General features: G+C 37.6%; 62 protein-coding genes and 1 other annotated feature (2 of these 63 cut by a window edge). Of the genes, 7 read left to right on the plus strand and 55 right to left on the minus strand.

Translation table 11 applies throughout. The features are described from left to right. The 32 genes from ileS to SLH51_RS09600 all read right to left on the minus strand — a co-directional run. Positions 1-1797, minus strand: partial view of an isoleucine--tRNA ligase gene (gene ileS, locus SLH51_RS09445; RefSeq protein ID WP_335960948.1) — the 5' portion only. Its footprint begins 960 nt before the window's first position; 1797 of the gene's 2757 nt are visible here — the first part of the coding sequence; the start codon lies at positions 1795-1797; the stop codon falls past the left edge of the window. A 65-nt stretch (positions 1798-1862) separates the two neighbouring features. Continuing rightward, positions 1863-2081 (minus strand) — a binding site (T-box leader). Positions 2082-2146: 65 nt separating this feature from the next. Next, positions 2147-2632, minus strand: a complete 486-nt coding sequence (locus tag SLH51_RS09450) for a DivIVA domain-containing protein (RefSeq protein WP_335960949.1) — start codon at positions 2630-2632, stop codon at positions 2147-2149. A 168-nt stretch (positions 2633-2800) separates the two neighbouring features. Further along, positions 2801-3577: a YlmH family RNA-binding protein gene (locus SLH51_RS09455; protein WP_335961048.1), complete on the minus strand. Its 777-nt coding sequence runs from the start codon at positions 3575-3577 to the stop codon at positions 2801-2803. Positions 3578-3596: 19 nt separating this feature from the next. Beyond that, positions 3597-3854: a YggT family protein gene (locus tag SLH51_RS09460; RefSeq protein ID WP_335960951.1), complete on the minus strand. Its 258-nt coding sequence runs from the start codon at positions 3852-3854 to the stop codon at positions 3597-3599. Positions 3855-3875: 21 nt separating this feature from the next. Continuing rightward, positions 3876-4331 carry a cell division protein SepF gene (locus tag SLH51_RS09465; protein WP_335960953.1) on the minus strand — a complete coding sequence of 152 codons (456 nt, stop codon included), beginning with the start codon at positions 4329-4331 and terminating at the stop codon, positions 3876-3878. A 23-nt stretch (positions 4332-4354) separates the two neighbouring features. After that, positions 4355-5035, minus strand: a complete 681-nt coding sequence (locus SLH51_RS09470) for a YggS family pyridoxal phosphate-dependent enzyme (protein ID WP_335961049.1) — start codon at positions 5033-5035, stop codon at positions 4355-4357. A gap of 2 nt (positions 5036-5037) precedes the next feature. Then, the gene (pgeF, locus tag SLH51_RS09475) at positions 5038-5868 is read right to left on the minus strand and encodes a peptidoglycan editing factor PgeF (RefSeq protein ID WP_335960954.1); all 831 of its coding nucleotides are present in this window, start codon (positions 5866-5868) and stop codon (positions 5038-5040) included. 105 nt (positions 5869-5973) lie between these two features. Then, the gene (locus SLH51_RS09480) at positions 5974-6267 is read right to left on the minus strand and encodes a YlmC/YmxH family sporulation protein (RefSeq protein ID WP_335960956.1); all 294 of its coding nucleotides are present in this window, start codon (positions 6265-6267) and stop codon (positions 5974-5976) included. Between the two features lie 201 nt (positions 6268-6468). Further along, positions 6469-7254 (minus strand): RNA polymerase sporulation sigma factor SigG, encoded by a 786-nt coding sequence (gene sigG / locus SLH51_RS09485; RefSeq protein ID WP_335960958.1) that lies wholly within the window; start codon positions 7252-7254, stop codon positions 6469-6471. A gap of 436 nt (positions 7255-7690) precedes the next feature. Continuing rightward, positions 7691-8410 (minus strand): RNA polymerase sporulation sigma factor SigE, encoded by a 720-nt coding sequence (sigE, locus tag SLH51_RS09490; protein ID WP_335960959.1) that lies wholly within the window; start codon positions 8408-8410, stop codon positions 7691-7693. Between the two features lie 24 nt (positions 8411-8434). Next, positions 8435-9361 carry a sigma-E processing peptidase SpoIIGA gene (spoIIGA, locus tag SLH51_RS09495; RefSeq protein ID WP_335960961.1) on the minus strand — a complete coding sequence of 309 codons (927 nt, stop codon included), beginning with the start codon at positions 9359-9361 and terminating at the stop codon, positions 8435-8437. Between the two features lie 284 nt (positions 9362-9645). Next, on the minus strand, positions 9646-10782 hold the full coding sequence (ftsZ, locus tag SLH51_RS09500; RefSeq protein WP_335960963.1) for a cell division protein FtsZ: 1137 nt from the start codon (positions 10780-10782) through the stop codon (positions 9646-9648). Between the two features lie 37 nt (positions 10783-10819). Then, positions 10820-12100 (minus strand): cell division protein FtsA, encoded by a 1281-nt coding sequence (ftsA, locus tag SLH51_RS09505; RefSeq protein ID WP_335960964.1) that lies wholly within the window; start codon positions 12098-12100, stop codon positions 10820-10822. A 191-nt stretch (positions 12101-12291) separates the two neighbouring features. Next, on the minus strand, positions 12292-12648 hold the full coding sequence (locus SLH51_RS09510; RefSeq protein ID WP_335960965.1) for a small basic family protein: 357 nt from the start codon (positions 12646-12648) through the stop codon (positions 12292-12294). 2 nt (positions 12649-12650) lie between these two features. Further along, the gene (locus SLH51_RS09515; RefSeq protein ID WP_335961052.1) at positions 12651-13352 is read right to left on the minus strand and encodes a DUF881 domain-containing protein; all 702 of its coding nucleotides are present in this window, start codon (positions 13350-13352) and stop codon (positions 12651-12653) included. Positions 13353-13365: 13 nt separating this feature from the next. After that, positions 13366-14082 (minus strand): DUF881 domain-containing protein, encoded by a 717-nt coding sequence (locus tag SLH51_RS09520; RefSeq protein ID WP_335960967.1) that lies wholly within the window; start codon positions 14080-14082, stop codon positions 13366-13368. Beyond that, on the minus strand, positions 14066-14845 hold the full coding sequence (locus tag SLH51_RS09525; RefSeq protein WP_335960969.1) for a cell division protein FtsQ/DivIB: 780 nt from the start codon (positions 14843-14845) through the stop codon (positions 14066-14068). Before SLH51_RS09525 ends, SLH51_RS09520 begins: the two co-directional genes overlap by 17 nt. A gap of 156 nt (positions 14846-15001) precedes the next feature. Then, the gene (gene murB, locus SLH51_RS09530; protein ID WP_335960970.1) at positions 15002-15919 is read right to left on the minus strand and encodes a UDP-N-acetylmuramate dehydrogenase; all 918 of its coding nucleotides are present in this window, start codon (positions 15917-15919) and stop codon (positions 15002-15004) included. A 69-nt stretch (positions 15920-15988) separates the two neighbouring features. After that, positions 15989-17080: an undecaprenyldiphospho-muramoylpentapeptide beta-N-acetylglucosaminyltransferase gene (murG, locus tag SLH51_RS09535; RefSeq protein WP_335960972.1), complete on the minus strand. Its 1092-nt coding sequence runs from the start codon at positions 17078-17080 to the stop codon at positions 15989-15991. A 61-nt stretch (positions 17081-17141) separates the two neighbouring features. Continuing rightward, a complete protein-coding gene (locus SLH51_RS09540; protein ID WP_335960973.1) occupies positions 17142-17348 on the minus strand; it encodes a hypothetical protein in 207 nt (68 codons plus the stop codon). 13 nt (positions 17349-17361) lie between these two features. Beyond that, positions 17362-18459, minus strand: a complete 1098-nt coding sequence (gene spoVE / locus SLH51_RS09545; RefSeq protein ID WP_335960974.1) for a stage V sporulation protein E — start codon at positions 18457-18459, stop codon at positions 17362-17364. A 286-nt stretch (positions 18460-18745) separates the two neighbouring features. Further along, positions 18746-20110 (minus strand): UDP-N-acetylmuramoyl-L-alanine--D-glutamate ligase, encoded by a 1365-nt coding sequence (gene murD / locus SLH51_RS09550; protein WP_335960975.1) that lies wholly within the window; start codon positions 20108-20110, stop codon positions 18746-18748. Continuing rightward, positions 20111-21085 carry a phospho-N-acetylmuramoyl-pentapeptide-transferase gene (gene mraY / locus SLH51_RS09555; protein WP_335961054.1) on the minus strand — a complete coding sequence of 325 codons (975 nt, stop codon included), beginning with the start codon at positions 21083-21085 and terminating at the stop codon, positions 20111-20113. Between the two features lie 175 nt (positions 21086-21260). Further along, positions 21261-22718: a UDP-N-acetylmuramoyl-L-alanyl-D-glutamate--2,6-diaminopimelate ligase gene (locus SLH51_RS09560; protein WP_390184047.1), complete on the minus strand. Its 1458-nt coding sequence runs from the start codon at positions 22716-22718 to the stop codon at positions 21261-21263. Between the two features lie 110 nt (positions 22719-22828). Further along, positions 22829-24748: a stage V sporulation protein D gene (locus SLH51_RS09565; protein ID WP_335960979.1), complete on the minus strand. Its 1920-nt coding sequence runs from the start codon at positions 24746-24748 to the stop codon at positions 22829-22831. Positions 24749-24833: 85 nt separating this feature from the next. Next, a complete protein-coding gene (locus tag SLH51_RS09570) occupies positions 24834-27044 on the minus strand; it encodes a penicillin-binding transpeptidase domain-containing protein (protein ID WP_390184045.1) in 2211 nt (736 codons plus the stop codon). Between the two features lie 140 nt (positions 27045-27184). Further along, positions 27185-27532 (minus strand): cell division protein FtsL, encoded by a 348-nt coding sequence (gene ftsL, locus SLH51_RS09575; protein WP_335961056.1) that lies wholly within the window; start codon positions 27530-27532, stop codon positions 27185-27187. 19 nt (positions 27533-27551) lie between these two features. Further along, complete coding sequence (gene rsmH, locus SLH51_RS09580; protein WP_335960981.1) at positions 27552-28484, minus strand: 16S rRNA (cytosine(1402)-N(4))-methyltransferase RsmH; 933 nt, start codon at positions 28482-28484, stop codon at positions 27552-27554. A 25-nt stretch (positions 28485-28509) separates the two neighbouring features. Then, positions 28510-28941, minus strand: a complete 432-nt coding sequence (gene mraZ / locus SLH51_RS09585) for a division/cell wall cluster transcriptional repressor MraZ (RefSeq protein ID WP_335960983.1) — start codon at positions 28939-28941, stop codon at positions 28510-28512. Positions 28942-29094: 153 nt separating this feature from the next. Continuing rightward, complete coding sequence (gene bshC, locus SLH51_RS09590; protein WP_335960984.1) at positions 29095-30714, minus strand: bacillithiol biosynthesis cysteine-adding enzyme BshC; 1620 nt, start codon at positions 30712-30714, stop codon at positions 29095-29097. 84 nt (positions 30715-30798) lie between these two features. Then, a complete protein-coding gene (locus SLH51_RS09595) occupies positions 30799-31179 on the minus strand; it encodes a DUF3397 domain-containing protein (protein ID WP_335960986.1) in 381 nt (126 codons plus the stop codon). Further along, entirely contained in the window at positions 31172-32086 is a 915-nt protein-coding gene (locus tag SLH51_RS09600) for a 2-dehydropantoate 2-reductase (RefSeq protein WP_335960988.1), read from the minus strand. The genes SLH51_RS09595 and SLH51_RS09600 overlap by 8 nt, the downstream gene beginning before the upstream one ends. Positions 32087-32266: 180 nt before the next feature. Here SLH51_RS09600 and SLH51_RS09605 point away from each other — a divergent pair, with 180 nt between their 5' ends. Further along, the gene (locus SLH51_RS09605; protein ID WP_335960990.1) at positions 32267-32785 is read left to right on the plus strand and encodes an N-acetyltransferase; all 519 of its coding nucleotides are present in this window, start codon (positions 32267-32269) and stop codon (positions 32783-32785) included. A gap of 53 nt (positions 32786-32838) precedes the next feature. Here SLH51_RS09605 and SLH51_RS09610 read toward each other — a convergent pair whose 3' ends face one another. From SLH51_RS09610 to SLH51_RS09625, 4 genes are all read right to left on the minus strand, one after another. Further along, entirely contained in the window at positions 32839-33408 is a 570-nt protein-coding gene (locus SLH51_RS09610; RefSeq protein WP_335960992.1) for an RsfA family transcriptional regulator, read from the minus strand. A gap of 328 nt (positions 33409-33736) precedes the next feature. Continuing rightward, positions 33737-34498, minus strand: a complete 762-nt coding sequence (locus tag SLH51_RS09615) for an enoyl-CoA hydratase/isomerase family protein (RefSeq protein WP_335960993.1) — start codon at positions 34496-34498, stop codon at positions 33737-33739. 171 nt (positions 34499-34669) lie between these two features. After that, positions 34670-34843 carry a 50S ribosomal protein L32 gene (rpmF, locus tag SLH51_RS09620; protein ID WP_144450654.1) on the minus strand — a complete coding sequence of 58 codons (174 nt, stop codon included), beginning with the start codon at positions 34841-34843 and terminating at the stop codon, positions 34670-34672. Positions 34844-34941: 98 nt separating this feature from the next. Next, positions 34942-35457, minus strand: a complete 516-nt coding sequence (locus tag SLH51_RS09625) for a YceD family protein (protein ID WP_335960995.1) — start codon at positions 35455-35457, stop codon at positions 34942-34944. Between the two features lie 264 nt (positions 35458-35721). Here SLH51_RS09625 and SLH51_RS09630 point away from each other — a divergent pair, with 264 nt between their 5' ends. Continuing rightward, positions 35722-36936: a nucleotidyltransferase gene (locus SLH51_RS09630; protein ID WP_335960996.1), complete on the plus strand. Its 1215-nt coding sequence runs from the start codon at positions 35722-35724 to the stop codon at positions 36934-36936. A gap of 145 nt (positions 36937-37081) precedes the next feature. On the opposite strand, the gene SLH51_RS09635 is transcribed toward SLH51_RS09630, so the two are convergent. Both SLH51_RS09635 and SLH51_RS09640 read right to left on the minus strand, forming a co-directional pair. Next, positions 37082-38119: a SepM family pheromone-processing serine protease gene (locus tag SLH51_RS09635; protein WP_335960998.1), complete on the minus strand. Its 1038-nt coding sequence runs from the start codon at positions 38117-38119 to the stop codon at positions 37082-37084. Further along, positions 38100-38909, minus strand: coding sequence for a patatin-like phospholipase family protein (locus SLH51_RS09640; protein WP_335960999.1), 810 nt, complete (start codon positions 38907-38909; stop codon positions 38100-38102). The genes SLH51_RS09635 and SLH51_RS09640 overlap by 20 nt, the downstream gene beginning before the upstream one ends. 198 nt (positions 38910-39107) lie before the next feature. Between SLH51_RS09640 and ylbJ the strand changes: the two genes are divergently transcribed. After that, complete coding sequence (gene ylbJ, locus SLH51_RS09645; RefSeq protein WP_335961058.1) at positions 39108-40334, plus strand: sporulation integral membrane protein YlbJ; 1227 nt, start codon at positions 39108-39110, stop codon at positions 40332-40334. 66 nt (positions 40335-40400) lie between these two features. Here the strand turns inward: ylbJ and coaD are convergent, their stop codons facing one another. Together coaD and rsmD are read right to left on the minus strand one after the other, a co-directional pair. Continuing rightward, a complete protein-coding gene (gene coaD / locus SLH51_RS09650; protein ID WP_335961001.1) occupies positions 40401-40886 on the minus strand; it encodes a pantetheine-phosphate adenylyltransferase in 486 nt (161 codons plus the stop codon). A gap of 15 nt (positions 40887-40901) precedes the next feature. Beyond that, positions 40902-41453, minus strand: coding sequence for a 16S rRNA (guanine(966)-N(2))-methyltransferase RsmD (rsmD, locus tag SLH51_RS09655; protein ID WP_335961002.1), 552 nt, complete (start codon positions 41451-41453; stop codon positions 40902-40904). A 651-nt stretch (positions 41454-42104) separates the two neighbouring features. On the opposite strand from rsmD, the gene SLH51_RS09660 reads away from it, so the two are divergent. After that, positions 42105-42494 (plus strand): DUF7147 family protein, encoded by a 390-nt coding sequence (locus SLH51_RS09660; RefSeq protein ID WP_335961003.1) that lies wholly within the window; start codon positions 42105-42107, stop codon positions 42492-42494. Positions 42495-42663: 169 nt separating this feature from the next. Here SLH51_RS09660 and SLH51_RS09665 read toward each other — a convergent pair whose 3' ends face one another. From SLH51_RS09665 to uvsE, 4 genes are all read right to left on the minus strand, one after another. Further along, positions 42664-43896, minus strand: a complete 1233-nt coding sequence (locus SLH51_RS09665; RefSeq protein WP_335961005.1) for an MFS transporter — start codon at positions 43894-43896, stop codon at positions 42664-42666. Positions 43897-44111: 215 nt separating this feature from the next. Next, positions 44112-44390 (minus strand): YlbG family protein, encoded by a 279-nt coding sequence (locus tag SLH51_RS09670; protein ID WP_335961006.1) that lies wholly within the window; start codon positions 44388-44390, stop codon positions 44112-44114. A gap of 304 nt (positions 44391-44694) precedes the next feature. After that, entirely contained in the window at positions 44695-45135 is a 441-nt protein-coding gene (locus SLH51_RS09675; RefSeq protein ID WP_335961007.1) for a YlbF/YmcA family competence regulator, read from the minus strand. Between the two features lie 59 nt (positions 45136-45194). Then, entirely contained in the window at positions 45195-46172 is a 978-nt protein-coding gene (gene uvsE, locus SLH51_RS09680) for a UV DNA damage repair endonuclease UvsE (protein WP_335961009.1), read from the minus strand. Between the two features lie 72 nt (positions 46173-46244). On the opposite strand from uvsE, the gene SLH51_RS09685 reads away from it, so the two are divergent. Beyond that, on the plus strand, positions 46245-47018 hold the full coding sequence (locus SLH51_RS09685) for an ATP-grasp domain-containing protein (protein ID WP_335961010.1): 774 nt from the start codon (positions 46245-46247) through the stop codon (positions 47016-47018). Here SLH51_RS09685 and SLH51_RS09690 read toward each other — a convergent pair. The 4 genes from SLH51_RS09690 to SLH51_RS09705 all read right to left on the minus strand — a co-directional run bounded on the left by SLH51_RS09690 (position 47008) and on the right by SLH51_RS09705 (position 49545). Beyond that, positions 47008-47436: a hypothetical protein gene (locus tag SLH51_RS09690; protein WP_335961012.1), complete on the minus strand. Its 429-nt coding sequence runs from the start codon at positions 47434-47436 to the stop codon at positions 47008-47010. The genes SLH51_RS09685 and SLH51_RS09690 overlap by 11 nt on opposite strands. Before the next feature lie 151 nt (positions 47437-47587). Beyond that, the gene (locus SLH51_RS09695) at positions 47588-47851 is read right to left on the minus strand and encodes a YlbE-like family protein (protein ID WP_335961014.1); all 264 of its coding nucleotides are present in this window, start codon (positions 47849-47851) and stop codon (positions 47588-47590) included. A 20-nt stretch (positions 47852-47871) separates the two neighbouring features. Next, positions 47872-48306 (minus strand): YlbD family protein, encoded by a 435-nt coding sequence (locus SLH51_RS09700; protein WP_335961016.1) that lies wholly within the window; start codon positions 48304-48306, stop codon positions 47872-47874. Between the two features lie 162 nt (positions 48307-48468). After that, entirely contained in the window at positions 48469-49545 is a 1077-nt protein-coding gene (locus SLH51_RS09705) for a CAP domain-containing protein (RefSeq protein WP_335961018.1), read from the minus strand. Positions 49546-50010: 465 nt separating this feature from the next. Here SLH51_RS09705 and SLH51_RS09710 point away from each other — a divergent pair, with 465 nt between their 5' ends. Next, positions 50011-50361 (plus strand): YugN family protein, encoded by a 351-nt coding sequence (locus SLH51_RS09710; RefSeq protein ID WP_335961019.1) that lies wholly within the window; start codon positions 50011-50013, stop codon positions 50359-50361. Between the two features lie 42 nt (positions 50362-50403). On the opposite strand, the gene SLH51_RS09715 is transcribed toward SLH51_RS09710, so the two are convergent. After that, positions 50404-50850 carry a TcaA NTF2-like domain-containing protein gene (locus tag SLH51_RS09715; protein ID WP_335961020.1) on the minus strand — a complete coding sequence of 149 codons (447 nt, stop codon included), beginning with the start codon at positions 50848-50850 and terminating at the stop codon, positions 50404-50406. A 188-nt stretch (positions 50851-51038) separates the two neighbouring features. Between SLH51_RS09715 and ytvI the strand changes: the two genes are divergently transcribed. Beyond that, the gene (gene ytvI, locus SLH51_RS09720; RefSeq protein ID WP_335961022.1) at positions 51039-52097 is read left to right on the plus strand and encodes a sporulation integral membrane protein YtvI; all 1059 of its coding nucleotides are present in this window, start codon (positions 51039-51041) and stop codon (positions 52095-52097) included. A 38-nt stretch (positions 52098-52135) separates the two neighbouring features. Here the strand turns inward: ytvI and SLH51_RS09725 are convergent, their stop codons facing one another. From SLH51_RS09725 to cyoE, 6 genes are all read right to left on the minus strand, one after another. Beyond that, positions 52136-52696 (minus strand): DUF420 domain-containing protein, encoded by a 561-nt coding sequence (locus tag SLH51_RS09725; RefSeq protein WP_335961023.1) that lies wholly within the window; start codon positions 52694-52696, stop codon positions 52136-52138. A 151-nt stretch (positions 52697-52847) separates the two neighbouring features. Beyond that, positions 52848-53192 carry a cytochrome C oxidase subunit IV family protein gene (locus tag SLH51_RS09730; protein ID WP_335961024.1) on the minus strand — a complete coding sequence of 115 codons (345 nt, stop codon included), beginning with the start codon at positions 53190-53192 and terminating at the stop codon, positions 52848-52850. 11 nt (positions 53193-53203) lie between these two features. Beyond that, positions 53204-53818 carry a cytochrome (ubi)quinol oxidase subunit III gene (locus SLH51_RS09735; protein ID WP_335961026.1) on the minus strand — a complete coding sequence of 205 codons (615 nt, stop codon included), beginning with the start codon at positions 53816-53818 and terminating at the stop codon, positions 53204-53206. 3 nt (positions 53819-53821) lie between these two features. Next, positions 53822-55690: a cytochrome c oxidase subunit I gene (ctaD, locus tag SLH51_RS09740; RefSeq protein WP_335961028.1), complete on the minus strand. Its 1869-nt coding sequence runs from the start codon at positions 55688-55690 to the stop codon at positions 53822-53824. A 26-nt stretch (positions 55691-55716) separates the two neighbouring features. Continuing rightward, positions 55717-56754 (minus strand): cytochrome c oxidase subunit II, encoded by a 1038-nt coding sequence (coxB, locus tag SLH51_RS09745; protein ID WP_335961030.1) that lies wholly within the window; start codon positions 56752-56754, stop codon positions 55717-55719. A 114-nt stretch (positions 56755-56868) separates the two neighbouring features. After that, positions 56869-57671, minus strand: the 3' portion of a protein-coding gene (cyoE, locus tag SLH51_RS09750) for a heme o synthase (protein ID WP_335961060.1). 133 nt of this gene lie beyond the right edge of the window; only the last 803 of its 936 coding nucleotides appear in the window; the start codon falls outside the window, past its right edge — the gene reads right to left on this strand; its stop codon occupies positions 56869-56871.

Genomic DNA, 57671 nt, shown 5'->3' on the forward strand with positions numbered 1-57671 from the left:
GATTGATTTGCTCATTTTACGTCCTTGACCATCAAGTGCAAATCCGTGACTTAGTACTCCTTTATAAGGAGCTTTCCCCGTTACAGCAACACTCGTTGAAAGAGAAGAGTTAAACCAGCCACGATACTGGTCAGAGCCTTCAAGATATAAATCAGCAGGACGCTGGAGTTCCTCGCGCTCTTCTAATACTGCTTGGTGAGAGGAACCTGAATCAAACCAAACATCCATAATGTCCATTTCACGTGTGAAAGTCCCGTTTGGGCTATGCTCTGACGTAAATCCTTCTGGCAATAATTGATCTGTCTCCCATTCGAACCAAACATTGGATCCATGTTCTCGGAACAAATTAGACACATGTTCGATCGTCTCATCTGTAATAATCGGTTCACCATTTTCACCATAAAACACAGGAATAGGAACACCCCAAGCACGTTGACGAGAAATACACCAATCTCCACGGTCACGTACCATATTAAATAATCTTGTTTCCCCCCATTTAGGAAGCCATTCTACTTCTTCAATCGCTTTAAGTAATTCACTACGGAAGTTTTCAATTGATGCAAACCATTGCGCAGTTGCACGATAAATAACTGGTTTTTTCGTGCGCCAATCATGTGCATAGGAATGTGTAATGAAAGTGAGCTTCATTAACGCTCCTACTTCCTCAAGTTTTTCCGTAATTGGTTTATTAGCAGCATCATAAAACAATCCTTCAAAACCAGGCGCTTCTTCTGTCATATGTCCTTTATCATCAACAGGGCATAAAACATTAAGACCATATTTTTGACCAACGATAAAGTCTTCTTCCCCGTGACCTGGAGCAGTATGAACACAGCCAGTTCCTGCATCTAAGGTAACATGATCCCCACACATCACTAACGACTCACGGCCATAAATCGGATGCTTGGCTTTCACATATTCAAGTTCAGCACCTTTTATCGTTTTTAACACTTCTGGGCTTTCCCATTCAAATTCTTTTGTCAAATTGTCGAGAAGGCCAGCCGCGACCACATATTTCTTACTGTTAACAGAAACAACATTATAATCGAGGTCTGGATGAACAGCAATTCCTAGGTTAGCAGGAATTGTCCAAGGAGTTGTCGTCCAGATAATAATATTCTCATCTCCATTGAGTACTCCATTTCCATCGTTCACAGGGAACGCTACATAAATTGAAGGAGAACGCTTATCTTGATATTCAATTTCAGCTTCAGCTAAAGCAGATTCTGATGACGGAGACCAATATACCGGCTTCTTCCCCTTATAGATATATCCTTTTTTCGCCATATCACCAAACACTTTTATTTGCTGTGCTTCATATGCTTTATCGAGCGTAACGTATGGATTCCACCAGTCACCTCGAATACCAAGTCTCATAAACTGTTCACGTTGTCTATCAATTTGCTTTAACGCATATTCTTCACAAAGCTTTCGAAATTCTGCAACACTCATGGACTTACGATTCACTTTTCCGCTCTTTGTAAGTGCTGTTTCAATCGGCAAACCATGAGTATCCCAACCTGGAACGTAAGGAGCCTGAAAACCACTCATTGATTTATATCGTACGATAATATCTTTCAAAATTTTATTTAATGCATGCCCCATATGAATATCACCATTCGCATACGGCGGACCATCATGCAAGACGAACAATGGACGCCCTTTGGTACGGTCTTGGACCTTTTGATAAATATCCATTTCCTTCCACTTCTCTTGTCTCTCTGGTTCACGATTTGGCAAATTCCCACGCATCGGAAATTCGGTTTTTGGCATTAGTAACGTATCCTTGTATTCCATTTCTGCTTTCCTCCTAGGTCATATTATAAGATTGTAAAGAAACACAAAAAAACTCCTCCTCCCAAAAAAGGGACGAGAAGTTAACCCGTGGTACCACCCTGCTAGAAAGTTTAATACTTTCCACTCATTTATTCGTAACGGGAATAACACGTTGCATCCTACTCTAATCATTTCAGTGCAAAACTGAAGGGTGATTTTCCTATGTGAACGTGTTCAGGCTTCCACCACCCCTGAATCGCTAAGCACGTTTGATACAAAGTACTCGTCCCTGTCATCGTCTTTATCAACATTCATTTAATGAATACCATTATATGATAGCAATTTGAGAAGTGCAAGCTCATCAAAAAAATTACCGTTCTTCATACACTTCTTCTTTTTCAGTCACGTCATTCCAATCATCTGTTTGAAGCATTTCAAGTTGTGCTTCAATAAGCATCTTAAACCGCATTTTATAAACAGATGCTTGTTTCTTCAACTCTTCCATATCCATCATAACTTTTCGTGACTTAGAAAGTGCATCATTAATAATTCGATCTGCATTTTTTTCCGCTTCTTTTACAATGAGCTGTGCTTCTTTTTGGGCATTGCTTCTTACTTCTTCTGCAGCCTCTTGAGCGACTAAAATTGATTTATTAAGTGTTTCTTCAATATTTTTAAAATGCTCAAGCTTTTCATCTAAATTTGTTACTCGTTCAAACAAATCTTTTTTTTCACGAAGAACTGCTTCGTAATCTTTTATGACTTGATCTAGAAATTCATTAACCTCATCTTCATCATAACCACGAAAACCTCTTGTAAATTCTTTATTGTGGATGTCTAAAGGGGTTAAAGGCATATTTGCCACCTCCAAGTTGTTTACGTTATTTTGTTTCATTTTAGACTATTACAAAATAACATTGTTGTTAAAGAGCATAATGACAAGTTTTATTACTTACGATGTACCCTCTATAATAAACATATTTCGACATAAACATTAAAAACCCTTCACCTTTTTCAATCTTTCCTAACGCTTTCTTCCAAATCGCAAACGAAATTTTTCTTTTTTTGTAAGTCCTTCAATGGCGAATACTCTTGATCGTCCAAACCCTTTGACAGATATGTAATCGCCTTCCTGCAAAAGAAAATCCACACGGTCAACTGTTTTCCAATTAACTTTTGCTAATCCTTTTTCAATAAAAGGAGTTACTTTTGATCTCGAGAGCTTATACATCTGAGCAATAACAACATCTAGCCTCATTGAAGATACTGTTATAACTGATTCTTCCCATTCGTCTTTAGGTATAATGTGCTCAGATAATGGAATTCGATTCAATCGAACACTCGCTCTTCCAATCGTATGTATGTTCATTTCAACATAGTCAGCTATTTCACTCGCTACAACTACTTGTGCAACACCATCATCACTAATAAAGATATCTCCAAACTTCTCACGTTTCACACCAACATTCATTAATGAACCCAAGATGTCACGATGCTCTAACGTTACAAATTTCATTGGATACTCAATTGAAAATAGAGTCAGCTTAAAATCATCGTCGGATGTTTCTAGATACGGCGGTGTCATATAAAGGCGACATCGTTCTGCATAGCGAGAGCCTCCCGCAAAAGAGAGGCTCACATCGTCATCTTGTCCAATTATACTCCGAACAATTTCTTGTTGCCTTGGATCGAGAAAGTCACTTAAACGATCTAAGTGTCTGAGTGTAACATCACCTTGCCACTCGATCACCTGATCAACAAAAGGCCGCTCTTCCTCACGAAAGTGCTGATAAATACTTATTGTCGGTCACTCCAATCTCTTATATACCAAATAACGCTGCGACACCGCCACTCGCTAAACGTAACACAATAATAGCCACGATAGGAGATAAATCAATCATTCCAAGTGGCGGGACAAATTTTCGGAATGGTTCTAAATATGGTTCGACAATCCGACCTACAAATTGACCTATTGAAGATTCTCTTGCATTCGGAAACCAAGACATTAGAATATAACCAATGATAAAAAAAGAATAAATGTATAATGCTTGATAAAGCAATAACCCAATTGTTTGCAAAACACTCACCACCTTCTATTACTATTCAAAATGTTCCTGCATCATTTCTGTAATTGTTCCTGATACATCCACATTATCAGGTGTACAAAGAAAGATGTTTGAACCGATTTTTTGGATGTCCCCCCCAATAGCATACACTGTTCCACTTAAAAAATCGACAATACGTTTCGCTTGATCATGCGAGATACGCTGTAAGTTAATAATTACAGCTTTTCGGTTTTTTAGGTGGTCCGAAATCTCTTGTGCTTCATCATATGTTCTCGGTTCAAGAAGCATCACTTTGGTTCCTTTTTGAACACTTTGCAAACTAACAACATTTTGTGTTGAATTAGGTTGCTGTTGCTTAGATGACTGCTGTCTCAACCGACGCTTTGGTTCCGTTTCCTCTTGCTCATATCGCTCATCGATATATTCTTCTACCTCTTCATATTCATCCTCTAGTTCAAAAAAACGTTTAAACTTTGACTTCATCCCCATTTCTATTTCTCCTCTCGACTAATTTATTCTCGTCCTACAAGAGCTGATCCGAGTCTAATAAATGTCGCTCCTTCTTCAATTGCTACAGTATAATCATTAGACATTCCCATAGATAGTTCAGTACACGGAGCATGCGAAAGTTTCATTACCATGATTGAATCTCTTAACTTTCTTAACTTCCGAAAAACAGGTCTCGTCATTTCAGCGTTGTCAAAGAAAGGAGCCATTGTCATCAATCCAATCACTTGAATTCCTTTGAAAATTGAAAGCTCTTTAATAAATGGAATAACTTCTTCTGGAGAAAGGCCCGATTTTGATTCTTCACCTGAGACATTAACTTGCAAGAAACATTTCATTACTTGCCCCTCTTCTAACCGCTTGTCCACTTCTTTTGCAAGTGATATTCGATCAAGCGAATGCAAGTATTCATATTTCCCTATAATCTTTTTCACTTTTCTAGTTTGCATAGATCCAATAAAATGCCAAATTCCTCTCTCATGCAATGCTTCCCATTTTTGCAAGGCTCCTTCTGCACGATTCTCACCAATATGTATTAATCCAGCATCTAGTGCTCTTTCGGTCGTTTCCATACTTACATATTTAGTAACTGCAATAATTTGGACTAAAGCAGGATCACGGTTCACACGGTTGCATGCATCGTTAATTTCTTTCTGAATAGAGATCAAATTATCTTTCACATTCATAATCATTCATCACCATCCAATCGTATTCCAATAAAACTCATTAATCTTCCTGTCCTTCCAGCTTCGGCCCGGTGTGAAAACATTCTTTCATCAGTAGCTGTACAAATTGAAGACATGAGAATTTGATTATTATTAATCCCTGCTTTTCTTATAAGAGCTTTATTCACTTCTCGTAAATCAAGTAGATATTTCTCATTCGATCGTTTCCTATAGGGAAGGTAATTTAAATCATTAGGCCAGCATTTCTGTACTTCCGTTATAACTTTATGATCGACCTCATATGCAGGTTGAGAAATACATGGTCCGATTGCCACTTGAATATCCTCAAGTGGTATTCCTTCTTCCATCGTCCACTTTCTTATCATAGCTGAACCAATATTTTGAACCGTTCCTCGCCAACCTGCATGGGCAAGACCAATAGCACCCTGACTAGGTGCAAAGAAATATAAAGGAACACAATCTGCATACAAACTTGTTAATAACAAGTTTCTCTCTAACGTATATATTCCATCGGTATTAGCAATTGCTGTATCTAGCCTTTCGCTTCCGCACCCTGCTTCAAGCAGGGTAATTTTTTTTATTGACGATTCATGGACTTGTTCTGTACCAACCCATCTAGATAATGGAAATTGAATATCAGTTGCTAATAGTCGTCGATTTGATTTTACACTCTCTGGGTCATCTCCAACATGAAAGCCTAAATTTAAACTATTATATGAGTTATTGCTTTTGCCACCTCTTCTAGTAGAAAAACCAACAATGAGGTGAGGATGAGCTCTTTGCCATTCTTGAATTGTTAAATACCTTTCTCCAGTTTGAACAAAAGGTTCCATTTACTCCCTCCTCCCCCTCGCAAAATATCAATAAAAAAGGAAAAACTTATCATATTTCTATCTTATCATAGGAACGTCTATACAAGAAACGACTTTCTTCTTGCTTTATCGCTTTCTTGTAATTGGTGATTGTTCAAAATTCATCGGTTTTCTACTGTACGCACTTGGCACTTCTACGAGAATAACATCAGAGCCAATTCGAATGATATTCTTCCATGGAACTACAATCTCTTCTGAATCCTTCCCAAATAGCCCCATCATTTTTCCCGAACCATTAATAACCAAAGCTTCAATTGCACCAGTTGTTAAATTTATTTCTAAATCAGTTAAATGTCCTAAGCGTTTCCCATTATCCATATTGACTATATCCTTAACTTGTAATTCTGAAATCTTGATCATAGTCTTCACCTCTTCCATAGTATCTCGTCTTTTACTATATGCTAGGTTGCATAGAGATTATGATCAAATACTCTGACGAAACTAACGCAAAAAGAGGATAACTCAAAAGGCCTGTCCTATTTTAGTAAGCAGTGTGTCTTATGTCACAAAAATTCTGCCTTCTAATTAAGGTTCCTAACGAGTCATCCTCAGTGTCATCTTTTAAATTTGAGCATGTTTATTCATTTGTTGAATAGCTGCTTTTTCTAAACGAGATACTTGCGCTTGAGATATTCCAATTTCATCTGCGACTTCCATCTGAGTCTTCCCTTGGAAAAATCGCATGTTCAAAATCATCTTTTCGCGGTCATTCAATCTAATCATTGCTTCTTTTAAGGCAATTTCTTCAACCCAATTGACATCTTTATTCCGCTCGTCACTTATTTGATCCATGACGAAAATCGGATCTCCACCATCATTATAAATTGGTTCAAAAAGAGATACTGGATCTTGAATCGCATCTAACGCAAACACAACATCTTCTTTTGGTACATCTAATACCTTCGCAATTTCTTGGACAGTTGGTTCTTTTTCACGTTTTTTTTCTGACATGATCTGATCACGAACCTGTAACGCTTTATAGGCGATATCTCGTAAAGAACGAGAGACACGGATCGGATTGTTATCTCGTAAATAGCGACGAATTTCACCTATGATCATAGGAACCGCGTATGTAGAGAATTTTACATTCTGGCCTAAATCAAAATTGTCTATCGACTTCATCAACCCAATACAACCAACTTGAAAGAGGTCATCCACGTATTCTCCGCGATTGTTAAAACGTTGGATAACACTTAGCACTAAACGCAAATTTCCATTAACTAACGTTTCACGAGCACTTGTTTCACCACTTTGTAATCGTTGAAATAAATCTCGCATTTCAGTGTTCTTTAAAACAGGTAACTTCGAGGTATCTACACCGCAAATCTCAACTTTATTTCGTGTCAATTCTTTCCCTCCTATCGCGGGAGATGATGTCTAAGAAAAGTATCTCCTCAGAAGGAAAAAATATGCACCAGTACTGTCGAATAAAAAATAGACCGACATCGCTCGTGCACGTCATGACAATAAAAACAGAGTAAAAAATATTTTTTAGCTCTGTTTTTTTAAAGTGATTAAATTGAAAAGCCTTTTATAGAAACGACAAATAGGCGCGAGATACTACTCACGCCTATTCTAAATGCTTTGAGGTTGTTCCAAAAGGTAAAAACCAACCTTTTGGAACTTTTTATTTATACGCTTATTCTCTGATGGCAATTGGCTCCCCTCGTTGCGCGTTCCCTCTTAGAAAACCACTCAGAGGGAACTTAAAACCTTGCAACGGGTCCGCTCAATGCTTTAAGGTTGTTCCAAAAGGTAAAAACCAACCTTTTGGAACAACCTCTTATACCATTTTATTGAATTCCTTTTGTAGTCGTTTAATAATTCGTTTTTCTAAGCGTGATATATAGGATTGTGAAATACCTAGCATATCTGCAACGTCTTTTTGTGTTTTTTCTTCATCTCCAGCTAGTCCGAAGCGAAGCTCCATAATTTGTTTTTCACGATCATTTAATGTATGGAGTGCTTTTACCAATAGCCTTCTATCGACTTTTTCCTCAATTCCTCTTGTAATGATGTCTTCTTCTGTTCCTAAGACATCCGAGAGGAGCAATTCGTTTCCATCCCAATCTATATTTAATGGTTCATCAAACGATACTTCCGATCTTGTTTTATTGTTACGGCGAAGGTACATAAGGATTTCATTTTCGATACATCTGGATGCGTATGTTGCTAGCTTGATTTTTTTTTCTGGATTAAACGTATTAACAGCTTTAATTAATCCAATAGTTCCAATACTAATTAAATCTTCGATATTGATACCTGTATTTTCAAATTTACGTGCTATATAGACAACTAGACGTAAGTTTCGTTCAATCAACATTGACCGAACAGCTTTGTCACCAGACGGCAATTTCTTTAACAAAACAGCTTCTTCCTCTTTTGAAAGTGGAGGTGGCAGTGCTTCACTTCCTCCTATGTAATAGATCTCATCAGATTTCATTCCGAGTCGATACATTAATTTGTACCACCATAAGGTTACCTTTAGCTTTAGCTTTAACATGTTCTGTGCCTCCTAATTACTGGATTATGCTAGCTTATCAGTGGAAACACCGAGTACTAACTTTGGATGAACGATACATTTAAAAGCTCCGTCAGCAGATAATTCCTTATCCTGTAATCCTAGCAGAACATTTTTAGTTTCAAACTGTTCTTCTTTATGATAGATTTTCACTTTATCTGGCTTTAGACCCGTTAAAAATGGAGAAGATTGCCCAATGACTTTGTATGGAATAATACAAGCTCGTTCAAATAAACGATTATCTTCCACTTTTTTTGTACCCGCATGCTCGTGAAATGTCATCACATGGTTGATGGATTCTTCTGTAAAAAAAGGATAAAGCAATGTTGCCTCAATGATCATCACTGGTTTTTTTGATATTGGGTCCGATAATTGGTTTCCACTATCAATTAATCCTTTTGTTCGAAATGTGTAACCTGATATGGAAATATCAACTTCTACTAGTTGATCGTATTGTACTTGCTTTATCTCAATTGTTTCAAAACGGTGCTTTGAAAAAAACCAAATTAGTGGAAAACCGATCATCACAAACACCCAACTTATCCCACTACCAAAATAACCAGCGTTTACTTGTAGTATTCCTTCAAATATATCAACCTCCGTTTGCCAAAAGAAATGTAATGCAAATAATCCACCACCTGTCATAAAAGTTACAAAATAAAACATAAGCAAACCTTGTAAAAAGTATCGCAACCGTCTAAAACCAAATGCAATGTAGACAATTACCGTTGAATACAGAAGTTTCATCCAAGGTTCATAAAATAATGACGCAACAGGACTGAACATTAAAAACACAATTAATGATGCAAATAATGAAGCTAGGATCATTCGAATGTGATGGAAACGTCGCTTTAACACTAATGCCGTTAAAGCAATTAGCAAATAGTCAATACAAAGATTCAGTGCCCATATCACATCAATATATAAGGTCATATCCACCCTCACATCCATTGATTTGAAACAAGTATATATCAAATTCTAGTCAAAAGTCTGTCGCTTCATGACAAGCTTGAGGGGGTTATTTTGAGAGATTTTCAGAAAAAATGTCAACTTTTCACAAGCGGAAATAATTCTGATTATTTTGGGGAATAGTGCACAAAAAAATAGTGTTTTCGTTCCTAATTACAAACTTTATTTGATCAATATGATTTACAGTTTATTCTTTCTCAATAGAAAAAGCTGACTCAAAAGTCTAAGACCTTGAATCAGCTTAATAATTAGCGATTTCGATTTCTACGATTGCGTAGGAAGGTTGGAATATCTAATGTCTCTGTCGCTTCTGTTGGTGCAGGATTTTTCTGCGTATAACGAGACTCTTTTTGTTCCTCTTGATGAACAGACGCTTGATTTACTTGACTTTTTGAAATCTTAGGAGATACAGGTCGTTGCCCAGTGTTTTCAACATCATCAAAGCCTGTAGCTATAACCGTAACAACAATTTCGTCTTTTAAATTCTCATTAATAACAGATCCAAAGATCATATTAACCTCTTGGTCAGAAGCAGCAGAGACAATTTCTGCAGCTTCATGAACTTCATATAATGAGAGATTTGAACCACCAGTAATGTTCATCAACACACCTTGTGCACCATCAACTGATGTTTCAAGCAATGGACTTGAGATAGCTTTTTTAGCAGCCTCACTTGCGCGATTTTCACCAGTTGCTATACCAATACCCATTAAAGCAGAGCCTTTTTCACTCATAATTGTCTTTACATCTGCAAAGTCTAAGTTAATTAAACCAGGCACAGCAATTAGATCCGAAATACCTTGAACACCTTGACGTAACACGTTATCCGCTTCACGAAATGCCTCTAACATCGGTGTGTTTTTATCAACAATTTCTAATAGACGGTCATTTGGAATAACAATAAGAGTATCTACTTTTTCTTTTAAGGCTTGAATACCTGCTGCTGCATGAGTCGAACGTTTGCGTCCTTCAAATGTGAACGGACGTGTCACTACTCCTACCGTCAGTGCTCCTAATTCTTTAGCAACTTCAGCTATAACTGGTGCAGCACCTGTACCGGTTCCACCACCCATTCCAGCGGTAATAAATACCATATCTGCACCTTGTAATACTTCTTCAAGCTGTTCACGGCTTTCTTCGGCAGCTTTTTTCCCGATATCAGGATTTGCTCCTGCCCCTAACCCGCGCGTTAATTTGCCTCCTAGCTGTAATTTTGCTTCAGCTTTTGATAAATTAAGAGCTTGAGCATCAGTATTTACTGCAATAAATTCTACACCTTGCAATCCATTCTCTATCATTCGGTTAACGGCATTACTACCCCCACCGCCTACTCCAATTACTTTAATTTGTGCTAATTGTTCCATATCCATTTCAAACTCTAACATGTAAGGTCCCCCTAATCAGACTATATCCCGTATCATTCTATTCAAAAAAGACTTTAAACCAGTTCTTCATTTTTCCCTTTGTTTTAGGTTTTTCATTTTTACTTCCTAATTGTGAATCGTTGCGATTTTGCTTCGGCTCTGGATGAGATTCAGTAGAAGTGACTGAAGCAGCAACTTCCTTTCCTTGAACCTTTACATTTTTATAGGCGAATTGGATAAGCCCAACCCCAGTAGTATACTGAGACTCACGCACACCTAAATAATCAGGAACAGCAATTCTAACGTTTCCTTGCAACAATTCATTAGCTAATTCTAAAACACCCGGAGTCATAACAGTACCACCTGTTAGTACATACCCACTTGGAAAATCGCGATAACCTAATCGAGTTATTTCTCGATAAATAAGTTCGAACATTTCCTCCACTCGTGGCTCTATTATGTGAGCAAGCTCAAACTGCGAACATTCTTCAGTCTCTGCTCTGCCAATAGTTGTTACTTCAAAACGCTCATCCTTTGAAGCATCATCGATATAGGCATGTCCATGCTTAGTCTTAATACGTTCTGCTTCTTCAGTAGAAATTCGTAATCCAATTGCAATATCATTTGTAATATGCTCTCCACCAATTGGAAGAACGGTTGTATTTTGTAGTGTTCCTTGTTCAAAAACAGAAATCGTGATTGAACCACCACCAATGTCAACTAAGCAAACTCCTAAACTTTTTTCATCTTTTGATATTGCAACAGAACTAGTAGCTAGTGGTTGCAAACAAATATCAGCAATTTGTAGTCCAGCACGCTCCACGCAACGAAGCAGATTATGTAAAATCGTTTTCGACCCTGTAATAATCATACCTTCCATTTCTAGTCTAACACCTATCATACCACGAGGATCATTGATTTCATCAAGACCATCGACAATAAATTGCTTTGGAATGACATCAATAATCTCACGCTCAGGTGGAATAGAAACGACCTGAGAAGCATCGATAACACGAGAAATATCCTCGTCTCCAATTTCTCTATCAGAACTTGAAACTGCAACTACTCCGTGACAAGGCTGGAGTTGAACGTGATTCCCATTCACTCCGACAATTACTTGCTTTATTGAAAGCCCCACCATCCGTTCTGCTTGTTCAACAGCTCTGCGGATGGATTGAACTGTTTCATCAATATCAACAATTGAACCTTTTTTTATTCCCTCAGAGTTTGATTTCCCAACCCCAATAATATTCATCGTTCCATTTGACATTTCACCAATGATCACTCTGACATTGGATGTACCGATGTCTAAACTTACGTAAATCTCGTTGCTGTTCAATCTATGGCACCTCCCCGTGTAATCCATCGCGTCAATATAATTCACAACTATAATCTCTCTTTTGAATTAGCGATTCTTAGAATTTCATAGACTATAGACTAATTCAACATTAGATATAGTTATCCCTTTTATAAATGGCGATTTTCTGAAATTTTTAGTGTTTTTTCATAAGATTTCATAGTTCACGTTTATCATCTACTATTTTGGTGGTTCGCTTGCCATTTAGACAGCAACATTCTGCGGATAACAGCAATGTTATTAAATAAGCGAACGCCGAAAGCAAAAATGGCTGCCAAGTATAAGTCTACACCAAGATGGACACCTAGAAAAGCCAAACCTGCCGCTAAAAGTATATTAAAGAAAAAACCAGACAAAAAGACGCTTGAATCGAATGTTTCTTGCAAATATGCACGTATACCACCAAACAACGTATCTAAAGCAGCTAGTACAGCAATTGATAAATAGTTTGAGTATTCTGCCGGAACTCGAAATTCTGTCATTAACCCTAACAAAACCCCTATAATCAACCCAACTATTGGTAACCACACGATTACCCCTCCTTCACTTCTTCCATGTAACGCACTCGACGTGTTTGATCGTATGCCGGTATCTCCACTTCGTCAACCATTTCTACGGATAGTGAGAATCCTCTTATTTCCAAATACTCTAAAGAAGCTGATACGACCATATGGTTGTGCAAGCTCTCATACTTATCAGAAAGTACTTTAACTTGAAGTGGAAGAGGCGGTAAGCGACGGTTATTTAAATACGTTATCTCATTAACATCACGAAAAGCAGATGTTGAAATAATACGTTCATTCCCTACTGCAATTTCCTCTGCGCCATAAATATTTAATTCATTAACTAAATAGCGCATTACTTCAGAAGGTGGAGACCGTTTTGATTGACCGAAAAATTGGTCATGATAGAGGGAGTCAATTGTTATAATCAACCCTTCCCCACTTAATTGTTCAAGCCCTGCATCAATACGTAACTCTTCAACTTGCTGTGTAAGTACGTCGATTAGGTCCTCTTCCCTATTTTCAACAGACCTTTCATATTGCAGTAATAATGCTTGCGCTTTATTAATTTCACTATTTAATTGTTGGCGTCGCTCCTGCTCTGCTTGTAACTCTCTTCGCAACTCACGTATATCCCTCGTATCTCGGATAACCGGCTCTTGGGTTGATTGAAATTGGATAGCTAGCATAAGTCCAATGATGAATGTCACAATTGTAAAGATGAATTTCATATTCAAGATTTCATCACCCTCTCTCTGACAAATAAGGGTCTAATGTAATCAAATTCTTCTTTTGAATCCTTACAGTTATCTCATCATTGACTAGTTGATAGTGCACACCACCAGGTAATGTAAGAGCCGATTCAAGATGATCTGGGTCTCCAATTCCAGTTATAACAAACGGGGCCGATGACGTATTACCATCAACTCTAATAACTGGTCCTGTACACTGGATATATGATTGATGCGATAATCGATAACCGTTGATGGCAACAGCCTCCGCACCTGCCACAAACAACTCATGGACAACTCGCTGGATGTGAAATTCATGTACAATATAGTCATTAGGATTGGCACCATCTGGCATGTAATCTGCATCTTCTAGTGCTATTTCGATACCTGGACCTTCTACTTCGACCTGTCCTACGATTTTCCTTAAGCGTTCAATGTCTTCTAGTAAATTTTGCGCTTTTACTTCTTGTTCTTCGTCCATTGAAGCTAGGTTATTTTCAAGATCTCTTACTTGTGCTTGGAATAACCTTAAATCCTCTTGTAATTTTCGATTTGTCGTTTGCTCCATAATAACTTGGTTTCTAAGCTCATCTTCAAGTTCCCATTGCCGCTCTATCCCTGGCAGAAGTGGTGAACTTCCTTCACTCGTTATTTCATAACTCAGTGCCAAGATAAAGCCAGTAACAAGCAAGACGAAGGATAGAATTATATGTTTACCCTTCACCTTCAAGATCTGTGTCCTCCTCCACTTCTAATTCTTCAAAATAGGGGCTCATTCTCATATGGAGAATTCCTTTTTTGTTTTGATCTAACTCCTTAACAATAGAAGGGTAGGGAGCCAGATTTTCTGAAAGGTTTCTAATTGATGTATGAACTTCAATTCCATCTGTCATATAAAGAACAATGGAAAGGGGCTCGCTTTCTGTTGGCTTATAATAAATCTCGGAAATCCGCTCAATTAACCGACTGGAAATTTCCTGCAATTCAGCTGATAGTTCTGCCAATGCCTCACCATCAGAAAAATCAATCAAGAAGGGTGCATCTGATGGGAACGCATTTTTAGGTAATTCATCTAAGTATTGGCCTGTTTCAAGTATCGGAAAATATTTATCGTCACGAGAAAGGTAACCAATTCTAGAATACTCTTCGACTATAATTCTCACGGTACTCGGAAATTGTCTGTCAATACTAACGTTACCTATTTCTTTGTGAGAAAGAATGCGGTCTATTACAGCATCTTTTTCTAAGTTCCACATGCTTGTCCCCTCATTGATATTACTTAGTTTTATAATACCAGCCTCGCTAACAAAATAATTGCCTTGAACACTTACATTCCGAACATGGCTTAATGGCGATTGAAAATAGACCATCAGTAAAAGGAGTAAGAAAAAGAAAGATAAAAAAAACAGCAAACGCCGATTAGCACGCTGCTTCCGTTGCTCTTTTAGCGATGGAATTCGTTCATTAATTGTAACAACCTTTTCCTTACTCATATTTACTCCCCCGACTACTATACCATCCTAATAAAAGGTAACCCTTCTATCAACAAAGAAAGTCTCCTTCCTCCCTAAGTAATAAGGAAGGAGGTTCCTGACGCGTTCTTAATATTTTCTTAATTGTAACATATTTACTAATGAAAATAATCTATTTTAATCGTTTTCTTTCGGACGACCGATCATTTCTACTTCCGTCTCTATATCGACGCCATATTTTGTTTTTAACGTCTTTTTTACATGACTAATCAAATCAAGTATATCTTGTGCTTTTGCATTTTCGATGTTAACAATAAAATTAGCATGCATTGTTGAAATCTGTGCACCGCCGATTTGAAAGCCTTTTAAACCAGCTTTTTCAATTAGTTGCCCCGCATAATTAGGCAGTGGATTTCGAAATACACTTCCACATGTAGGATACTTCCACGGCTGAGAATCTCGTCGGTAATCTTTATTGGCTTGCATATGCGTAATGATTTCATCCTTTTCTCCTTTTTCTAATACAAAGACCGCCTCGACACAAATACCCTTTTCATGTTGAAGGCGGGAAGTTCGATATGAAAACTCCATATCTTTTCCCTTTATCCATTCTAGGCGACCATCAGGAAATAGAACGAGGGCTTCTTTAAGAATGTTAGAAATATCTGATCCGTGAGCCCCCGCATTCATAAACACTGCCCCACCTACAGACCCTGGTATACCTCCAGCGAATTCAAGACCAGAGAGACCTTGGCGACTTATAACAGTTGCCAGTTTAATAAGAGGATATCCTCCTCCTACTCGAATGGTCTCATCTTTAACCTCAAGTTGATCCAATCCTTTTCCTAACTTGATAACAACTCCTTCAATCCCACCATCAGCAACCAATAAATTCGAGCCCCTACCTATCACCCGCCAAGGAATGTCGTATAATCTCACGAGATCCATTAATTTCTTCAGACTTTCTAATCGGTCCGGTTCAACTAACACATCTGCTGGACCGCCAATTTTCCATGTTGTATGATTAGCTAAAGGTTCATTCTCTTTTACAATACCTATCTTTTCTTGTATTACTTTTTCTATAAATGGTTTCATATTTTGTTCCCTCTTTTCATGCTACAAGAAGTTAAAACTTTCTTACTTTTACAGTATGCACACGCCTATTCATCGTGAAACGTCAACAAGAACTTGAAAGACATTTCTAGCTGCATGCGGAACACCTAATTCTAGTGCTGCACGATTCATCTCATTCCATTTTCCTTGTACGGAAAAAATTTGGTCAATATCATTAAGCAATACCTCTCCACTCATCTCTTGCTCTTTTCTCACAATGGCTGCTCCGTTTACTTTCAGTGCATTTGCATTTTTCTCTTGATGGTTATTCGTTACATATGGACTTGGAATTAATATACTCGGCAACCCGAGCGCCGTAATTTCAGCTAATGTCGTCGCTCCTGCACGCGCAACAATTAAATCAATTGCACCTAATACGTCTGGCATATTATGAATAAACGGTCTTATTATCACATTTTTTGATTGTTCAACTTCATTTACTTTTCCCATGACTGTGTCGTAGTGAACAGAACCAGTTACATAGACCACCTGGTAATTCTTTTTTGACCATTCTCCAATAACGGAAAGAAATGCATCATTTATTGGTCTAGCACCTCTGCTTCCTCCTACAATCAGAACGGTTTTCTTCGTTGCATCAAGATTAAGTGAATTTCTCCCTGCTTCTTTATCAATGTCTAATACATCTGAAGCCCTTGGATTACCTGTAAATATCACCTTTTCTTTTGGGAAAAATTCTTTCGCTTCCTCAAAACATACAGCAACACGGTCCACATACCTACTAAGAAACTTATTTGTTAAGCCTGGAACACTGTTTTGTTCATGAATCACGGTTGGTATGCTTAACTTTGCTGCTGCATAAACGACGGGTCCGCAAACGTAACCACCCGTACCGATGACAACATCAGGTTTAAAGTTTTGAATTAATTTCTTTGCACGTTTAGTTCCAGTTAGGAAACGTGTTATCGTTTTTATATTTTCAATGGATAACTTTCGCTTAAATCCTGATATATGTATTGTCTCAAATGGAATATTCTCTCTTGGGACAATATCTGCTTCGAGACCTCGTTCTGTTCCTATGTACAATATTTCTGCATTTTCATGGTTCCTTTTAATTTCTTTAATGAGTGATAAGGCCGGATAAATATGGCCTCCTGTGCCTCCTCCACTAACAACTACTCTCATCGGCTTCCTCCCAAAAATTGATTACTATCGCATTTTCAATAAAGACTTTAAATGTTTAATGCTAACAGGTTGTAAAAAATGGGAAAAACCGCTCTTTCTTAACAACCTTTACAACCATTTTATCATGAACAGAACTTGTATTATACACGAATCCTGCTAGTTTTTTCACCGTTCCACGTTCTTTTAGACTTTCACATAAAATAGACCGCTTTATGAGCATCCCACTCATAAAGCGGTCATAATAACTATTCATATTATAGAATTTCACATTTATTATTCTCTCACCTTACATAACGACTAATATTTAATAAAACACCAATCGAAACTAGCATCAACGTTAAAGATGAGCCTCCATAACTCAGCAATGGAAGCGTTATTCCTGTAACAGGCATTAACCCTGTTACTACACCAATATTTATCATAACTTGGATGGCTACCATTGAGATAATACCTACCGCTAAGAAGCTCCCAAACAAATCTGGCGCACCTAATGCAATTCTAATTCCTCTCCATAGTAAAATACCAAATAAAAAGAGTACGATGAAACCACCAATAAATCCAAGTTCTTCAGACAAAATAGCAAATATAAAATCTGTCTGTGGCTCTGGTAAGTAAAAATATTTTTGTCTACTTTCTCCAAGGCCCATTCCCATTAAACCACCAGGACCGATAGCATAAAGTGACTGGATAATCTGAAAGCCGCTTCCCAATGGATCTGACCAAGGATCTAAGAATGAAGTAATTCGTTTTATTCGGTAAGGAGCTGATGCAATTAACGCAACAAATCCAACTAAGCCAGCAACTCCTAACCAGGCAAAATGACTGAGACGAGCCCCCGCAACAAAGATCATTATGACACACGTTCCAACCATAACAGCACCTGTACCTAAGTCTGGTTGTAACATAATCATCCCAAATGCAACCATAACAAGAGATAGGGAAGGCATAAGTCCCTTTTTAAAGGAAATAATCTTCTTTTGATTTTCAGATAAATACTTCGCTAAAAAGGCAATCATTGCCATTTTCATAAATTCAGAAGGCTGAATCGAAAAGGCTCCAACTCCTAACCAACTTCTTGCACCTCCCCGAACGAGCCCTACACCTGGTATTAAGACGATGACCAACAAAATAAAGCAAACAACCAAAATAACTTTTGACCACGTTCGCCATGTCCAATAATCAACTCGCATCATAAAGAACATGGCCATAACCCCTACTCCAGCAAAAAACAATTGTCGTTTCGCAAAGAAAAAAGAATCATCAAATCTGTAGTTTGCCCATGCAGCACTTGCACTATAAACCATTATTAAGCCAATCATCAAAAGCACAATCGTCGTAAACATAAGTACATAATCTGGTGCTGTTCTCACTTTTGGCATTTCATACACCTCGTCTAACAGGAATTAAGTTATCTGGTTGATCAAAAAGGTTCTACCTTTTCATACTTTGAAAAATCCATAGTTTCTAGATTCAACTGTACAACCCCTCAACTTAAACGTATGCATGAAGTATTCAAAACATGTCCACCACTAGACTTAAAATGATAACTTAACGCAAATAAGCCAACTCCAACTAGAGAAGGCTTCTAATCGTAATTATAATATTTAATTTGTAAATATAGACTAAGTAGAGCCTTTACCAAGTAAAAAGACTCTACTCAAACTTTTATATTCCTTTTTCTTCTAGCTTTTCAACCGCTTGTATGAAACGCTCTCCTCGTTCCTCAAATGTCTTAAATTGATCCCAACTTGCACAAGCCGGTGAAAGCAAAATGATATCTCCTTGCTGGGATTGTTCGTAAGCACTCTTTACAGCATCTTCGATTGATTCAGCAAAAAGAATAGTTTCTACATTGGCTTCTTTAGCTGTTTTTGCCAACTTTGCTTTCGTTTGTCCAAATGTAATAAGCGCTTTTACATTGCTCAATGAAGACGCTAAATCGTCGAATTCATTTCCTCGATCTAATCCGCCAGCAAGCAAAATAATAGGTTGATCAAATGCTTCTAAAGCCTTTTGAGAAGCTAGAATATTCGTGGCCTTCGAATCATTGTAAATACGTCTACCATTAAACTCTTTTACAAATTGTAAACGATGCGCCACACCACTAAACGTCGTTAGAACATGATTAATTTGTTTTATGGTTGCTCCCATTATTAGGGCTGCTCCAATTGCAGCTAAGATATTTTCAAGATTATGAGCGCCAGGTAAGACAATTGAATCTACCGAGACAATTCGTTGTTGATTATAATAAATTTCCCCTTTTTGAATATACAAACCACTATCTAGCTGTTTTGTAACAGAGAAGGGTATGAGTGTTGCAGAACTAGTCTCTGCAACTAAGACAACATCTTCATTATCTGCATTAAAGACTAAGAAATCCTCTTTTGATTGATTAGCTGTTATTTTTGATTTTGCATAACGATACTCATCCTTTGTTCCATGATAATCAAGGTGTGCATCAAATAAGTTTAAGAAGATACTTACTTTTGGTTTAAAAGTTCTCGTTCCAAGCAACTGAAAACTAGACATTTCTAGAACAATAATATTTTCAGATGTCGCATTCTCTGCTACCTCACATGCTACTGTCCCAATATTTCCAGCAATTAAAGGCTCTTTCTTACTTCCAATCAACATTTCATATATAAGAGTTGTTGTCGTTGTTTTCCCGTTTGAACCGGTAATAGCGACAATTTCAGCCTCACTTAAAATTGAAGCCAGTTCGACTTCTGTTATAACTACTAGCCCTTTTTTTAATGCTTCGCTTACGATCAGATTAGAATATGGTATCCCAGGATTTTTGACAACTAAGTCAAAAGCTTCATCCAACAATTCAACAGGATGATGACCGCAAATCACCCGTATGCCAAGTTTCTCTAATTCCTTCGCCTTTTCATTCTCTTCATAAGGCTTTGAATCGTTCACAGTTACAATCGCATCAAGTTTAGAAAGAAGCTTTGCTGCCGCTTCCCCACTTTTCGCCAAACCGAGTACTAAGATTTTTTTTCCTTTAAATTGTTCTTGTGACTTCATTTACAACCACACCTCTAAATAGATTCCTAAGCAAGCGAAAATCATACCTACAAACCAAAATGTCACGACAACACGCCATTCAGACCAACCTGAAAGTTCATAATGATGGTGAAGGGGACTCATTTTGAATACCCGTTTCCCTCTCGTTTTAAATGAAATAACTTGAATAATAACCGAAAGAGTCTCGATAACAAATACCCCACCAATTAGAACAAGCAATATTTCCATTTTCGTCATTATGGCAATCGCTGCAATCGCTCCACCTAATGCTAATGATCCTGTATCACCCATAAAAACCTTAGCTGGATGTGCATTAAAAACTAAAAACCCAAGTACTGAACCGACTATCGCTGCACTAAAAATCGAAACATCGATAAAGCCTGCATGCCATGCAAGAACTGCAAAAGCACCAAAAGCGATTGCTCCTGTTCCAGCTAGTAGTCCATCTAACCCATCCGTCAAATTCACAGCATTAGATGCGCCCACTAGCATGATAATAATTAGTGGTAAGTATAACCAACCTAGATCAATCGAATAACTTGTAGCCGGAATCGTAATTTCAGTGGAAAAATCCATTTGAATTAGGCCGATATAAAATAAAATTGAAATGAGTAATTGTCCAGCTAATTTTTGTTTCGAAGTTAGTCCTAGATTCCTCTTCAAAACAACTTTTATAAAATCGTCTAAAAAACCAACTAAACCAAATCCGACTGTTACGAGTAGCAGCAGTAGAATTTCTTGACTAAAAGCTAAAAAACGAATTGATATAAATAAAGTTGTCGCCAATACGGTAAGGACAATGACAATCCCTCCCATAGTCGGCGTACCACTTTTCTTTTGATGCGATTTTGGACCTTCCTCACGAATACTTTGCCCAAATTTAAGTCTTCTTAAAAAAGGGATAAAAAGTGGAGACAGGAGGACAGCAATTAGAAATGAAAGCAGTAAGGTAAGAAGTAAAACGCGCTCTAACATCACTGATCATTCCTCCTTTCTTTTCAACGAATGACCTATTAAATTGTTTGTAATTAAAAATTAATATGTCAGACTCTGCTATTTTTATTGTTATCATTCAAGATGTTCATATATGTCACTCATAACGTGAAAAAAATATCATTTTGCTCTATTTGCTTTTTTAATTATTAATCTATTACTCTGCTCGTTCTACAATTCCTTCACGAGCTACTTCTCGATCGTCAAAATGAATGGTCTCCCCTCCAATAATTTGGTAAGTTTCATGGCCTTTTCCTGCTATTACAATTATATCGCCTTTTTCGGCCTCTTTTATCGCTTGTTTAATCGCCTGCTTTCGATCAAGAATCACTTCAAAATCCCCTTCTTTCACACCAGCAACCATTTCCTTAATAATTTGTTTCGGGTCTTCTGAGCGAGGATTATCCGAAGTGAAGATAGCACGATCTGCATACGCACTTGCAATTTGTGCCATAACTGGTCGCTTCGTGCGATCTCTATCCCCACCGCACCCAACGATGGCAAAAATCCGATTTGTTGCAAAGTCTTTTACTGTTTTCAACACATTCTCTAAACTATCTGCTGTATGTGCATAATCAACAATAACAGTAAAATCTTGACCTGCATCTACCGCTTCAAATCGACCTGAAACCCCTTTTACTTGTTCTAAGCTTTTTTTAATTTGCGTAAGACTTACATTTGAAACTAAAGAAGCTGCTGTAGCTGCAAGAGCATTATAAACACTGAACATCCCGATCAGTTGAAGAGAGATCATCTCTTTCTTTCCAAATGCATCAATGTCAAACGTTGTTCCAGAAGGAGTTATCCTAATATTTCTCGCAATAACATCCGCTTTTTCTTTTACGCCATATGTAACTACATCTACTGTTGTTAAACGGGATAATTCTAATGATGCAGGATCATCAGCATTTAATACTGCTACCTTGTCTGTAAACGTATTTCCTAGTTGAGCAAATAACAGGCCTTTTGCGTAAAGGTAAGCCTCCATTGATTCATGATAATCTAAGTGGTCTGGTGTCAAGTTCGTGAATACAGCCACATCAAAATCACAGCCCCGGACTCTCCCTAAGTGAAGTGCATGGGAAGAAACTTCCATCATCACTGTATCAACTTGCTCATCTACCATCTCCTTAAATAATTGCTGTAATGGCAATGATTCAGGCGTAGTATTTTTTGTTTCATATTGTCTAGCTCCAACTTTTGTGTACATCGTACCAATTAAACCTGTTTTTCTTTTGACATCTTGCATTATTTTTTCAATGAGATGTGTGACAGTCGTTTTGCCATTCGTTCCAGTAACACCGATAAGATGCACGTTTTCCGTTGGGTTTTCATAATAGTGACAGGCAAGCCTTGCCATTGCACGTTTTGTGTCCGATACAACTATTACTGGTACACTCGCAACGAGAGGGCGTTCAGCGACAATCGCGACCGCCCCTTTATCTACTGCCTGCTGGACAAAATCATGTCCATCTACTGTATATCCTTTAATACAAATAAATACAGTTCCTTCCTTTACTCTTCTAGAATCCATTTCCAGCGATGTAACTTCTGGATTTACATCAACCGTATTTTTTTGAAACCGTAATGGTAATAGTAACTCTTGTAGCTTCATCATTTAAGACCTCTCAATCTATCCATATCACATTATGCATTTTAAATTAGCTCTTTCTTTACAACAGTGAATATTTTTAAAACACCTTAATTATTTTAGACGTTCTGTCCTTATTTGTCACCCATATAAAGTCGGATTGTTGAACCCTCTGTCACTTTAACTCCTGGTTCTGGTGACTGCGCGAGAACGTAACTTCCTTCCCCATCAGCTTCTACTTTTAATTCATAGTAAGATTCATGAATTTCCCGCTTTGTTCGCCCAATTAAGTCAGGCACTTCAATTAACGGAGTGTCAGTCCAAGTTAGCTCTTTCTCAATTTGCCCTTCACGCTTTTCAACCCCCATTGCAAGCAAGCTATCTCCAATAACATTCCCGACTATTGGCGCTGCTACAACTCCACCGAATTGCAACGTGTTTTTTGGATTATCAATTGCGACATACACAACAATTTGCGGGTCGTCAGCAGGTGCAAATCCAATAAAAGAGACAATGTGATTATTTTCTAAATAACGACCATCTTTTGCCTTCTGAGCTGTTCCTGTTTTCCCGCCAACTCGGTATCCATCAAGATATGCTCCTTTACCAGAACCTAGAGCCACAACATGTTCAAGGGCATATCGCACTTCTTTTGATGTCTCTTCTGAAATAACCCGCCGTTTCATAATAGGAGATTGTTTATCAACAACTTCACCAGTTAAAGGATCGACCCATTCTTTTGCTAAGAAGGGCTGGTACAAATATCCTCCGTTAATCGCAGCTGAAACAGCAGCCACTTGTTGAATTGGCGTAACCGCTACCCCTTGACCAAAAGCAGTAGTCGCTTGTTCAAGAGGACCGACACGATCTCGGTTAAATAGGATTCCAGTTCCTTCCCCTTGTAAGTCAATTCCTGTCTTTTTACCAAATCCAAAGTCTTCAATGTAATCAAAAAGTCGGTCTTTGCCTAACCTTTCTCCGAGTACAACAAATCCTGGGTTACATGAATTTTGTACTACTTCTAAAAACGTTTGGTGTCCATGCCCACCTTTTTTCCAACATCTCAAATTCCTTCCAGCCACTTCAATATAACCAGGGTCATTAAATGTGTCTTTTTTAAGATCTACTTCTCCCTCTTCTAGAGCAGCTGCAAGTGTAATAATTTTAAATGTCGAACCAGGCTCATATTGCATCCACACTGGTTTATTTTGATTATATATTTCCGGGGGAACATTTTGAAAATCTTCTGGGTTATAATGTGGCCTACTACTCATTCCCAATACTTCACCTGTATTAGGATTCATTGCAATCGCAATGGCACCATCAGGATTATAAGTAGCCTCCGCAATATCCAATTCTCGTTCCATGATTGTTTGTACGCGACTATCAATTGTTAACCGCATATCCAGGCCATTTAAAGGTGCCGTATACTCATCTGCAAGATTTGGCATACGATTCCCTTTAGCTGTAGAAAAGAAAGAAACATGACCACCAGTTCCTTTCAACTCTTCATCATAATATAACTCAAGCCCCGTTAATCCTTGGTTGTCAATCCCAGCAAATCCCAATACATGCGAAAGGTAACTTCCAAATGGATAATGTCTTTTGCTATCTTCGGCAATATAAACTCCTGCTAAACGTAACGCTCGAACTTCACTCGCTTTTTCTTTTGTCACTTTTCTTCCCTCAGGATTGATTCGTACAATGGATTCATTTTTTGTTACATATTCATAAGCTTTTTTATGATCCATATTCAAAACTGAAGCTAATTTTTCGGCTGTATCAGCTGGATCTCTTACTTGTCTTGGAACAACGAGAATCGATGGTGCACTTACATTTGTTGCTAGAACTACATCATTTCGATCACGAATTTCCCCTCTTTTTGCCTCAAAAGGTACATCCCTGCTCCATGAGTCTTCCGCTCGATCTGTTAACCAATCACCTAGTGCAAACTGAACGTAGCCAAGCCTTAAAGCAATAATTAAAAAAACAGCCAGTCCAAAAAAAAGTACAATAATTAGTCGTTTACGTACTGTTACGTTAGAAACTCGCACTGTAATACCTCCTGCATACATTTCATATCAGCTTGTTTAAACGTATGCTTGTACGCAGTTAGATAGAACAAGTGCTGTAGCTTCTCTATTCTCCTATTTGTTCAGTTTGTGTTTCTGTCAATGGTTCAGATAGCTCGTCCTCTGAAATCCTTTCACGACTATTAGGCTCAAGCTCAACTACTATATACTCTCCTTTTCGTATCGTCGATCCCGGTTCTACACTCTGTTTTTGTACATATCCATTACCAAAAAAAGTTGGCGTAAGCTCCATAACTTCGGCAAACCTTCGGACATCGCGATTTGACCAGCCTGTTAAATCAGGCATTTTAACTGTTTCACTTTCTGTTCTAATAAAAAGGCGCTCTCGTGGTAACATTCCCTTTCCAGAGAGAGGTTGCTGAGAGTCGACTTTAGAACCCGAACCAAGCATAACTAGATCAATTTCTTCAGATTGAAGACTTTCCTTGACCTCTGCAGTTGACCGGCCAATATAGTTCTCCGTCTCGAATCCAGCTTCTGTTTCTTCGACAATTTCTTCGACTGTAGGTGTAATATTTAAATATTGTAAACTATGCTTCATAATTGTGTTGAATATCATCGATGTAGGAGCAGAACCCACTTCATCTAATCCTATTTTCGGTCGGTCCACTGCTACATACACAATGACTCTTGGGTCTTCTTTAGGAGCCATACCTAAAAATGAAAATATATTTTCACCATGACCTGTAATATAGCCAGATCCATTCGGATTACTAATCTGAGCAGTTCCAGTTTTCCCAATTACATTAAAACCTTCTAAATAATACGGGTGACCAGTACCAGCAGAAGAAGTAACAACACCTTCTAGAAGATCTTTCACTTGAGCAGCAGTTTCTTTTGATATCGGTTCTCCGACAACTTCAGCTTCATTCTTCAGAACGACCGTATTCGAATTTGGATCTACTATACGATCAATAATGTAGGGCTTCATCATTTTCCCTTCATTTGCTATCGCAGTTGCGGCTTGAATTTGTTGAATAGGTGTAACAGCAGTACCTTGGCCATAAGCCGTAGTTGCTACTTCTGTCTGTCCATATTTGGCTATTAGGCTATCTGCCTCATTAGGCAAATCAATTCCTGTTTTTTGGCCAAATCCAAACTTGTGTAAATAATCATATAACTTATCTCCACCTAATTTTTCAAGGGCTATTTTGGCCATCGCTACATTCGACGATCTGTAAAACCCTTCATCATACGAAATAGAACCCCATCCTTTCCTATTATTATGATCTCCTATACTATGATCAGCTACTTGGATCGTACCAGACTGATAGTTTTCACTTCCTGAATAAACCCCTTCTTCTATCGCAGCAGCAACAGTAAACATTTTCATCGTTGAACCTGGTTCAAAACGATCTGAGATAGCATAATTTAAGTAGTTTGTAATTTGCTCATATTTGTTCGGATTGAAGCTTGGACGATTGCTCATTCCGAGTATTTCACCAGTTTTTGGATCAGCAACTATCGCGATCATTTTCTCTGGATTGTATTCTTCCTCGACTTGAGTCATGACCTGCTCAAGAGCAGTTTGAATATTTGAATCTAATGTTAAGTACACATCTTGTCCGTTTTTGGCTGCTGTAATGTGCTGATTAGGATTTACCAAAGGAATGCCTTTACGATCTCTTTGATAGCTAATGGACCCATCCTCAGCTTTTAAAAGGTCATTTAAGCTTCTCTCAAGCCCCATTCTAGCTTCCCCCATATCTCTTTCAGTATAACCAATAACATGAGAGGCATATGTTTGTTTCGGGTAATATCGCCTTGGTTCATCGCGGAAATAGATTCCATCTAATTCTAAATCAAGAATCGCGCTCATTTGTTCATGTGTCATGTTTTTAGCGCCTGCCCCAAGCTCAATCTGAAATTTCCCACTTGTCTTTCCATTTGTTAATGCATTGGTCAATGCATGTTCATCCATATTAATATGTGGACCAAGTAAATTAGCCGTTTTTTCAACATCTCTTACATAACTTTGATAATTTTCATCAAGTACCGCATAGACAGTATAAGAGTTAAGTTCTTGTGCTATCGCGCTCCCGGCACGGTCATATATGGTCCCACGAACGCCTTCAAGGTTCTTTGTGGTTGTCCATCTCTCTTCCCCAAGCGTTTGTAGATTTTGTCCGTCTATTTCCTTTGTCGTTTGAATATAAACAACTCGACCAAGCAATATGCAAAACAAGACTAGAACAACGCCTAGCAATAAAACCGCTCTTTTGTTTGTTACAGATCTTTTTATTTCCAATGTTTTCACCTCTTTATCTACTATGCCACAGGTGAGATTCGATTACAGCATTTCAAATTATGCCATTTTAACGGTATGTAAGAAGTAAGAGGGAATTCACCTGTTTTTTATAACACTCTGTTAGCTGAAAAAACTAGCTCATCGCTGAACTAGTTTTGCACGACTTTCACCTTATTATCATCAAGAGTCATTCCAAGCTCCTCTTTTGCAATATGTAAAATACGATCTGGTGCACTTAGTTCGACCACTTGTAATGTAAGTCCCTCATTCAACTGTGCTTGTTGATTAATTGTTTGTTGTAATTGATAAGCTTCTTGATTTACTGTGTAAAGAGTTGCGTAATTATGAACTATAACTCCGAATACGATAAAAGCGATGAACGTAATTAAGCCAGCAATCGCTTTTTCACCAACTGTTATTGGGTTACGAACTCGGCGTACTCGTGTTTTAGTTTGTATTTGCCTTTGTTCTTGTTCTTGATACTTACGCGCTAACATACTCAAATCATACTCCCCCTTAACGTTTTTCTGCCACTCTTAACTTTGCTGATCTTGAACGATTATTCATTTCTAACTCTTTTGGTGAGGCAACTATTGGTTTCCTTGTTATCAATTTTAAAATTGGTTCATAACCTTCTGGAATAATAGGCAGCCCCGGTGGAAGGTCTGGGCCTTTACTTTTTTCCCGAAACACTTCTTTACAAAGCCTGTCCTCTAATGAATGAAACGTGATAACCGAAATCCGACCTCCTGGTGCTAACAAAGAAATTGAATCCTCTAATGCTTCTTCGAAAGCTCCTAATTCATCGTTAACAGCTATTCGAATCGCTTGAAACGTTCGCTTGGCCGGATGTCCACCAGTCCGCCTTGCCGGAGCCGGTATTGCTTCTTTTATAATCTCCACAAGTTCCCCTGTTGTCTCAATTTTCTTATTTTCTCTATGAGCTTCTATCTTGCGTGCTATTTGCTTGGCAAACTTTTCTTCTCCATACCTTGATATTATTTTAACAAGGCGCTCGAATGCCCATTCATTTACCACTTGATAAGCTGAAAGCTCTGCTGTTTGATCCATCCTCATATCAAGAGTGGCATCTTGATGATAGCTAAATCCACGTTCTGCATCGTCGAGTTGAGGGCTTGACACCCCAAGATCAAATAATATCCCATCTACGCTCGTAACTCCCCGTTGATTTAATTCACGCTTTAAATAGCGGAAATTACTTTTAATAAACGTTACTTTTCCCATATAAGGTTGCATTTCTTCTTTTGCATGTTCTAAAGCTTTGTCATCTTGATCAAATGCAAAAAGATGTCCATTTTCTCCAAGTTGTGATGCAATTAACGACGAGTGTCCAGCCCCACCGAGTGTACAATCGACGTAAACTCCATCTGGTTTGATGTTTAATCCATCTACTGATTCTTGTTTTAATACCGTCACATGATGAAACATTCCACTACCTCCAAAGGCACTATCTCTACAAATCAAAATCCACAATATTTTCAGCTATTTCGCTAAATGATTCTTCTGATTCAGCAAAATACTCTTCCCAAATTACTTTACTCCAAATTTCAACTCGATTGGATACTCCAATTACAACGCATTCCTTATCAAGCTGTGCATATTCCCTAAGTGGAGAGGCTATATTTACTCTCCCCTGTTTATCTATTTCACATTCAGTTGCACCAGAAAAGAAAAATCTCGTAAATGCTCTAGCATCTTTCTTAGTAAAGGGCAGGGTTTTTAGTTGGTTCTCGAGTTTCTTCCACTCTTCCTGTGGATAAACAAATAAACAACGATCAAGCCCACGGGTCACAACAAAAGACGAGCCTAAATTATCCCGAAACTTTGCCGGAACAATCATACGACCTTTCTCATCTACGTTATGGCGATATTCACCCATAAACATCGCGTACCCAACTCCCCCCACTTACTACCCTTAAGTTACCACATTCCTCCACTTCGCACCACAACAAATTTTCAAATTATCCACAACAAAAAAAATCCCACCATAAGGCAGGATTTCTTTATCCACATTTCGACGGGAAAACATAACACAAATTTACAAATAGACGACTTTATGCTTGTCGTTAACCGACATCTTTGTTGACAACAATCGCCTGAATCGTTCAATCCCGATGACATTCATCAACACAATTGGATGAATTATGCGTTCTTGCGGTCGATTTAACGGGGCAAGCCAATGCCCTGTTTCTGTAAATTTCGAAAGCGCATTCTCATGGCTTTGTCGAACAAAATTTTTCATCTTTTTTTCCATGAAATTTATTTGATCATTGAGAATAACGAGGTTTTTTTCACTTAATTTAGCTAATGTCGGGTCCATTTTTTGAGCAAGCTGTCGTATCGGATAGTGATTGGTCACTAACTCATTTCTAACCATATCTACCACCTCACTAACAGGATATGGTGTCACATCTTTTAGCCAATCCTCTTGAATTTCTTCTAATTTCCCTTGTAAAAACGGTTTGATATCATAATTCATTTCCTCCAACCACTTTCCAACTTGTGGAGGAACGAATGTCATCTGAATCCGAGGTACAATAGGAGGCATTTTCACATCAAAATGAGCAAACACTCCCTTTAATGTAGCCCAATATAACAACTCACCAGGTCCAGAGACAAATGACAAAACAGGTAACAGCCATTCTTGCATCAGTGGTCTCGTTACAACATTATTGCTAAATCTTTCGGGAGTTGAAGTAAGAATCTTGATTAATTCCTCTTTTGTATACGTTATATTTATTCCCTTTACAGAAAAAACACCTTCATGATAATCAAGTCGTCTCCGCTCCCCATTTATTTCAAAAAACAAATGAGCATTTTTTTCATCTGTTTTAATCGGCTCACCGTAACCGGCTTTTAAAAACGATCGCGCCCCCTCTTGCTGAGCGCTTTGAACTTGCTCAACCTCTTGGATTAATCGCTTAAAATAGTCAACTTCTAACTTTCTAATCGCTGGGTCATGAGCATCTAATAATAACAATCCCTCTTTCCCAAAAAACCAATTCATCACTTTTCGAAAAAAATCAACAATTGTCTTCGACTCACTTAAAAAAACAGATACTTTTCCAAGTAAAGATTTCGTAAAAGCTGTTTCGGGCAACGTCGCAAACATCTCCTGTACCCACTTCTCTAGTTCTTCTGAATCTAACGGAAGAGACGATGCCGACGCTATTGGCAATTCGCCATCATACAAATGCTTTTTCCAACGTCCCGCTTTCTCTTTATAGACATATCGTATTTCATCAACATCGTGATCTTCTCCTGCAACCCAAAATATCGGAATGACAGGTAAATTTAATTTTTCTTCCTGTTGTTTTGCTAATAGGATTATAGACATTGCCTTATAGACAGTATAAAGAGGCCCAGATAGAAGACCAGCCTGCTGTCCACCAACAACAACCAATGAATTAGAGGTACGCAGTTTCTCTATTTGTATACGGGCTTGATCTTCAAAGTCAAGAGATGAATGAACAGACGATAAGTAATCTGCCACCTCGTTCCGTTTAAATGTTCTTGTTAAAATATGATCGACTCTTTGGTTAAATTTATCATCATCAGTATAGGAATAATCAAAAAAAACTTCATTCACTTTTTCCCCACTAATATATTCACTTATAAAGCCAGTATCAGCTGTTAAGTCGATTTCTCTTACTTCCATATGTTTAGACGTCCTTTCGCATTACTAAATTCCTTTCAATCATAGCAAAGTACAAGCATTTGACCAAGTGTAACGAACTGATAATTAACTCAAAATTCTTAATAGCAATCCAAATCCACATAAAAATATGTATATCGTAAAAAACAACAAAAAATTAAAACGCCATATACCTTTAAATAATTTTCCGACATGTATATCTCCAGAAAATCTCCAATGTATAAAAGTAAAAATAAGAGCAACAAAAAAGAAAACAGCTAATATCACCCATAAAAGCGATTTAGCCCAAAGCTCAATAATGATAAAATAAACAGCAATCATAAAAAGAACTGTCGTCCAATCAGATGCACGCTGAATAGACTTGGATTTATTTTTAGATATTTTAACAGAGACAATATAAATGAAATACCACCCTAAAAGAGGTATCGTTACAATCGTAGCGATCACCCAAGCTACCACCTCAGTCATAAGCATCCCTCCCTTGTTTCAATTCTTTTGCTCTTACCCCTTCATAAAGGAAAGTTAAGATAGGAATATCAATCTGTTGATCCCTAGCTCTTCGAATCAGATATCCAACAATGCTATCAATTTCTGTTTTCCGATTATTAACAATATCTACAAGCATTGACGAACGGTTATGCGCAGTTTTCCTACAAACCTGACAAACATACTCCCACGTGTCTGAATCATCGACGAATCCAACTACCGAGATTACTTCTTTGAACACTAAATTCATCATAGATAAATAGTGTTCATTCTTTACTAATTCACCATTTTCCACTTGAAATAATGCTGTAATTGGGTTAATACAAGCATTCACAATAAGTTTACTCTCTAGCATATTAGTCCAATCTTGCTCTTTTTCAACTGGGAAGTTAGGATCGATAATTCCTTTTAATACTTCATTTATGATCCCTGAACCCTCACGTACATAACTCCACCTTAATTTCCCTACACCTGTATGGTGTACGGTAAAATCATTTTCACGTAACGCACCATGCTCAATTACCCCCACAGCCAATTCTGGTATAGCTAATTTAGAAAATATCTCCGTATGTCCCATTCCATTTTGCAAAAAAAGAATCGATTTCACATTTGTAAAATCCACTTTCTTTAACACATTTGTTACCTGATAAGACTTCACAGTGACGATTAAAAGATCGATTGTTTCATCCCAGTTAAAATTAGAGAATGTAGTCACAGGTACATTCATTTTCGCTATTTGTTTATGACGAATTAAATGAATCCCTTTTTCATTTATCACAGTTGTTTGTTCCTGTCGATTGGTCACTAGTGAGACCATATGATGTTGATGAGCTAAATAAAACGTTACTAACAACCCGATAGAACCAGGTCCTACAATTACAATTTTCACTTTTACGGCTCCTTGAATTTTTAACAAAATTGTACCATAACTTTTAGAAAAACTAACGAATATTAATAATCTGATTTTTAAGACATTTTTAACTTTAACAAAAAAAACTACAATTTTAAACGCTTCCAACTAAAATTGTAGTAAAATAGAGAAGAACATGCTTAAGAGGAGGATAACCAAATGCACAATTATGAAGTGAAGCGATTACTTGTAAACTATAAAACATTAGAAGAATTTAAAAACTTTCGTGAATATGGCTCTGCAGAACTCTCAATGAAAGACGACTTAGAAGCCAATATGATTGAAAATGATAGCGAATCACCGTTTTATGGAATATATTTCGGAAATAAACTTGTCGCTAGAATGAGTTTATATCGTATTGCCGGAAAATTCGATCGCTATTTTAATCCGCCTCAAGATTATTTAGAACTGTGGAAATTAGAAGTATTAGAGCCTTATCGAAAAAAAGGATATGGAGAAACATTAGTTAATTTTGCAAAATCATTTGGACTCCCTATTAAAACAAATGCCAGACAAGGCTCAAGTGATTTCTGGAACCACATGAGTTTTGAAGCCGCGACATATGATGCTAGTAGAGATCGTGGTGAAAGTCCATTCGTCTGGTATCCAGCAGGTGTCAAAGAGCAACAAACTGATCAAGAACTCATTAATGTTGAATCATCTGAAGAGATTAATTAAAAACGTGATTTAGAAAAGACACATGGGCGCTCATTGGCGCTCATGTGTCTTTATTAAATAGATAACTTCCTCGCTCGATCCATAATAGACAAAAGAGCTCGGTAGTCTTCTGTCATTACTTTCTTTTCTTCTTTTACTTTTTCAAGCTCTTTCTGAAGCTTTGCATTTTCAGATTTCAACTTTTCAATTTCTTCTGTTGGAATACGATCTTTCATGCTTTCGTGATATTCTGATAAAAAAGACAAGACCGTTTCCATCGTAATTACAGAAGTTTCTATACTGTGCTTCATTACTTTCTCAGATTCACCCTCTAGTGGCTTTGTTACTGTTGCAACTGGCTCATTTATCTCTTCACTACTTTCCTCAAACCACTCCATTTTCTCAGAAAGCTGCTTCTTGCCTTTTGAACGTTGTTTTTTTGCTAATGCAATTGCTGATTCATACTTTTTGCGGATAGCTGAATTCCACCTAAAACCACAAGCTGCGCTCGTTCTAGACAAGCGTTCTCCAACCTCTTCAAAAGCAGAAAGTTGTGTACTCCCTTCCCGAATATGTCGAAGAACAACTTCAGCTAATATTAAATCTTCATCAGTGTTCCATGCATCTTGGCGAATCGTTGTCATAGAAACCCTCCTCAAAAGTCTCGTTTGCTTATACGTATGCATCTACTAGAGTAGAAAGACTTATTATCAGCAAAAAAATGATATTCTCTTCCGTTTTATGTAGATAGATTTAGCGTTAATAGAGGTTGCTCCAAAACCGTGCGCAAGTTATTCTACTCAGCTATAATTTATGGAGTAACAAATCCATTTGACGCGTGAGGCAGTAATTCATGAGTGTAACTCATAGCTTCAAGGTTTCAAAAGAGGAGTACCATACCTTTTGACAACCTCTAGTAGACAAGTATTACCGATTTTCCAAGATATATTCATAAATCTAGCACTGAAACTCTTATGAGCGATTTAAAAATGCTCGAACAGCTTCATGATGTACATCCGTCTCCCATAACTTGGCACAGTCCTTGATTTCATTCTGGATATTTCTATGTATATTCGGTCGATCTAATTGATCTAATAATCTTGCTTTGTAGGCTTGTAACACACCTTTATTTTGCAAGAAATATGACTCTAAGTATTCTATAACCCCTTCTAAAAAAGACGCATTATAAATAACTTTGTGCACGAAACCCTGTTTGTACAGTTCATCTGTACTATACATTCGAGCTGAGAGCAACATGTCTAGTGCTATCTGGTTCGTTACTCTCTCAAAGAGTAATGAACTTCCTCCCCAACCGGTTGTTATACCAAGTTCCCCTTGAACAAAGCCCAATTTGACGTGAGGAGCCGCGATTCTTAGATCACAGGCTGTCGCTAACTCGCTCCCTCCCCCAACAGCAGTTCCATTTAGAGCAGCTACTGTTACTTTTGGGAAAAATGCGAGTCTTTCTAAAATTGCCCCCATTTTCAATAGCATCTCCTTCGCTTGCTTTTCGGTTTTCAAGTATTGAAACACTGACAAATCTCCCCCAGAACAAAAGGCACGCTCTCCTGAACCACTTATAACAACAATGCAACTAGCATCCCTTTCAGCAAGCGTTAACGCTTGGTTTAATTCATCCATCACCTGTTCATTTATAGCGTTTCTTATTTCTTTTCGATCAATTTGAATTAGAGTCACACCAGTTCCATAGTTTTTAATCTGTACACTTTCCATACGCTCTCTCCTTTTATGATTGTACTAGCACCAATAGTTCGACCTATCCACAATTTCTCCTCTGGGCTAATCGCCTCTAAGAAGTCTCAGAGGATGAGTAGCAACATAACAATTAGTTACAAAGACAAAAAAGACGAAGATAAACATCTTCGTCTCATTGATCGTATCCAATTACTTGCTGATCACGTCTTGGCCTTTGTAAGAGCCACACTCTTTACAAATACGGTGAGCAAGCTTTAATTCTCCACACTCAGGACATTTAGTCATACCAGGTACCGCTAATTTGTAGTGAGTACGACGCTTATTTTTGCGAGTTTTAGATGTTCTTCTAAATGGTACTGCCATCATTCCCACCTCCTTAAAAAATCTATAAAATCCAACTTCGTTCACTCAAGTTGGGTATATGAAATGAAGGCCCGACCGTTGCCGGTGCTTCGACTTTCCTATTTCTTGTCAAAAAACTTTGCCAAATCAGCTAATCTCGGATCAATTCGATTGTTACGATCTTCTTCCGTTATGATTCCCCAATCTTTCCCGGATGGAGGTGCAAGGCGTTCTGCCTCTTCTTCTGCATATACTTGAATCGGAATTTCAAGTAAAATTCGCTCCTTAATGGCTGGAAGCAAATCAACGGTTTCACCTTCGAAAAAGTTAATATCATCATGATCAACATCTGCGGTTACATAATCATTTGCTTGATGAAAATGCTCAGTTACATGAAGGTCAATCGGAAACTTCACATCAGCTAACGTTCTTACACAGGGAAGAACTAACTCTCCTTTAATCTCAAGCCGAAAGGTAAGCAGTGAACCAGAGTAAATAAGTTCTCCTTTTACATTAAACGGAGATACCGCTCTAATTTCTGGATTTAATTCTTTTAAGCCAGATAAATCAATTTCTTCTTCGAATGTAAATGGTTTTCGCTTGGCAACAGTTAATTGCTGTAATGACCATTTCATCTCTGATCACCTCTAAGACAACAAAATTAAGTATAGCTCTACACTATTTGAATGTCAACCTTTTTTCTTTACACTTGATTGACTATAATAAAGTACTAGAGCTAGTACTTGTTTAAAGCATGACGTTTATTGTAGCATGTCATAAAAGAAGAGTAAAGATACTCTATTTACTTAAGAGTGTAAAAACATTAGAAACCTATCAACAACTCTACGTAGATTTTGAATGAAGCGAATTCACTTTGCTATAAAGGATTAGGTGATTAAATGAAAGCAGTTGGAATTGTAGTCGAATATAATCCGTTTCACAATGGACACCATTTTCAAGTGACAAAAGCACGACAAATAACAAATGCAGATGTTGTAATAGCTGTAATGAGCGCCTCCTTCTTACAACGAGGTGAACCTGCCATTGTTTCAAAGTGGTTTCGAACACAAATGGCTCTCGCATGTGGTGTCGATATAGTGATTGAGCTACCATATATTTATTCTACCCAAAAAGCAGAAACATTTGCGAATGGAGCGATCTCTCTTTTAGCTGAAATGGGCGTTAATTTTATTAATTTTGGTAGTGAATCTGGAAACATACAAGACTTTGAACATTTACTTACATTTATGCGGCAAAATAAGGTCGCCTTTGATCGACATGTGAAAGAAAATATGAAGTTAGGGTATAGCTATCCGCGGGCAACCTCTACAGCATTTACACAATTAAATCCCGACTGTGATACCCTTTCATTAACTGAACCAAATAACATCTTAGGTTTTCATTACATGAAAGCGATTCAAGACCAAGGGTATTCGATTCAAGCGACAACAACGTTACGACGACAAGCTCACTATCACGATCAACAGATTTCTGAAGGCTCAATTGCAAGTGCTACTAGCATTCGTCAAGCAATACAAAATGGGGAGCTGTCAGAGATAAAACATGTCATGCCAACAGAGTCCTACCAACTCCTGAAGTCATATAAACAGACATACTCATTGCTGCATACTTGGCAAGACTATTATGACTTACTTCAATATAAAGTTCTCTCTACACCTGTTACTCACTTACGAATGATTTATGAATGCGAAGAAGGTTTAGAATATCGAGTTAAAAATGTCTCCAAACGCGCTACATCATTTTCTGACTGGATGCAGCAATTAAAAACAAAACGTTATACTTGGACACGACTTCAACGATTAGCTACTCATATATTAACTAACACAACAAAACTCGAAATGAAAGAAGCTTTATCTCAACAAACACCTGAATATATTCGTTTGTTGGGGATGAACACCCTTGGTCAAGCCTATTTAAATCAATCAAAAAAAAATCGGAGTGTTCCATTGATAACAAAGCCTGCAAAAGCTAAAGGAATCACCGCTTTTCTTGAAGAACGAGCAACAAATATATATCTTTCTCCACTTTCAAGTGAAGTTCGACGCAAAGAGATGAGTGAGCAATTTTCAAGGCACCCTATCATTGCACACTAAGAAACGAATCTCCCGCTTTCTCAAATGAACTATACTTATAGAATGAGAATAAATGATTCCCTAAGGCAGTTGCATCGCATTTAATTCAAAACGCAAAGAGCTTATTTGAGTCAAATACTCAGACAAGCTCTTTTTTCAATAATAACTATTTTTGAGGAAGTGATTCTAAAAAAGCCAACGCTTCCTCAAATGTGTCAATCGGAATGATTTGCATATTCGTTCCAATATCTTCAGCAGCTTCGAGGGCTTCCTGATAGTTAGATTCACTAGCCCCACCTTCATTTGGAGCAAAGAAATAATCAGCTCCAGCCTTATCAGCAGCAACAACCTTTTGATTTGCTCCACCAATTCTTCCAACTTCACCTGCCTCATTAATCGTACCTGTTCCAGCTATATCATACCCTTTAGTAATATCGTCTTCTAAAAGTTGATTGTAAATTTCTAAAGAAAACATTAACCCTGCAGAAGGCCCACCTATTTGACTGGTATCAATCGTAACTTCTGGATTAAATGATACGTCTCTGTCTGTTACAGGAGCTGAAATGCCTATTCCTACTCTTCCCGAAGGAGCATTCAAACCTTCAGGAAAAGGTGAGAATCCAAGCTCCACTACTTCGACCTTCTCTTCTCGTTTTACCGTTATTTGTACTGTATCTTCTTCACCCATCCCTTGTAACTTTTCAATTAATTGCTCTGCAGTTTGTAATTGTTCACCATCTACTTCAATAATGTGATCCCCTGTTTGCAAAACATTGTAAGCTGGCATTCCTTCAATTAATGAAGTAACTAATACTCCCTTATGTTCGTATTCTACTATTTTACCTGCTGCTTCATACGCAATAATTTTTGCAACTTCTTGAGAACTTGTCATGGCCATCAACTGCCGATGTTGATATTCTTCATCTGTTTCACCTTCATATCGCAATTGTTCCTCAGGATAAATCATTCTGTACGGACTCAACTGTGCCCAGATATAAAAGAACAGATTTGCCTTCCCCATTTGAACTGTTGTTAACATAAATGAGCCTTCCTCTTCGGTATATCCATCTTCTACGATAATTACTTGATCTAATACCTTTGCTCCTCCTGGTTGGGAATAATAATAAGGAAACTGATAAAAGTGTAGAAAAAGCAAAACAACAATCAAGAAGATCCATCTTTTTTTAATCCTCGACCCTGTCATCTTTGTTCTCCTTCCAATTTGCAATGCAACTTTTGATCTCATCTAATTTATCCAATGTTGCATCTTCCCCACATTGAATTAAACGTTCAACTCCAGAAAAATCTAAAGAACTAGAATGTTTTACTATTGGTCTTATCATAACAGAACTATCAAATTCTTGAATACGAATTAGCTCACGTGTCATAATGTCCATACTTTGCATAATCACATCATAAATTGTATGTAATTCTGGCTCCGTTCGAAAATAAGACACGTCGACAGCTATCGTAACATCTGCTCCCATCTCTTTCACTACTGAAACAGGAATACGATCAATCACCCCTCCATCAACAAGTAACCGTTCTCCTATTTTTTCTGGGACGAATATTCCTGGGATAGCGATACTTGCTCTCACCGCTGTTGCAATATCTCCTTCTGTTAGAATAACTCTTTCACCGTTTTTAATATCTGTCGCGACAACGGCAACTGGAGGGTTTAATTGTTCAAGCTTTTTTCCCTTTGCCAACATTCGAATCACTTCTTTCGCCTTGTGCCCAGCCACAAACCCAAGCTTTGGAACAATAAAGTCAATAAAATATTTTCTTCGAAACAATAAAGCGAATCTCTCTAAATTAGCTGGCGATTGTCCAACTCCATATAAACTTCCAACTAATGCTCCCATGCTACTACCTGCTATATAGTCAATTGGAATGTTTTCTTTTTCTAGAACTTTCAGTACACCAATATGAGCAAAACCACGTGCCCCACCAGAACCAAGTGCAAGACCGATTTTTGGACGAGTTCTCGCCACACTTATCCTCTCCTTACATTTTTGGCTTCCTCAATCTAAATCATATGGTCTATTACAAGCTCGTATACGTATAGTTATATTATGGACATGTTCAAAAAATCTAATAAATTAACAATCCTATACAAAAAGGCAGGCAATAGCTACGCTCATTAATTCTATGTTGTTTTTGAACAACCGCTAAAAGGAGGCCGCTGTTTGATGTCCTTATCCGTTACTAAAACACTCACCCTTGCTCTTTTGAGCATTTTACTAGCAGCCTCACTTATGGTCTTCCCCCAAGAAGCTCTTGAGGGATCAATTCGAGGATTGCAAATCTGGTGGGATGTTGTGTTTCCATCGTTGTTACCTTTTTTCATAGTATCAGAGCTATTAATTGGTTTTGGTGTAGTCACGTTTCTAGGTGCATTACTCGAGCCACTAATGCGTCCACTTTTTCGCGTACCTGGTGTAGGCGGATTCGTCTGGGCGATGGGGCTTGCGTCTGGAAACCCTGCTGGTGCAAAGATCACTGCACGCCTAAGACACGAGAAAAAAGTTTCCAGGATTGAAGCAGAGCGTCTCGTCTGTTTTACTAGTTCTTCAAACCCACTTTTTATTTTTGGGGCGATCGCAGTCGGATTTTTTCATAATCCGCAACTAGGGATTGTCCTTGCTCTTGCTCATTATTTAGGTAATATTATTGTTGGTCTTATTATGCGTTTTCATGGTAGAGAGGAAGAAGCTGCAAGCCCACCTCTTAAACCAAAAGTTAGTGGGTTATTAACAGCCATTAAATTACTTCACGAAGAGAGGATCCGTGATGGGCGTCCGATTGGAAAATTACTTGGCGATGCTGTTCAATCGTCCGTTCGTACGCTATTAATGATTGGTGGGTTTATTATTTTATTTTCTGTTCTAAATAAAATCCTAAGCCTCGTTGGAATCGTCGCTTTTCTTGGTACATTCATTTCTGTCGTTTTAACCTTTTTCCATTTGCCAAGTGAATTTAATGCATCACTTATTTCTGGCTTATTTGAAATGACACTTGGAGCACAAATGGCTAGTGAAACCTCTTCTGTTCGTTTACTTGAACAAATAATTGTTACAAGCTTCATTTTAGCTTTTAGCGGATTCTCCATACAAGCACAAGTAGCTAGCATAATTGCCGAGACAGATATCCGATTTAAGCCATTCTTCATCGCTCGAGTCCTACATGGTTTCATCGCTGCTTTTCTCGTTTTTTTATTATGGAATCCATTTTATGTACAACACCAATTAGCCGAAAAAGAATGGCAAGTCATCCCCGTATTTTTACAAGAACAATCGAGTACATGGTTCCAATCAACTTGGAATCTTATTATTCACTATGGCTCACTTTTCACCCTCTTGATGCTGATATTATTTATCATATTAACTGCAAAAAACGCATTAGTTAAATTCAAGTAACAAGTCTTCGATTAAAATCATAATCAGAGAGGACTGACTCATCGTCAGATCCTCTTGATTCTTACTTTATGAAGTTTCAAATTTCATTTTTAACGCTTCAGCTACCACATGTGGAACAATGTCCGAAACATCAGCATTGTATTTTGCAATTTCTTTTACAATACTAGAACTTAAATAAGAATAATGGTTATTTGTCATCATGAAAAATGTTTCTATTTCTGGCCCAAGCTTCTTATTAATGGAGGCAGCTTGCATCTCATATTCAAAGTCTGAAACAGCCCGAAGACCTCGGATGATCGTATTGGCCTTGTTTTCCTTCATATAATCAATCAATAATCCATTGAATGAATCAATTTTGACATTTTCAAGATCTTTTGTAACTTCTTCTAGTAAGGAAACCCGTTCTTCAACAGAAAACAAAGGTTGCTTATTTCTGTTGTGAAGAACGGCAACAATTACTTTATCAAATACAGACGCTCCTCTCGTAATGATATCTAGGTGACCTAGCGTCACTGGATCAAAACTGCCTGGACAAACAGCTATACTCGCCATTTTTTCCACTCCTCTTTATTTATATATATAAATTGTAATCGTTGTGTCTCCATAAATCTCAGATCGGTATGTTTTTGCTTTTCCAATTTCAGATGGAAGTTTTACCGAAGTATCATGTTCACAAACAATCATTCCATTTTCTTCCAATAAATCATGATCGAGTATGATGCTTATTTCGCTTTCAATATTTTGCTTTGCGTAAGGTGGATCTAGAAAAATAAACGAAAAAGTTATTTCTCGTTTAATCAGTGCTTTTAATGCTCTAGCTGAATCATTTCGATACACTTCTGAACGTTCTTCAAACAAACATTGTTGTAAATTCTTCTTAATTGTTTCAATTGCTTTTCGATCTTGATCTACGAAAATAGCCCTTTCTACTCCACGGCTAATTGCCTCAATTCCTAATCCTCCACTTCCTGCATATAAGTCCAAAGCGAGACCTCCCTGAAAATATGGACCTATCATATTAAAAATCGATTCTTTTACTTTATCCGTGGTTGGTCTTGTTGAAGATCCTGGTACGGCTTTTAAAGGTAAACCACGTTTTTCTCCTGATATCACTCTCACGATTTCCACCTATCCTCTACATACATAATCTACTCTATCCTATCATAAGTGGAATTTATAGAGAATTCCTTCGCAAAAAGGTTGATTCTCAGAGGCCACTGAAAAAGGTCGGTATTTGAAGGAACTGAGCGTAGCCGTTTCCTTGTTTTAAAGGCCGCTATGAGTGGCTTTCTCATAGCAAGCGCGCATCGTACAGAGCCATTGCCGCTTCCTCGATGGACTTTTTCAGTGGCTTCGATTCTCACCTTTTTAAGGGAACTCGAGTCGTCTCCCCCACTCATTTTCATTTTGTCACAAATGAAAAGAAGTGATGCAACGTATTATGCTTGCTAAAAAGATTTTAAAACATTGACATTCATATTAAACAATCTCATTACAATATTTTCTTGTTTCTATGTATGGAATAACGCCATTGCGGTCATACTTCAATTAGTAGCACTCTTATAGTGTTGCTACAACCGCGGAGAAGGCTTACGTTTCCCCATAAGTTCTTCCTCCGGTTTCTCCTCTCCCATAGCCTCATTACATACATAGTATGTGTATGGGCACCTCGCAAGGAATTCCTTGCGAGGATTTTTTTTGCTCGACAAGTTCTATTTTTCATGCTACATTTTTTTGTTGTAGTTCAGGTAGAAGGAAGGGTTTAATGACATGATACAACGATTTATTTTACTAGGTGAAGGATACAACGATTTATATGAATTACTTGAGCTAGCTAGCTCAAACCAATCAAGAATACATATGCTCCTACGTCTTGATACAACGATAAATGATCAAGAAAAGTCTTCGCTCGTTCTCATTTTGCATCCTGCTGTACCGGGAAAAATGATGCCACTTTACCTCTGTTTAGAAGGGATTAACAGTCCAAACAGAAAACAAACCGAACGCTATCGACTCTTTGAACAGCTTTCTAAACAAGTAGACAAACCAATTCATAAACTGGAAGTTAAATCATCCGATCAATTTGAAGAAAAAGATTTATATTATCAATACCTTATTGGTGTTCTTCGAATGAACCGATACATCCCACCCCTACAATAACATGAGCACAACATTGATTATTTAGGATAGACTTTAAAGGATTCGAATTTCATTCACAAATTCACTTGATTCTCCGTTAGGTTAGTTGAGTTCGTAATTGCAAACACACTCAAAAAATCCCCATAGAATGAACGTTCACAGTTCATTTCTACGGGGATTTTCACATATGCTACACTACGTTCTCTTTCTTTTGTCTAAGCTTCTCTTGATCAAATACTTTATTTGCAGTCGGCAAGACTTTTATCTTAACAATCATGACATTCACTAGCAACACAACTGCGCAAGCAAAAAATAGACCTCTTATCCCAATACTTGAGACAATTAATCCCCCAAGTATTGGACCTATCATCGTTCCAAGGTACATGGCACTATTTGAAAAACCATAGGTCCTACTTTCCATACCGGAAGGTGCATGCATCCGAATCAGTGTATTTACAGCTGGCAATAAGCCACCTAGACACAACCCAATTATAAAGCGTAATATAATTAACTGCCAAATATCCGTGACAAATGCCTGTGGAATTGAAAACAATGCAACACCAAGCATTGAATATATTAATACATGCTGTGCACCTTTTTTGTCACTTAACTTTCCTAATTGTGGAGCCGTTAGCATATTCGCAAACCCCATTACCGAAATAACAACACCCGCATAAAAAGCAACAGTTGCAGGGGACGTTAACTCTTCGACAAAAAGTGACAATAAGGGATTTACTCCCATTACAGCAAATTGGATAAGAAAGATAACAACATACAAGGATAAAACAGGCTTACGGCTCGTAATCATTTTAAATTCTTGAAGTGTACTTGTTTTTTCTTTGGACTGAACTGGAGTAAATTGTTCCTTTACAAAAATCAACACAACTATTGTGGCTAATAGGATACACATTCCAGTAATGAAAAAAACCATTCTAAAACCAAAGGACTGAGCTAAGAGTCCACCAATAAGCGGACCACAAATCGCACCAGATACCGAGCCAGATTGTAACAGACCTAATGCATAACCAACCCTTTCTTTTGGTGTATTGGTCGAAATAAGACCAATTGATGCTGGGATAAAGCCAGATACGACTCCATTTAATAAACGCAAAAGAAGAAGAGTAACAGGTCCCGCTGCAAATCCTGTTAAACTTATTATAAGTGCCATACCAAAACCAGAACGCAAAATCATCATTTTTCGACCGTATTTATCAGCCATTCTTCCCCAAAAGGGCGAAAATAAGAATGCAGTTAAGAAATTAGCACCAAAAATAACCCCTGCCCAAATACTAAGAGTATTAGGATTTGTAACACCTAACTCTTGTATATATAGAGGCAAAAATGGAATTATCATCGTCATCGCACTTATAACAAGAAACTGACTAACGACCAAAATCCATAAATTTCGTTTCCAACTTACCATCCTACCACTTCCTTTTGTCTTACCCCTATTCTATATTTCGATAGTCGAAGTAATCAACTCCAGTTTCTCTCATTTTATAAGTACAGGTCTTACAAATTCAGTGGTTTTATCGCAATATCTCCAATTTCTGCAAATTTTTAAAAAAATAAATAATTGGGCATATAAAAAGGTGACTCATTTTGGTTGCATACAGCTACCTTTGAGTCACCCAACTATTATATTCCCATTTTATAATCATACTCTTTTGCTTTATCTGGCTTAGCATTTTGAAATTCAGTTTCAATAAAAGGTCGCATCGACGGCTTAACATCTCTTACAAATGGAAAAGATTGCAATTTTTTTATTGTTTCTTCGACTTTCTCTTGATCACAGTAAAAAACAACATATTTCATCTTTTTTGAAACATAATGAACATTACCAAACCGACGTAGTTGCCTAGCAAACTTTAGTGAGGTAAGCCACACAGCAACTCCTTGACGTTTCGAACCTAACATATATTGTTCTCCTTTAAGTTTGATCTTGTCTTAGTCTAGCATGTTCTAACTTTTCCATCAATAGAACATGTTTTCTTCTACCTGGTTATATAGCATGACAACCTCTTATTATAGAAAAGAAAATAGTAACAAGGGGATGGTGATTATGAATTTAGACAGTTTTAACTCACTCCACAAGAGAAGCTTTTTTGTTAAGGCAATGGCTGTTTCTAATTGCATTCGCCTAACTGACAATTAATTACAAGACACGTCTCAAATGAGTTTACAAAAAAAACGAGAGAGAAGCATTTTGCTTCACTCTCATTTAACTGCAACCACAACCTCCACCTGAACTACAACCTCCACTACATGACATATTATCAAAAAACGGATTACCTGTAGGCACTTTTATCGTATCAGAAACGGCTCTTGCTAACACTTCACTTATCTCATTTAAGAGCGACTCCAGTTCGCGTTCTGCTTTTTTAAAAACAGATACAGACGGCGTTAAGTCCACTTCACGTTTTACTTGGCGTATTTCTGTTGACACTTTATCGTAGTCTGGGTGGTATTTCCCAAAACGTTGCACTTCTTCATATTGGTCCTTCATGTTATTAAACGTTCGAATTCGCTCTTGAGCCTTCGAATCCGCTAGTAGTACCTTTTTTGCTTCAATGTATTGCTGATAAGGTTCAGAATGGAGAACTGCTTGACCCAGTTCACTTGCTTCATCCATTATCTCAAATGCTGAAATAGTTGCGAGCATAACTCACACCTCCTAGAAACCAGTATAACATAACCTAGCTAAATCGTTTAATATAAGAGTTAGAATTTCAAATTAATGGATGATGGCGATATAACTTGTATTCCCAGTAATTTAGTAAGATCTTCTGTTAACTTTAGTAAGGCAACATCTTTTTGTTTCGCTTCAATCATTATATCCAAATGTTCAACTGTTCCAACAATCTTTTTCATAAATTCATAAAGCCTGTCTGAGTCAATAAAATCGTGGTGTCTTCTATCATTCCCCCCTTCTTTCGGGCTAGAAATGTGCATTTTTATTGGTAGTGGACTATCCTTCCACGTATTTGCTACTCGTTCCCACAACAACAGTAGCTCTGTGGACTCGTGTAATACATCATAATGATGAAGATCAAAGACAACAGGTATATGTAATTTCTCTCCAAGGTATAACACATCTTCTATTGGATAGTTAACATCATCATTTTCTAAAATGATCATTTCTTGTATTGTTCTCGGTATTTTCCCAAAGTTGTTAATAAATTGTTCGAGCCCTTCTTCCCTACCTTGCTTCTTACCACCTACATGGAGTACACACCGATGAATATGGGATAACCCCATTCCCTTGAACAGTTTGTAATGCATAAGTAATGTACGTAATGATTGTTGGAGGATTTCTTTTGAGTTATTATTTAGGATGACAAAGTGATCTGGATGAAAATCAACTCTCATTCCTTTCTTATTAATAAAATCGCCTAATTGCTTCAACATTGGAGCTAATGTTCTCTCATACTTCCAACCTTCTGTTAATGGGTGATTAGCCAAAGGGACTATTCGTGAAGACAAACGAAAAAATGTAATATCATGTGCGTGATTGTGTTTTAAAATCCGTAAGCAATTCTCTAGATTGGTTAGTGCTACTCTTTCTAATTTGCGGATGCCGGCCTCTTTGTCTATCATCTGTTCAAATTGTTTCACTGTCACCGTTTTTGAAGGAGATGCATTGGTAAGTAACATACTCATTGCTACATAACCAAGTCGAATTGATAAATTGTTATCCATGATTGACTTCCCATCTTTCTTTGTCTATAATTCATTCGTCTTATCTAAATTGGATGAAGAAGGTGTATGTTGTTGAAGATTGTTACATTTAACCCATTCCGAACGATTGGAATGCCAGGTATACAATATGTCAAGCCTGAACACATGTTTGAGCAAAGAGAGAAAATAGAAGAAGCCGATGTTTGCCTGTTTCCTGAAAATTGGCAAGTTAATGCACTCGTATATGGAATGAAGAAAAACATTTTTCCTAGTATTCAATCGATTCAAATGGGATTTAATAAAATTGAAGTAACCCGTGGTCTATGGAGTGTTTGTCCTGAACATGTACCCAAAACCGTCATTTTAGGTAGAAATCACGAGAATATCAACCGCGTGTTTGATGAATTTCCATTTCCTTTTGTCGCAAAAGAAATCCGAAATTCTATGGGAAAAGGCGTTTTTCTTATCGAAAACCATAAACAATTTAACGAATACGCTGAAAACAATCCGTATTTCTATGTACAAGAGTATCTCCCAATTGATCGCGATTTACGTGTTTGTTTTGTTGGAGATGATGTCATTGCTGCGTATTGGCGAATTAATGATAACAATTCTTTCAGAAATAACGTCGCTCAAGGTGCACGTATTTCATTTGATAACATTCCATCTGAAGCAATTGATTTAGTTCGCAAAACAGCTCGTGATCTTGGTGTGAATCATGCTGGATTCGATGTGATTTCAGCTGGTGGCAAATATTATTTCCTAGAGTTTAATACACTTTTTGGCAATCAAGGGTTTCAACAGTTAGGTATTTCTGTTGAGAAAGCAATCTATGAGTACCTACAAAAAACAGTAGTTAAATTGTAACTTGAATCGTTTCCTCCATATCGTACGAAGACCGATCATTTTTGACAATAACCACCTTGATTTCATATTTACCTTTTGGTAAGTCATTAATGATAAATGCCGGTTCAAATAGAGTCTCAACATGTTCATCATTTATATAAAGTCGGATATGTCCTTCCCCTTCTTGATGGGTGGCACCGACTTTTTCTTTCGTAAAGTGAAATTGATTTACAAAGCATTCAATAAAAACACTTTGGTCGCGTATCTCGTGGTCAATCAATAACATTGCATCATTATTTCCAACTGTAACAATTCCAGTACTTTGGATCGGAATCACTTGGATCTCTTCTAAATTCGATTCCTCTGCTTTTGCTGTAGCAATAGGTCCCGATATCATAATCAAAAAAACAATAAAAACCAAATAGATACTCTTCTTCATAAATCATACTCCTCTAGAAATAAAGTCATGATTCTAGATTTCCTCTTCTGACATCCTTCTATTCGATTTCATAAAAAATTAATAAAAAAAGTTAGCTAGATAAAAAGAGGTAACAAGAGACTTATATACGCAAAAGAAAGAACCTGCCAAATTATTGGCTAGGTCCTTGAGCGCCGGCAACCGTTGCCTGCCCCATTTTCAACATTTCCATCATCATCATGACAAGTCCGAGCGAATTTTGTACCTTTTCTACCCGTTGTGGCAATGTCCGCCCAAAGAATTGGTTAGCTTCTTTTTCTAACAGAGGAATTTGACTTGGATCTCTGCTTAACTTCCGGTACCAGTTTGGATGCTGCCTTATATAGTGACGCAATTCAGGCCTTTCCTGTAATATTTGCTGAATCTCCACTCTCATATTTCAACCCCCATTCTAAATTAGTCACGTCGAAATGAAAATGGATGATCTGGTTGTCTGTGATTTTGTTGGTTTTCAGGCTGCTTTTGAAAAGATTGTATAACATTTTGAACATTAGACAACACTGAGCTGAACTGTGATAGATGATTTTGTAGATCTTGGACGTTCATCCGTTTAACAATCCCCATAATTTGTCCGAGAGCGTCCGTTGCACTTTGAGACGATTGCTCTTTCTCGGCCTCTTCCTGTTGCTTTGCACCGTTTTTTTCACCCGTTGTCTCCCCTTGATTATACGAACTCCATTGCTCATGATCTCCGCCCAGTACACTCCATTCTTCAAATAATTCTTGGAGTGTCCTTCTGCCATCCTTTACTTCCTTTGCTAGAAAAGGGTGCTCTTTCATAAATTGCTTAAAATCTTTTACAGAAGGATGTAATCCCTGTTTCGACTCCACTTCTCATCACCCTCCTTATCCTCTTTATCAATACTTTACGCAGACGCCCAGTCCGATGTGCGCCCATTTTTAGCGAGCCCTATATACTAATCAAATTTTTCCAATAAAAAAGAAATATAAAAAGTTTACGTAAGTTTCCCTTAACAACCTTTTAGCTCCTTTTTACAATTGCCACGGCGTCATGAAGTTCTGAGTATAATATTCTTGGTAAACTCCTACTCCTAAATGAGTGAACTCCTTATGCAATATGTTCACACGATGCCCTTCACTGTTCAGCCATCCCTCAACGGAGGCTACACCGTCAATGTATTTAGCAGCAATATTTTCTCCAGCTAACATAAAAGGAACGTCGCCATTACTGAATCGATCCGATAATTCTCCATATGTCGGAGATGTATGAGAAAAATATTGGTTATTACTCATATCCATACTATGGAGATAAGCAACTTCCGCAACTTTTCCTTCCCATTCAAATGGATCTAATCCATGGCGTGAACGAATAACATTGGTGAAGTCAAAAATTTGTCTAGCATTCCCTGATTCAATTCTAGACCATTCGTCCTTAGAAAATACAGGGCGTTCCGGGAGTGATCCTCGATAAGAAACGGAGTAAGGTCGCTGCCTAATGAGAACATCATTTACAATGATTCTCATGCTAGATAGTTCCTTTGTGTATGAATCAAAATAAAATTGCACCCAATGACCACCTAACTCTGCAATCGGTCTCGTGTTTACATCTTCATCTGTCAATTCAAATTGGTAAACTCCTCCATCACTAGTTTTCACATCAACATTTTTCTGAAAATGTAAAAGCTCATTTATTTCATTATAGGTTTGCCCAAACGAAAGTGATTTGCCCCTAATATCACCTGTTAAGAAAACCGTTACAACTTGGTCATCTTCAATACCAATTTGCATATATGAATTATTAGAGGTTGGATAAATCCACCAATCATACCCATAAGCAGATAAGTCAATTCGTTTTGGTTCTCCAAATTCATCTGTTACCTCATCAGCAGTTAGGCCAATAAAGCGTTCATGTTCAGCAAACGAGACCTTCTCCTTTTCAATGAACGAATCATCTACGATAGAGGACACTTCTTCAACAGACTGTCTCTCATCATTTAGAACGACAGGTTGCTTGAACCATTCAGCTATTTCACCTTCATATACTTTTTCAAAAGCAACGATGGATAAGAATACCAAAAAGCCGCCAATAATCATATATTTCTTCTTCATATATTCCCCTCTCTCTAGTACCTGACCAGAATCAAATATATGAGCATGCTTTCGCCCTAATAAAATTCCTTACAATGAAAATTCGCAATGTACCCTGGTAATTCCTTTCACTAACTATGTAAGGTTCTGTCGGTTTTAAAGTCGAAAGTGTCGAACCGAGATAACCCATATAACACCGGCTCCGCTCACTGCTTGGAGGTTGTTCAAAAAGGGAAAACCACCCTTTTTGTTATTGAAATGGCATTGGCTCCTCTCGGTGCACGCAGTGCTATGAGAAAATCGCTCATAGCCCCGCTCAAATGATAACACCGGCTCCGCTCACTGCTTGGAGGTTGTTCAAAAAGGGAAAACCACCCTTTTTGAACAACCTCCATAAAACATTCACGATTAAGGCGTTGCAACCGAGGGGTTTTCATACTATCATAAGTAGAGTACATATTTGATGAAATTGGAGGCGGATTCGTAGTGAAATTTGAACATATTGAACTAGCAGATAAAGAATCGAAATTTGAAACACTTCGTTACGCTGCAGAATCAATTGGCTTTATCCACGCTGGTCAATGGGATTACAGACGTGTAACGTTTGATTACAAAATTATTAATCAAGGTGATGTGTATTACCTTCGTGTCCCAGCTTATGCTATTAAAGGTGACATTCCTAAAGATGATACAATAGTCAAGCTTATGACACCTATGCTTGGGAAACATTATTATCCCCATGGTGTTGAATACGAAGGAGAGACTTTCCCTCAACCGATTATTGATAAGTGTAATAAAAAGCTTGAGCTATTAAAGAAAATTCTTGAAACCAATTAAATCTAAAGACAAATAAGACAACAAGGTCCTAGCCTTGTTGTCTTATTTTCTTTCTTTTATTGTTACAATTCTAATCGAATCATTTGCACCACGTACCAATTCAAATCTCAGAGATCTATCTATGCTCTTTTCTTGACCATACTCATATAATGTGACACTTTCATCTACATCAACATGAAGTTCTCCTATTTCATCTTCATATACTGCTTTTACATCAAACTTATCCAGTTCTTTTGTAGTACCTTCACTATGTAAATCACTCGTATAACGCCTTAACGAATGATAATAGCTATTATTAGTAATTAAATATGGTTCAAGATTGTTAAAATCACCTGAATTAACCGATTGAATCATATTCTCTTTATACCTGTGTAAGAAAGTAGCTATCTCTTCTTCTTTTTCCCCTTCTATTAACGTCAGATGCTCTGGCTCTGACGAACATGCAGAAAGAAAAAATACGAACATTACAATAAAACAAATTTTTCGCATGGTAACGCCCCTTATTAATATAAGTACATGATTATTGACCAAGCATCATTATAACACATCCACTAATTAAAACTGCAATATTCACGATATTGTAAACGAGTTAAGGAAATTAAGTCGTTAGCCTGTTCATCTAGTTTCGTTCGTAATATAATAAAAGGAGCATTTCTGTTTATGAGAGGAGTCTCAAATTGGCAGCACTTATGACAAAGCGAACCTTTATTATTTTACTTACCATTTTAGCAATAATAATTGCAGGGTATTTTATATTACCCGTCTCAGTACCACTTATCTCAGCATTTGCAACAGCTCTTATTTTAACACCTGCTATAACAGCCCTTCATAAACGAGCAAAAATCAAACGAAATATTGCCGTTATGATTGTATTTACCTTGTTTGTTTTTTTTATTGGATTAGCAGGGTATTACATTACAACTCAAGCTGTAACGCAGGGAACACAAATAGTTGAAAATTTGCCTCAATATATAAACGATATTAATCGAGCTTGGCATAAATTCAATCGTAATCTAGAAGAGGAGTATGAAAACCTTCCTCCAGATCTAGTTCATGAAATTAATTTGCATGTAACTAATACACTAAGCAACATTAGAAATACGCTTGGCGAACGCAACTTAATTAACGATGTTGCGTCAATTATAACAAGTATCCCAAAATACTTAGTTACCTTTATCGTTTACTTAATCGCATTATTTCTCTTTATGCTTGAATTACCTACATTAAAGAATAAAGCATTTACTTATTTATCAGATCGTACAAAAGACAAAGTGAATTTCATGACTTCGCGTCTTACTTTTGTGATATGGGGGTTTTTCAAAGCACAGTTTTTAGTTAGTATTATTATATTTATCGTATCCTTAATAGGATTGTTGCTGATCGTTCCGGAAGTAGCACTGTTAATGGCTTTTATAATATGGATAATTGATTTTATCCCTTTAATAGGCTCAATCGCGATATTAGCACCTTGGGCAATATTTCAATTAATTGCTGGCAACACCACTACAGGTACTCAACTGCTTATTTTAGCTGCAGTCTTGCTTATCATTCGCCGTACAGTAGAACCAAAAGTTATGGGCCAACAAATCGGATTATCTCCACTTGCTACATTAATAGCGATGTATTTAGGGCTTATGTTATTTGGAGTGATGGGCTTTGTCATCGGCCCTCTTTTAGTAATCGCCTTTACTTCAGCTAAAGAAGCAGGAATCATTAAACTAAACATAAAAATATGAAATGGAAAAGAGCTTGGTCAATGACCAAGCTCTTTACTTTAATAATAAGGTGAAATCATAATATACACGATAACGCCTGTTAGACTAACATATAACCAAATTGGCATCGTCCATCTGGCAATTTTTTTATGACGTTCATTTTCCATATTCCATGCACGAGCAACAGATGTTAACGCAAGTGGAACGATGACAGCTGCTAATATAATATGTGTAATGAGGATAAAGTAATATATTCCAGCCATAACGCCTGTCCCACCATACGGAGTTGAAGCAGATAGGAAATGATGCGCAACATATGTTACTAAGAACAAAGTTGTTGTAATAAACGCTGCATAAATAAAGCGACGATGAACCGTTACATTTTTCTTTAAGATTGCGATGAGAGCTCCTACTAAGAATAGAAACGTAAAACTATTAAAAATTGCATTAAGCATTGGTAGAATGGTCACATCAAAAGCTGTGAAATTTTCTACACCGGGTAAACCCGCAAGAAGAGCTACCAACCCATTAATTAAAATTGTAATAATAATGATAGCTGGTTTGTAATTTCGCTTTCTATGCGATTGCCCTAAAACACTTTGATTATTATGTTGGTTCATTTAATCACACCTTTTTTTGATAATCAATTACACTGTTCATTATACACTAAAAAGCGATCTCAAAAGCTACACTGCTCTTTACAATCTATTGAACAGATTATTATTACCAAACAAAGGGTGACTCGTATACGAGTCACCCTTTGCCTACTTTTTAGTATTTTGTAATTCCGAGTAACAACATTAATGCTGCAATTGTAGGCATCGTAACGAAGATACCGGAAATCATAAATGCCGTTGCCCAACCATGATCCTTATCTTTTAAATGCATGAAGAAAATCAATTGGAGAGCAAGTTGTATCATTGCTAAGATCAGTATAAATGGTATAGCAAATGAACGTGGAATAAGATCTGCTCCAACAGCTAAAAACGATAAGATTGTTAAGAAAATCATTAAGGCAAAAACAACAATCTGCTTACGGATTTCCTTACTCGTCTGACGTTTTTCTTCTTCAGTCATTGCACTTTTCTCAAATGGTGTACTTAAGTTATCTGCCATGACTAAACCCCCTATAATACTCCCATAAGATACACAACTGTGAAAATAAATACCCACACAACATCAATGAAGTGCCAGTATAAACTAGCTAAATAAAATTTAGGAGCATTTGTTAATGTAATGCCACTCTTATTGTAGCGAATAAGCAGAACCATTATCCAGCACAAACCAAAAGCAACGTGAGCACCGTGCAATCCAACAAGTGAGAAGAATGATGATGCAAATGCACTTGTTGTAAAGCCTAGCCCGTGGTGTACATACTCATAGAATTCGTAAATCTCGAATCCTAAGAATCCTAAACCTAATAATACGGTAACCCACATCCAAATTTTAAATGTACCAAACTTATTTTTCTTCATTGCAAACATTGCTAATACACTCGTCAAACTACTTGTTAAAAGTAGCATAGTCATAATGAAAACAAGTGGTAAGTGAAACATTTCTTGTGACGTAGGACCATCAGCAACACCGTTTCGAAGTCCTAAGTACGTTCCAAAAAACGTTGCAAAAAGAATTGTTTCCCCGCCAAGGAAGAACCAGAAACCGAGAAATTTGTTTTTACCTTCTAGTGTCGCTCTCTCCGGATGCGAAGGAAGCCCTTTTGAAGTATCTACATGACCCGCCATTTCTTAGTTTCCTCCTTTCTTAAGGTCCGCTTTCACTTGCTCAACAGGAACATAATAGCCATGATCCTCTTTCACCGAGCGAACAAACATTGCACCAAAAGTAATTGCTAAACCGCCAATTGCAACAATCCAAGGATTCATGATTGGATTTTCCATGTTCATCATGATAAATCCAAACCCTGCAAAGAATAAACCTACAGAGATAATCAATGGAAGAATTGAACCATTTGGCATGTGAATTGCTTGAACTGGTTCAGCTGGCTTCATAGTGCCATCTCCATGAATTTTTTCATAGAATAACGGATCTAACGAACGAACTTGTGGTGTTTGTGCAAAGTTGTACTCAGGTACTGGAGTTGGTGTTGACCACTCAAGTGTACGAGCATCCCAAGGGTCAGCAACAGTTACACGCTCACCTTTAACTGCAGAATAGATAACATTAATCACAAGAAGGATGACACCTGCTGACATGAAGAATGTTCCAATTGTACTAATAAAGTTAAATGTATCAAGTCCCTGATCGCCAAGGTATGTGTAAACACGACGCGGCATCCCCATAAGACCTAATAAATGCTGAACGAAGAACGTTAAGTGAAAACCAATATAAAAAATCCAGAAAAATAGTTTTCCAAGAGTTTCATTCAACATGTGCCCAAACATTTTTGGATACCAGTAGAAAAGACCAGCAAATAATGCTAATACAATACCACCAACAATAATGTAGTGGAAATGGGCAACTACAAAGTACGTATCATGATATAGATAGTCAACTGGTGCCATTGCAAGCATAACCCCTGTTACCCCACCAAGTACAAATGTTGGTACGAAAGATGATGCAAATAACATGGACGTGTTAAATGTAATTTTCCCGCCCCACATCGTAAAGAGCCAGTTAAAGATTTTAATACCAGTTGGAACTGCAATCGTCATCGTTGCAACCGCAAAGATTGAGTTAGCAACTGGTCCCATCCCTACTGTAAACATATGGTGAGCCCAAACCATGAACCCTAAGAAAGCGATAAGTATAGTTGCAAATACCATTGCTGTATATCCAAATAGACGCTTTCTTGAGAATGCTGGAATAACCTCAGAAATAATACCAAAAGCAGGTAATACTAGTATATATACTTCTGGGTGACCAAAAATCCAAAAAATATGTTGCCATAAAACGACATTACCACCCATGTTTGGAATGAAGAACTGTGCTCCAAAAATGCGGTCTAACATAAGAAGAGCAAGACCAGCAGCAAGTGGTGTAAAAGCAAATAAAATTAATGTAGAAGAAATAAATGATGACCAAACAAACAATGGTAGGCGCATCATCGTCATTCCAGGTGCACGCATATTAATAATTGTTACTAGGAAGTTAATAGCAGAAATTAAAGTTCCGATACCAGAAACCTGTAAACCTAGTACGTAAAAGTCAAGCCCTACTCCTGCATAATCACGACTTGATAGTGGCACATAGGCTGTCCATCCAGCATCGGGTCCCCCACCAAAGAACCAACTCATACTAAGTAATATACCACCAGATAGGAAAATCCAAAATCCTAATGCGTTCACAAATGGAAACGCAACATCTCGTGCTCCAATCTGCAGTGGTATGACATAGTTCATAAATGCAAATAATAATGGTGTGGCAGCTAAAAATAGCATGATCGTACCATGCATCGTAATGAATTCGTTAAATGTTTGACCACTTAAGAAATTCATCTCTGGATACATGAGCTGGATACGCATAAATAGCGCCATCACACCAGCTTTTACAAAGAAAAGCGTCCCTGCAATCAAATACATGATTCCAAGCTTCTTATGGTCAACCGTTGTTAACCAATCCCAAACAACGCTTTTTTCCTGTTTTTGTGCAGCCAAAGGGTTTACCTCCTTTTAAATCAATTTTAATTGTTTTGTACGTCTAATGAACGTAGATAAGCAATAAGCGCTTCCATATCTTCATCGCTCACTTGTGGAAATGCTGGCATATTATTTCCTTGTTTTAGTGACTCTGGATCACGAATCCAAGCTTCAAGATTCTCATCTGTGTTTTCTAAGTATCCTGCAATCACTTCACGATTTGCAAAGTCTGACAATGCAGGGCCAGCCGCTGTTCCCATGCCACCAATAGCATGACATCCGATACAGCCTAATCCGTCAGAACCAAATATTTCACGCCCTTGTTGTGCAAGAGTTTCTGTTGGCTCTTCCACTTCTGCTTGCATTCCTGCAACCCAAGCATCATACTCATCCCGCTCAAGTGCAATTAGTTTAAAATCCATGAGAGCATGTGAAGGACCACAAAGCTCTGCACACTTTCCTTTGTAAACTCCTGGTTCATCAGCCTCTAACCAAATATGGTTTGTAATTCCAGGAACCGTATCAAGCTTACCACCTAAAGCCGGTACCCAAAAAGAGTGCAATACATCTTGAGCATGTAATTCAAAAATTACTTTTTCCCCTACTGGAATGTAAACTTCTTGTCCAGCAGTAAATCCTTCATCTTCGTAATCAAATTGCCACCAGAATTGGTGACCCGTAACTGTAATATAGACTGTATCTTCCCCAACCTCAGGGTCTGGCTCTGTATCAGCTAACATAAATTGTCCTGTAATTGTTGGAACAGCTAAAATTGTTAACAAGATAATTGGGATTACAGTCCATGTAATTTCAAGTGCCGTATTTCCGTGTACTTGCTTAGGAATCTCGTCGTCTCCAGGAGCTCGACGGTACTTAGCAAGAATAATGAAAAAGATAGCAAATACGACAATACTCACGAAGGCCATTACATACAACGATAAAAGCATGTTGTCGAATATCCATTGTGATTGTGGTCCCTTTGGATCAAGGGCAGTTAAGTTCGTCTCTCCCAAACAACCCGTTAATACAAACACGAGCAATGAAAGAGGTAGAAAACGCCAAGCAGTTTTCCAAAGTTTCATCTGACAATCCAACCTCACTTTCATTAAGTAGTTAAAACTACAAATAAGATATATATCTACAGTCATTATTCATCTTAATATCTAGATAAGAAAACTTAGAGATATCAATAATTATTAAATATGAACAATAACCATAAGAACAAATAAAATAGTTAAATAGTTGAGCGAGTATACAAACATTAACCTAGCCCATTTAATGTCATCTTTCATCTTAAAGCCAGCAAATCCTAAAATAACCCATCCTAAACCTAGCAATGCAGCAATGACCGTATAAACGATCCCAAAAGGATAAAGCATTAATGAAACTGGCAGTAGTGCAATGACATATACAACCATTTGACGCTTAGTCACTTCAAAACCAGCGACAACTGGTAACATTGGAATGCCAGCTGCACGATATTCTTCAACACGTTTCATTGCAAGTGCAAGGAAATGTGGTGGTTGCCAAAAGAACATTATAAAGAATAAAATCCAAGCGAATGTGTGTAAACCTCCATCTATTGCTGCCCACCCAATCAATGGCGGGACCGCACCTGAAAAGCTACCCACAATTGTGTTCAATGTTGTGGTACGCTTTGTCCACATCGTATATAGGACCACATAAATAAATAATCCTATTAACCCAATAACAGCTGCTGTTGCTGTTGTGAGCGCCAAGAAGCCAATCCCTACTGCAGCCTGCAATAAGCCTACTAACAAGACATGGTTTGCTGAAAAACGACCTGTTACCGTTGGTCGATCTTTTGTACGTTCCATAATATGATCAATATCTCGATCAATGTAATTATTTAACGTACATCCACCTGCCATAACAAGTGCGGCTCCTATTAACGCAAAGAACATGGTTGTTAAATGTGAACCTAATCCTATACCTGTATAAACGGCCGCTAAATAAATACCGGCAAATGTCGTAATCA

Source organism: Halalkalibacter kiskunsagensis, assembly GCF_037027555.1.
GTDB classification, from domain to species: domain Bacteria; phylum Bacillota; class Bacilli; order Bacillales; family Bacillaceae_D; genus Halalkalibacter; species Halalkalibacter kiskunsagensis.

Excerpts from the sequence above, each read along its gene's own strand:
- SLH51_RS09450 (WP_335960949.1), bottom strand. The coding sequence starts at position 2,632 with ATGCCTTTAACCCCTTTAGACATCCACAATAAAGAATTTACAAGAGGT.
- SLH51_RS09465 (WP_335960953.1), bottom strand. The coding sequence starts at position 4,331 with ATGGGGATGAAGTCAAAGTTTAAACGTTTTTTTGAACTAGAGGATGAA.
- SLH51_RS09470 (WP_335961049.1), bottom strand. The coding sequence starts at position 5,035 with ATGAATGTGAAAGATAATTTGATCTCTATTCAGAAAGAAATTAACGAT.
- pgeF (WP_335960954.1), bottom strand. The coding sequence starts at position 5,868 with ATGGAACCTTTTGTTCAAACTGGAGAAAGGTATTTAACAATTCAAGAA.
- SLH51_RS09480 (WP_335960956.1), bottom strand. The coding sequence starts at position 6,267 with ATGATCAAGATTTCAGAATTACAAGTTAAGGATATAGTCAATATGGAT.
- sigE (WP_335960959.1), bottom strand. The coding sequence starts at position 8,410 with ATGTTAAAGCTAAAGCTAAAGGTAACCTTATGGTGGTACAAATTAATG.
- spoIIGA (WP_335960961.1), bottom strand. The coding sequence starts at position 9,361 with ATGACCTTATATATTGATGTGATATGGGCACTGAATCTTTGTATTGAC.
- ftsZ (WP_335960963.1), bottom strand. The coding sequence starts at position 10,782 with ATGTTAGAGTTTGAAATGGATATGGAACAATTAGCACAAATTAAAGTA.
- SLH51_RS09515 (WP_335961052.1), bottom strand. The coding sequence starts at position 13,352 with ATGAAATTCATCTTTACAATTGTGACATTCATCATTGGACTTATGCTA.
- SLH51_RS09525 (WP_335960969.1), bottom strand. The coding sequence starts at position 14,845 with ATGAGTAAGGAAAAGGTTGTTACAATTAATGAACGAATTCCATCGCTA.
- murB (WP_335960970.1), bottom strand. The coding sequence starts at position 15,919 with ATGAAACCATTTATAGAAAAAGTAATACAAGAAAAGATAGGTATTGTA.
- murG (WP_335960972.1), bottom strand. The coding sequence starts at position 17,080 with ATGAGAGTAGTTGTTAGTGGAGGAGGCACAGGAGGCCATATTTATCCG.
- spoVE (WP_335960974.1), bottom strand. The coding sequence starts at position 18,459 with ATGCCAAAAGTGAGAACAGCACCAGATTATGTACTTATGTTTACGACG.
- murD (WP_335960975.1), bottom strand. The coding sequence starts at position 20,110 with ATGAAGTCACAAGAACAATTTAAAGGAAAAAAAATCTTAGTACTCGGT.
- mraY (WP_335961054.1), bottom strand. The coding sequence starts at position 21,085 with ATGTTAGAGCGCGTTTTACTTCTTACCTTACTGCTTTCATTTCTAATT.
- SLH51_RS09560 (WP_390184047.1), bottom strand. The coding sequence starts at position 22,718 with ATGAAGCTACAAGAGTTACTATTACCATTACGGTTTCAAAAAAATACG.
- ftsL (WP_335961056.1), bottom strand. The coding sequence starts at position 27,532 with ATGTTAGCGCGTAAGTATCAAGAACAAGAACAAAGGCAAATACAAACT.
- rsmH (WP_335960981.1), bottom strand. The coding sequence starts at position 28,484 with ATGTTTCATCATGTGACGGTATTAAAACAAGAATCAGTAGATGGATTA.
- mraZ (WP_335960983.1), bottom strand. The coding sequence starts at position 28,941 with ATGTTTATGGGTGAATATCGCCATAACGTAGATGAGAAAGGTCGTATG.
- bshC (WP_335960984.1), bottom strand. The coding sequence starts at position 30,714 with ATGGAAGTAAGAGAAATCGACTTAACAGCTGATACTGGCTTTATAAGT.
- SLH51_RS09595 (WP_335960986.1), bottom strand. The coding sequence starts at position 31,179 with ATGACTGAGGTGGTAGCTTGGGTGATCGCTACGATTGTAACGATACCT.
- SLH51_RS09605 (WP_335960990.1), top strand. The coding sequence starts at position 32,267 with ATGCACAATTATGAAGTGAAGCGATTACTTGTAAACTATAAAACATTA.
- SLH51_RS09610 (WP_335960992.1), bottom strand. The coding sequence starts at position 33,408 with ATGACAACGATTCGCCAAGATGCATGGAACACTGATGAAGATTTAATA.
- SLH51_RS09615 (WP_335960993.1), bottom strand. The coding sequence starts at position 34,498 with ATGGAAAGTGTACAGATTAAAAACTATGGAACTGGTGTGACTCTAATT.
- rpmF (WP_144450654.1), bottom strand. The coding sequence starts at position 34,843 with ATGGCAGTACCATTTAGAAGAACATCTAAAACTCGCAAAAATAAGCGT.
- SLH51_RS09625 (WP_335960995.1), bottom strand. The coding sequence starts at position 35,457 with ATGAAATGGTCATTACAGCAATTAACTGTTGCCAAGCGAAAACCATTT.
- SLH51_RS09630 (WP_335960996.1), top strand. The coding sequence starts at position 35,722 with ATGAAAGCAGTTGGAATTGTAGTCGAATATAATCCGTTTCACAATGGA.
- SLH51_RS09635 (WP_335960998.1), bottom strand. The coding sequence starts at position 38,119 with ATGACAGGGTCGAGGATTAAAAAAAGATGGATCTTCTTGATTGTTGTT.
- ylbJ (WP_335961058.1), top strand. The coding sequence starts at position 39,108 with ATGTCCTTATCCGTTACTAAAACACTCACCCTTGCTCTTTTGAGCATT.
- coaD (WP_335961001.1), bottom strand. The coding sequence starts at position 40,886 with ATGGCGAGTATAGCTGTTTGTCCAGGCAGTTTTGATCCAGTGACGCTA.
- SLH51_RS09660 (WP_335961003.1), top strand. The coding sequence starts at position 42,105 with ATGATACAACGATTTATTTTACTAGGTGAAGGATACAACGATTTATAT.
- SLH51_RS09665 (WP_335961005.1), bottom strand. The coding sequence starts at position 43,896 with ATGGTAAGTTGGAAACGAAATTTATGGATTTTGGTCGTTAGTCAGTTT.
- SLH51_RS09670 (WP_335961006.1), bottom strand. The coding sequence starts at position 44,390 with ATGTTAGGTTCGAAACGTCAAGGAGTTGCTGTGTGGCTTACCTCACTA.
- SLH51_RS09675 (WP_335961007.1), bottom strand. The coding sequence starts at position 45,135 with ATGCTCGCAACTATTTCAGCATTTGAGATAATGGATGAAGCAAGTGAA.
- uvsE (WP_335961009.1), bottom strand. The coding sequence starts at position 46,172 with ATGGATAACAATTTATCAATTCGACTTGGTTATGTAGCAATGAGTATG.
- SLH51_RS09690 (WP_335961012.1), bottom strand. The coding sequence starts at position 47,436 with ATGAAGAAGAGTATCTATTTGGTTTTTATTGTTTTTTTGATTATGATA.
- SLH51_RS09695 (WP_335961014.1), bottom strand. The coding sequence starts at position 47,851 with ATGAGAGTGGAGATTCAGCAAATATTACAGGAAAGGCCTGAATTGCGT.
- SLH51_RS09705 (WP_335961018.1), bottom strand. The coding sequence starts at position 49,545 with ATGAAGAAGAAATATATGATTATTGGCGGCTTTTTGGTATTCTTATCC.
- SLH51_RS09715 (WP_335961020.1), bottom strand. The coding sequence starts at position 50,850 with ATGCGAAAAATTTGTTTTATTGTAATGTTCGTATTTTTTCTTTCTGCA.
- SLH51_RS09725 (WP_335961023.1), bottom strand. The coding sequence starts at position 52,696 with ATGAACCAACATAATAATCAAAGTGTTTTAGGGCAATCGCATAGAAAG.
- SLH51_RS09730 (WP_335961024.1), bottom strand. The coding sequence starts at position 53,192 with ATGGCAGATAACTTAAGTACACCATTTGAGAAAAGTGCAATGACTGAA.
- SLH51_RS09735 (WP_335961026.1), bottom strand. The coding sequence starts at position 53,818 with ATGGCGGGTCATGTAGATACTTCAAAAGGGCTTCCTTCGCATCCGGAG.
- coxB (WP_335961030.1), bottom strand. The coding sequence starts at position 56,754 with ATGAAACTTTGGAAAACTGCTTGGCGTTTTCTACCTCTTTCATTGCTC.